A 57,671-nucleotide genomic window follows, 5' to 3' on the forward strand; every position below is an offset into this window, starting at 1 on the left:
ATTTGGTGATGATGGCGAAGAGGTCACACCCGTTCCCATGCCGAACACGGAAGTTAAGCTCTTCAGCGCCGATGGTAGTTGGGGGTTTCCCCCTGTGAGAGTAGGACGTCGCCAAGTAATATTTTTATTATCGCGGGGTGGAGCAGTCTGGTAGCTCGTCGGGCTCATAACCCGAAGGTCGCAGGTTCAAATCCTGTCCCCGCAACCAATATGGTCCGGTAGTTCAGTTGGTTAGAATGCCTGCCTGTCACGCAGGAGGTCGCGGGTTCGAGTCCCGTCCGGACCGCCATATAATTGATTGCTTGCGAAACATAGATGTTTCGTTTTTTTTATGTCCTTTTTTAGTTTGAAACACAAACTAAAAATTATAATAATTCCACCTTTAGAATTAATATGGTACGATAGAATGTGACAAACTTGGTTAAACTAATTATTAGTTTTCTACGACAAAATTACTTCCTTAGGAAATACTCCTAAGGTTTTTTCATAGGTAAAATATTAGGAATGTGGAGAGCAAAATGGATGAATTTGATTTTATAAATAAGGTAAAACCAGATCGTATCTTTCATCAAAATGTAAAAGTTGCTATTGGTGATGATGCCGCTATTTATGAATCTTCTCATGGTTTTCATCAAGTTGTTTGTGTAGATACAATGGTTGAGGGTGTTCATTTCCTTAGAAACCTATCTTCACCTTTTGAAATAGGGTACAAGTCGCTGGCCGTTAACGTAAGTGATCTTGCTGCTATGTCAGCAATACCTCTGTATTATTTCATTTCTCTAGCTGTACCTTCAAATTGGAATGAAGATGATCTTATTGAAATTTATGAGGGAATGAAGAAGCTATCAGAAGAATACGAAATGGATCTATTAGGTGGCGATACTGTTTCTACCTCAGATAAACTCGTGATTACTGTAACAGTCATCGGAGAGGTGGAAGCAGGTAGAAAAACTCTAAGGAGTAATGCTAAGAATGAGGATATCGTCTTTGTAACAGGAACAATTGGCGATTCTGCTGCAGGGCTAGCCATTTTATTAGGCCAAACTTCTATACATAATGAATCTTTAAAAATGTATTTTACAGAAAAGCATAAGATGCCAATTCCTCAAGTGAAGGCAGGAAGATTGATAGGCGAGTTAAAAAGAGCATCATTAAATGATATAAGCGATGGACTGGCAAGTGAATTAAATGAAATTTCTGAAGCTAGTCATGTCGGAATCACAATAGATGAAGATGCTCTTCCACTAAGTGATGAACTTTCAACATTACAGTCAACTTCTCTTCTTCAAGATTGGGCTTTATATGGTGGAGAGGATTATGAATTAGTTGGGACAACTTCACCAGATTCATGGGAAAAATTGAAGAAAGACTGTAATGAACTAGGGATAAAAATCACTAAGATAGGGTTCGTTGATTCCAGCCATAAAGAGGTAATGCTAAAATCAAAGAAACAAGAGTATATAAAACTTAAAAAATCAGGGTATAACCACTTCAAAAAAAGTTAAGGTGAGCAGAGTGGATCAAATTAAATTTATGACAAAAAGTACTGAAGATACTACGACTATTGCGCAATCTTTATCGAAGTTGCTAAACAAAAATGATGTGATTACTCTTGAGGGAGATTTGGGTGCAGGGAAAACAACTTTTACTAAAGCATTAGCAAAGGGGCTAGGGATAAGTCGAAATGTAAATAGTCCTACGTTTACAATTATTAAAGAGTATAGAGAGGGTAGATTGCCCTTGTATCATATGGATGTATATCGTGTTGAAGATGCGGATGAAGATCTTGGTTTCGATGAGTATTTTCATGGTAATGGTATTACAGTCGTAGAGTGGGCACATTTAATTGAAGAGCAGCTACCGAATGAACGATTAGATATAAGAATTCTTTATGTGGATGATACAACAAGGACAATTATAGTGAAACCTAGAGGGTCTCATTATGAGGAACTATGTAAGGAGTTAAGTGATGAATGCATTAGCTATAGACACGACGAATAATGTGCTTGGAGTAGCCATTGTCAATGGAGAAACGGTTATAGGTGAATATATAACAAATTTAAAGAAAAATCATTCTGTACGAGCCATGCCTGCTATTGAGGGACTACTTCATGACTGTGATTTTACACCGAAGGATTTGGAAAAAATAATTGTAGCGACAGGGCCAGGTTCATACACCGGTGTTCGTATTGGTGTATCGATTGCAAAGACAATGGCTTGGGCTCTAAAGATTCCTATTGTAGGTGTATCTAGTTTAGAAACTTTGGCTGCAAATGGCCGCTATTTTGACGGACTTATTTCACCGATTTTTGATGCAAGAAGAGGACAAGTCTATACAGGATTATATCAATATGATGAAAATAGTGATTTAGTGACGGTTCATAAAGATCAAAATTTACTATTAACTGATTGGATAGAGCACTTATATAAGAGTGATAAGAATGTTTTATTTTTAGGAAATGATGTTCATATCCACAAAGATACCATTATAGAATTGCTTGGTGACCGAGCTGTAATAGGCAATGTTTCTTTACATAATCCAAGACCTGCTGAACTAGGTCTAATAGGGATAAAAAGAGAAGCAACAGATGTTCATAAACTTGTACCAAATTATATCAGATTAGCTGAAGCAGAGGCCAAGTGGCTTGAGCAACAGAAATAAGATGGTGTCTACTGTGGAAAATCAATATACAATGAGAAAAATGCGAAAAGAAGACATTGACGAAGTTTATCAAATAGAATGTCAATCCTTTTCGGCACCATGGACAAAAGAGTCCTTATATTATGAGCTTGAGCAAAATTTATTTGCAAAATATATAGTTGTTGAACATGAGAAACAAGTGATAGGTTACTGTGGATTGTGGGTGATAATGGATGATGCCCAGATTACCAATATTGCGGTCCATCCTAATTTTAGAGGAAAAAGAATAGGTGAAGCTCTATTGAGATTTGCTATGCAATTAAGTAGGGAAATGAAGGCACAAAGATTGTCATTAGAGGTAAGGGTATCTAATCATATTGCTCAATCTTTATATAAAAAAGTAGGGTTTGAACCTGGTGGTATAAGAAAAAATTATTATACAGATAACCAGGAAGATGCTTTAGTAATGTGGGTGAATTTAATATGAGTCAAACTGATCAATATATATTAGGAATTGAAACAAGCTGTGATGAAACCGCCGCAGCCATTGTTAAAAATGGACGAGAGATTGTAGCGAATGTTGTAGCATCTCAAATTGAGAGTCATAAGCGATTTGGTGGTGTCGTCCCGGAAATCGCATCTAGACATCATGTTGAGCAATTAACTATTGTATTTGACGAAGCAATGAAACAAGCTGAGCTTTCGTTTGAAGATATTTCAGCTATTGCCGTGACAGAAGGACCCGGTTTAGTGGGAGCTTTATTAACAGGTATAAATGCAGCTAAAGCTTTAGCTTTCTCACATTCTATTCCATTAGTAGGTGTTCATCATATTGCTGGGCACATTTATGCAAATCGTTTGATCCAAGAATTAGAATTTCCTCTACTTGCCTTAGTTGTATCCGGAGGGCATACTGAATTAGTTTATATGAAGGAACATGGACACTTTAAGGTGATAGGTGAAACCTTGGATGATGCTGCAGGTGAGGCATACGATAAGGTAGCTAGAACAATTGGTCTTCCATATCCGGGAGGTCCTCATATTGATCGTTTAGCCCATGAGGGACAGGCAACTATTGATTTTCCGAGAGCATGGCTGAGTGAAGGCTCGTTTGACTTTAGCTTCAGTGGATTGAAGTCAGCTGTAATTAATACATTACACAATGCTAAGCAGAAAGGCATAGAACTTGATCCAAAGGACGTCGCTGCTAGTTTTCAGGCAAGTGTTGTGGATGTATTAGTAACCAAAACAGCACAAGCTGTGGATAAGTATAAAGTGAAGCAACTATTATTAGCAGGTGGAGTTGCAGCAAATAAAGGTTTGCGAACAGCGTTGGAAAAGGAATTTTCTCAAAAAGATGAGGTAAAGTTAATTATACCGCCTCTATCCTTATGTACTGATAATGCAGCAATGATTGCGGCGGCAGGCAGTATATTATTTGATAAGGGAATGAGAAGTGATTTAGCACTTAATGCTAATCCTGGCTTAGAGCTTAACTCATCCTATTAATTGATACAAAATTGGGCAGGCCTTATTCGGGTTCTGTCCCTTTTTTCGGTATTTTTCGACAAAATGTTGAATTTCCATAGCAAATAAGTCAATGTTCACCGAGATTTGGTTAAGCACAGAGTTATCCACAGGATGTGCACGTTTTTTTGTAGAAATGTGTAAAAGAATTAAAAAAGCTGTCAAATCAATGAAAAATCCTATGTGAATAACTTGGACAAAAAAATGAAAATTTGTGGATAATGTGTATAAGTCTGTTGATATGTTGGAAATAGAGGATTTATTATGTGGATAAATAAGTGGATTGTGTATAACATGATTTTAATTTATTTGGAATGATAAGAAGTTTGTCGAAATAATTACTTTACCAATTGTCGAAACAAAAAAACAGCGAAAATGGTTCGCTGTTTTTAATGTAACTGTTCCCACTCAGTCATTAGTTGCTCTAAATCAGAATTCAGTTGTTCATTTTCTATATTAATTTTTTGAACTTGCTCATGATCTTGATAAATAGAAGGGTCGCAAAGTAGAGCTTCGTTTTTTTCAATTCTTTCTTCAATTTCACTAATGCTTTGTTCTATTTCTTCAATTCTTCGTTGCTTTTGACGTTCGAGTTTTTTTAGTTCTTTTTCTTGCTGGTAGTTTAGTTTTCCTTCTGATGCAGATGAACTGATTTTATGAGAAACGTTGTTTTTCTCTTCTTCCGCAAGTCGCTCTAGCTCTAATATTTCTTCTTTCTTTGTTAAAAAATAATCATAGTCACCTAAGTACTCTGTTAGATTATGACTTGATAATTCAAAAACCTTTGTAGCAATGCGATTTATAAAGTAACGGTCGTGTGAGACAAAAAGTATGGTTCCTGGAAAGTCGATTAAAGCATTCTCCAGTATTTCTTTACTATCTAAATCTAAATGGTTTGTTGGTTCATCAAGAATGAGGAAATTAGCTTTTTGAAGCATAAGCTTAGAAAGTGCCAGCCTTGCTTTTTCTCCACCACTTAGTGTTGAAACAGGCTTTAACACATCATCACCTGAAAATAGAAAGTTACCTAGCACGGTTCGAATTTCCTTTTCTGTTTGCTGTGGATATTCATCCCATAGCTCGTCCAACACACGTTTATTTGATGTTAAATCAGCTTGCTGTTGATCGTAATATCCAATTTGTACATGTGACCCTAATGAAAAGTTACCAGTTAATGCATCAAGCTTTTGGACAATAGACTTTAACAAAGTTGATTTTCCAATACCATTTGGCCCAACAAGGGCGATTGAGTCACCTCTTGATATAGAAAAAGAGATATTTGAGATAATAGGGTGGTGTTTATCGTAAGAAACAGAAATATCTGTTGCTTTTAACACATCATTTCCACTTTGTCTTTCAATATCAAATTGAAAGTTTGCTGATTTTTCATCTCCAAGAGGTTTACTCATTAACTCCATTTTTTCCAGCTTTTTTCTACGGCTTTGTGCAAGCTTTGTTGTGGATGCTCTTGCTATATTACGCTGAATAAAATCTTTGAGTTTTGCCACTTCTTCTTGCTGTCTTTCAAAGCTTTTTACTTCCTTTTCATAGTTTTCAGCCTTTTGTTTTAAATAGTTGCTATAGTTTCCAATGAACCTTGTGCTCGTATTTCTGCTAATTTCATAAACTTGATTAACAATTTTGTCGAGGAAATATCGGTCATGTGAAACAATTAAGATAGCCCCTAGGTAATTTTGTAAATATTGTTCCAGCCAAGTTAAGGTTTCGATATCAAGGTGGTTTGTTGGCTCATCCAAAATTAATAGATCCGGTTTTGTTAACAATAATTTACCTAAAGCTAACCGTGTTTTTTGGCCGCCACTTAAAGAAGAGATTTTGGTTTCCGGATCAAAGCTGCTAAAACCTAAACCATGAAGGACGGAACGAATATCTGCTTCATACTGATAACCGCCTTCCTCTTTAAATTTCACTTGAAGTTTGTCATACTCTTTTAATAGTTGTTCAAACTTTTGAGTTTCGCTGTTAGGATCTACAGTTGTCATTCGTTGTTCAAGTTTACGCATGTCTTCTTCCATTGATTTTAGATGCTTAAAAACTAAATTCATCTCATCCCAAATAGATAATTGTGATTCTAAACCAGTATCCTGCGCCAAGTAACCAATTGAAACATCTTTTGGTTTAATAATTTCACCCGAGTCGTAAGACATTGCGCCGGAGATTATTTTTAAAAGAGTTGATTTACCCGCACCATTGCGGCCGACAAGAGCAATCTTATCTCTAGTTTGTACTTCTAGCTTAATATTCGATAAAATAGGATCAGCACCAAAGTATTTACTAAGTTGATTTATTTGTAACAATATCATTGTATTCACCTCTACTAATGCTTTTAGTGTAGCCTAATCATGCCCTTATAGGCAACATTGACTGATTTCAAATTGAAAGAACTTGAAGAGAAACTCTTCTTAAGGGTGATGAAAGACAAAAGTTGAAGAGATAGAGTAGGAAAGATCTCTCATGAGGGGGATGAAAGAAAAAAGTCAGTGAGATCACCCAAGTAAAGTACTTTTAACGAAGGAAAACGAACAAAAAACAAATCTATTAATTGTCACAATAACAAAACAGACAGATGCAAAAAAATAGTGTATAGTCTAGGTATAAGGGGATCTGTATATGTCAGAGTTTACTCATTTTAATGATCAGGGCAGAGCAAAGATGGTTGATATTTCTGCCAAAGAAGAAACAGTTAGAACAGCTCTTGCTAAAACCAGCATAACTGTCACCGAAGAAGTATATAAGAAAATCACAAATCATGAGATAGGCAAGGGTGATGTTTTATCCGTTGCCCAGGTAGCTGGAGTTATGGCTGCTAAACAAACTTCAAATGTTATTCCGATGTGTCACCCAATTTCAATTAAAGGTGTTAACGTTGAATTTGAATGGATAGTTAACGATCCTGATTATACTTTATGTATTTCTGTTACTGTCAAAACAAAAGGAAGTACAGGTGTTGAAATGGAAGCGTTAACCGCTGCAAGCATTACAGCACTTACTGTTTATGATATGTGTAAAGCAGTTGATAAAGGTATGATCATAGGAGAAACCTATTTAGTTGAAAAAACAGGTGGCAAAAGTGGTGAATTTTTAAGAAAAGAAATATGACAATATCTATTGTCATGTGTTTTGTTTGAATGTGAGGGATCAGATTGAATATAGACCAAACGAAAATACCGCAGGCAACAGCAAAGAGGTTGCCGTTATATTACCGTTTTTTGAAAAATTTACACTCATCAGGGAAGCAGCGTGTGTCTTCAGCTGAGCTAAGTGATGCTGTAAAGGTAGATTCTGCAACGATTCGGAGAGATTTCTCATATTTTGGAGCGTTAGGGAAAAAAGGGTATGGTTATAATGTGAATTATCTGTTATCCTTTTTTAGAAAAACACTAGATCAGGATGAAACAACAAAGGTCTGTTTAATAGGAGTAGGTAACTTAGGTACCGCCTTTTTACATTATAATTTTACTAAGAATAATAATACGGTGATTTCTTTAGCTTTTGATGTAGCACAAGAAAAGGTAGGGACAGAAATTGGCGGAGTACCTGTTTTTCATTTAGATGATCTTGAAACACAGCTTCCAGATGATGTAACAGTGGCCATCTTAACTGTACCGGCTGCAGTAGCGCAATCCATTACCGACCGATTAATTACAAAAGGCATTAAAGGAATTTTAAATTTTACACCTGCTCGAATTAATGTTCCTGATGAAATTAGAATTCACCATATTGATTTAGCGGTTGAACTTCAGTCACTTGTCTACTTTTTGAAACATTATCCAAATGATGAAAAATAACAGCACACAAAGGAGATGGATTTAATGCCAAATGTAGGAATCGGAAGCCTTTTATTGATTGTTTTTGTTGCACTTCTTATTTTTGGACCAAAGAAATTGCCACAGCTGGGAAAAGCAGCTGGTAATACATTACGAGAATTTAAAAATGCTACAAAAGGTTTAGCCGATGATGATGACGATGATCAAGATGCTAAGCAAAAGAATAAAGAAGAGGTAAAGTAAGATAGGATGGAACCCGATATGAAACACGATGAAATGTCGGTCATTGAACATATAACAGAACTGAGAAAACGACTCGTCATTGTTGTCGTTTTCTTTTTCTTAGCTGTTATTGCCGGTTTTTTACTTTCAGGACCGATCATTAAATATTTACAGCATACAGACGAAGCAAAATCATTAACATTAAATGCATTTAATCTAACAGATCCATTGATGGTCTACATGAAGTTTGCTTTTATTATTGCATTTGTTATTACATCGCCAATCATTTTGTACCAGCTTTGGTCTTTTGTAAGTCCAGGTCTATATGAGAAGGAGAGAAAAGTAACCTTAAGCTACATACCGATCTCAGTTTTCCTTTTTTTATTGGGTTTGGCATTCGCATACTTTATTCTCTTTCCATTTGTTATTGATTTTATGGAAAGAATATCGAATGATCTGGATGTAAACCAGGTAATTGGAATTAATGAATATTTTTCTTTCTTAATTCAATTAACTCTTCCATTTGGATTACTTTTTCAATTACCGGTTGTTATTATGTTCTTAACAAGATTAGGAATCGTCACACCGATGTTTTTATCAAGTGTACGGAAATATGCTTATTTTGTGTTATTAGTTATCGCAGCACTTATTACACCACCTGAATTAGCTTCACACTTGATGGTTTCTATCCCTCTATTTATCTTATATGAAATTAGTATTTGGGTTTCGAGAATCACATATAGAAAATCACAAAAATTGAGATTTGAAGAGGAAAATAAAAAATGAGACTGTCAGTAGTCTCATTTTTTTATGTTCATTTTTTTAATTTTTCTAGATAAACGAAACATCCGAATGGAAACACCAATATCGAATGTAGCAATAAGCATCAATAAGATTGTCGGAAAAGTGAAAATGCCTTCTTTTGCACTGTTAATCGCTAAATAGATAAACAGCAACCCCATAATCAAATAAAAAACAGCCATAGAAATAGGGTTTGTTCTCATGTTAAAAAGCCTCCAATAATGACTTGCATTTGTTCCATTTGCTTCATCATTCTTTCAATATCCTCTTGAAACGCAATTTGAAAAACAACGACCATTGTATTCATTGAAACATGTGCAAAGATGGGGACGAGTATACGCTTCGTTTTCACATAAAGAAAAGCAAAGGTAAAGCCCATCGAACCGTACAACAACACATGCTGTGGTTCACCATGCAATAGAGAGAAGATGAGTGAACTGATTAATGCTGCAATGAAAAAGTTTGTTCTTGTATATAGTACGCCAAAAAGGATTTTTCGGAATATGATTTCTTCAAGAATCGGGCCTATAATGGATGTAACAACCATGACTAAAGGAAAGAGCTCAATAATACTTACAATTCTTTGAGTATTTTCCGAACCAGGATCCACTCCAAAAATATTAACTTCAATATTAGCGGCTACACCTTGTACAAAAATAGCTAGGAAAAACCCAATAATTGCCCAACCAATGGAAGCACCTACAGAAGCTGGTTCTCCACGAAAACGGTTTTCCTCATGACGTTCATTTCTAAGGAAAAAGAGAATAATTAAGAACGTAAGTGTAAAGCTAAAGATTGTCCAATAGGCAAATCTCTCTACATTTGTCTCCCCGATGTTCAATAAGTCAAATAGCTTGATTCCCAGATAGCCTGACAACTGAAGAATCATATATGCAATTATAATAAACCAATATTGCTTTTTCATGTAAACCTCCTAAGTAAAGCACAAACCTATCTGTTTAGTTAGTCAGGTATATTGTAACATACCCTAATGTTATCCTATGTATGATACCCCATATGAATGAGACAAATTAGTGAAGAGTTCACTTTTTGGCAGCGCACTCATTCAAAATTTATAATTAATAGATAAGTTGAAAACTTCTAATAAAAATTTTAAACTTCATACTTGAAATTAAAAGAAAACTTATATATTATATTAATTGTGTTAGCACTCAAAGGTTGTGAGTGCTAATAAAAAGGAAAAATAATCATTTATTCAAAGAATTTGAGGAGGTTGTTTCACTTGTTAAAGCCATTAGGTGATCGCGTTATTATCGAGTTAGTTGAATCAGAAGAAAAAACTGCTAGTGGTATCGTCCTTCCGGATAGTGCGAAAGAGAAGCCACAAGAAGGTAAAGTAGTTGCTGTTGGTACAGGTCGTGTACTAGATAGTGGAGAGAAAGTAGCTCTTGAAGTAGCGGAAGGCGATCGTATCATCTTCTCAAAATATGCTGGTACTGAAGTGAAGTATGAAGGTACTGAATACTTAATTTTACGTGAAAACGACATTTTAGCTGTTATCGGATAATAAACAGCACACATAATAGATTAGTTAAAAATTTGAGGAGGTTTTGTAAACATGGCAAAAGATATTAAATTTAGCGAAGAAGCTCGTCGTTCAATGCTTCGTGGTGTTGATGCTTTAGCAGATGCGGTAAAAGTAACATTAGGACCTAAAGGACGTAACGTTGTATTAGAAAAGAAATTCGGTTCTCCTTTAATCACTAACGATGGTGTAACAATTGCGAAAGAAATCGAATTAGAAGATGCTTTCGAAAACATGGGTGCTAAGCTTGTTGCTGAAGTTGCGAGCAAAACAAACGATGTTGCTGGTGACGGTACAACAACTGCAACTGTTTTAGCTCAGGCTATGATCCGTGAAGGATTAAAGAACGTAACTGCGGGTGCTAACCCAATGGTTGTTCGTAAAGGAATTGAAAAAGCTGTAGCTGTTGCATTAGAAGAGCTTCAAGCTATTTCTAAACCAATTGAAGGAAAAGAATCTATTGCACAAGTTGCTGCGATTTCTTCAGCTGACGAAGAAGTAGGTCAATTAATTGCTGAAGCAATGGAGCGCGTAGGTAACGACGGAGTTATCACAATCGAAGAATCTAAAGGCTTCTCTACTGAACTAGAAGTAGTTGAAGGTATGCAATTTGACCGTGGTTATGCATCTCCATACATGGTAACTGATTCTGACAAAATGGAAGCAGTTCTTGAAAACCCATATGTATTAATCACAGATAAAAAAATCACAAACATTCAAGAAATCTTACCAGTGTTAGAGCAAGTTGTTCAACAAGGTAAGCCACTATTATTAATCGCTGAGGATGTAGAAGGTGAAGCTCTAGCAACTCTAGTAGTGAACAAACTTCGTGGAACATTCAACGCTGTTGCTGTTAAAGCACCAGGCTTCGGTGATCGCCGTAAAGCAATGTTAGAAGATATTGCGATCCTAACTGGCGGTGAAGTAATCACTGAAGAATTAGGCTTAGACCTTAAATCTGCAACAATCGATCAATTAGGACGTGCTTCTAAAATTGTTGTTACAAAAGAAAACACAACAATCGTAGAAGGTGCTGGCCAACCTGATCAAATCTCAAGCCGTGTAGGCCAAATCCGTGCTCAAGTAGAAGAAACTACTTCTGAGTTCGATAAAGAAAAATTACAAGAACGTTTAGCTAAATTAGCTGGCGGTGTAGCAGTAATCAAAGTTGGTGCTGCAACTGAAACTGAATTAAAAGAGCGCAAACTACGTATCGAAGATGCTCTTAACTCTACTCGTGCTGCAGTAGAAGAAGGTATTGTTTCCGGTGGTGGTACTGCTCTAGTAAACGTATATAACAAAGTTGCTCAAATTCAAGAAGAAGGTGACACTCAAACTGGTGTTAACATCATCCTTCGTTCTCTTGAAGAGCCAGTACGTCAAATCGCACACAATGCAGGTCTTGAAGGCTCTGTCATCGTTGAGCGCTTGAAAAATGAAAAAGTTGGCGTAGGCTTTAACGCAGCTAACGGAACATGGGTAAACATGTTTGAAGCTGGTATCGTTGACCCAACTAAAGTAACTCGTTCTGCACTACAAAACGCAGCAAGTGTAGCAGCTATGTTCTTAACAACTGAAGCTGTTATCGCTGACAAGCCTGAAGAAGGTGGCGGCGGCATGCCAGATATGAGCGGCATGGGCGGCATGGGTGGAATGGGCGGCATGATGTAATAAGCCGTCTCAACCCTTGATATGATTGGGTTTGTTGGTAAGGTGAGAGTGGTTTGCTAACATTGAGGATTTTAACGGAGGCCTCTCATGAGTTCGATGAACTTGTGGGAGGCTTCTTTTTTCATTATTTTTTTACAGGTCTACATCCTTTGTTAATTTATCATCGGAAAAGTCAATACTTGTTGAATCACCTCTGGTTTTATTTAGTTATTTAAAGGAACAAAGAAAGAAGTGTTTTAGAAAAGTGATTCTATCTAGTGGCGGCTTCGAAGAAATAGATTAAAATGCTTCTTCTTTTTCAGGACCCCTCCGATTAAACCTTCCTTTTTGTTCTTTTTCAAAGTATTCGTCATAAGCAATTATTTTTTAAATGCTTCCCTTTATTGTTGAAGTGGCTTATTTTTAGTTAAGCTAAAAGTTGTTGACATTTAAGAAAGCTCGTTATATTATTATCTATAAATGAATATCAGAGCTTTATAAGGATTGTTACTGAAAGCAGGCAAGACCTTATTTTTATGTAAACGTTAACCATGTAGTTAATAGTTAACGTTTACATGAAAATAGGTCTTTTTTGTGTGCGGAAAAGTTAATTCAAAGGAGGGGGGACAACTTGAAAATTACTAGAGTTATAAACAATAATGTCATTTGTGCGGTAAATCCCCGACGTCAGGAACTAATACTTTTAGGCAATGGAATAGGCTTTCAAAAGAAAAAAGGGGACCCAGTAGATATAGAAAAAATAGAAAAAGAATTCTATTTAAAATCAAAAAATGTTGCAGGAAAGCTATATGCATTACTTGCTCAAATTCCAATGGAGTATATGCGTGTTTCAGAGAGTATTATTAAGACTGCTAAATTAGAACTTAAAGCAGAATTAAATGATAATATATATATAACATTAACGGATCATATTAGTTTTGCAGTAACCCGATACAAAAATGGTGTAGAATTTAAAAATGGGTTATTGTGGGAAATAAAGAAGTTTTATGCTTCAGAATATAAGGTTGCTCTTAAAGCTTTGGATATTATTAATAGAGAATTTAATGTAAATTTGAAAGAGGATGAAGCAGGAGCTATCGCGCTTCATATTATTAACGCTGAATTAGGATACGATATGGAAGGAACTGTTAAGATTACGCAGTTCATTCAAAAGATTTTAAAGATAGTAAGATATTATTTTAAAGTCGATTTAGATGAAGATTCTTTATATTATGTGAGATTTATTACTCACTTGAAATTTTTTGCTTATCGTTTGTTCAGCACTACAAACATTCCTATAGAAAACAGTGATATCGATTTCCAAGAATTAATTAAATCAAAGTACAAAGAGGAATACCAATGTAGTTTGAAAATCAGAGAACAAATAAGACAAGTTTATGGAAAAGAACTAACCGATGAGGATCTGATATATTTAGCTGTTCATATTAGACGAGTTACAATTAACTAAATTATATTACACATTTAAATATTAGACATTAACTAGGAATGTTACTGATTAAGCAGGCATGACCTAGGGTCCCGATATGTAAAGAGACACGATCACTATTCTTTACATTCCGGGACCCTAGGTCTTTTTTTTATTTATTTAAATATGGGAGGATTATATGGACTATCAAAAAACAGCTACCGATATATTAAATCATGTCGGTGGGGAAAAAAACATTGAGCATGTCACACATTGCGCAACGAGATTACGCTTTAACTTAAAAGATGATTCCAAAGCGGACACTGATTCAATTAAGAAGATAAATGGCGTATTAGGTACTGCAAATAGTGGTGGACAGTATCAAATTATTATTGGAAGTAATGTAAACAATGTTCATGATGAACTGATTAAGTTGGGTAATTTTAAAACCGATACCACTGATAACTCAGGTAATAAGAAGAGAGGTTTTTCGCTTATTTTAGATACACTATCCGGTATTTTTACGCCTATCTTACCAGCAATGATAGGCTGTGCAATGATTAAGGCATTGCTTGTGATCTTGAGTGTCACTTCTTTAATATCTAAGGAATCCGAAATTTTTACCATTTTAACATTTATTAGTGATTCAGCTTATTATTTTCTACCAATGTTATTAGCTTGGAGTGCTGCAGTGAAATTTAAAGTAAATGTTGGATTAGCGATTGCACTTGCCGGTGTATTGTTACACCCTACTTTTTCAACATTGTTGAGTAGTGAAGACGCAATTACATTTTTAGGTATTCCTGTTACTAAAGCTACCTATGGCTCTTCCGTTATCCCAATTATTTTGGCTGTTTGGGTCATGTCCTATGTGGAGAAATTTGCCGATAAGGTTTCGCCTAATATAGTAAAAACAATCGTTAAACCTCTGCTTATCATTTTAATCATGGCACCATTAACTTTAATTACTATCGGCCCACTAGGAGCAATAATAGGTAACTATGTTGCGGAATTCGTAGGTTTTGTTAATACGAACATGGGTTGGTTAGTCTCAGGTATCGTTGGGGCAACATTTCCTTTCTTGATTATGACAGGTATGCATTATAGCTTAGGTCCTATTGCAATCACAGCTTATACAACAACGGGATTAGAACCAATTGTAGGACCGGGTATGTTAATCCACAGCCTTGCTCAAGGTGGAGCTGCGTTAGCAGTTGCTTTGCTAACAAAGGATAAGCAGGTTAAACAAATTGCAAGCTCTACCAGTGCAACAGCTGTACTTGGTGTTACAGAACCTGCACTCTTCGGGATTGCACTAAGATTTAAAAAGGCGTTAATCGCTATTGTTGTTGCAGGAGCAGTCGGTGGGATTTATGTTGGGTCCTTCGGTGTTGCACGATCTGCAATGGGTATAACGGGGCTAGCTACTTTGCCTGCCTTTATTACAGAAGATCCTTATAATTTATTACATGCTGTAATTGGTTGTGCGATAGGCTTTTTAGTAGCTTTCGCAATGGTATTTATTTTAAGATTTAAGGATGCAGACGAAGAAGAGACTCTAGAGAAAAATGAAGAAAATGAAATAGTGAAAACTCATCAATCACTAGTTAAAAATAGTGTTCTTACATCACCATTAAAAGGTGATGTAGTGGAATTAAATAATGTTAAGGATGAAACTTTTTCAAGCGGAGTTTTAGGAAAGGGTATTGCTATTCTTCCTAAAGAAGGACGCTTATTCTCACCTGTAAAAGGTGAAATAACCACTATATTCCCTACTCTACATGCTATAGGAATAACATCCGAAGACGGGGTCGAAATGTTAATTCACATAGGCTTGGATACTGTTAAATTAGAAGGAAAGTATTTTAAAGCCAAAGCGAAGAGTGGCGATCAAGTAAACGTTGGCGATTTATTAATAGAATTTGATATAGATGGAATTAAAAATGAAGGCTATGATTTAATTACTCCAATTATTGTAACTAACACAAATAAATATCTGGATGTTCTAACCACAGAAAAGGAAACAATTGATACAGAAGAAATACTATTAACGATTATATTTGATCAGTATACGTCTGAGAGGGGAAAAGAAAATGAATAAAAAAAATGTATTACCTGTTGATTTTATGTGGGGAGGAGCCACTGCAGCGAATCAATATGAGGGCGCTTGGAACGTAGGAGGTAAAAAGGCAAGTACAGCGGATGTTATGACTGGTGGGTCGCATACGACTCCAAGACGTATTACTAAACATATAGAAGAAGGAACCTATTATCCTTCCCATGAAGCAGTTGACTTTTATCATCATTATAAAGAAGATATTAAATTATTTGCTGAGATGGGATTTAAATGTTTTAGAATGTCTATTGCTTGGTCAAGAATATTCCCGAATGTTGATGATAAAGTAGCAAATGAAGAAGGGCTTAAATTCTACGACGACCTCTTTTCTGAATTGAAAAAATACAATATTGAACCTATTGTAACCATTTCTCATTATGAAGCTCCTTTTGCTTTAACTGAAAAATATAATGGCTGGACATCTAGAGAGGCCATTGATCATTATGTGCGCTATTGTAATACACTTTTCACGCGTTATAAAGATGTAGTCAAGTATTGGATAACTTTTAATGAGATTAATAGCTTAATGGTTCCTGCAGGTGCATTTATAGCTGGAGCATTGTTAGTAGATGACAGTGGCATTTTTAACAATATAACTGTTGATAGCTCTCAAATGAGATTTCAAGCATTACATCACCAACTGGTTGCTAGTGCAAAAGCAGTGAATATAGCTCATCAAATTAATCCGGATTTCAAGGTTGGGTGTATGATTAATTATAGCTTGGGCTATGCAAGCACATGTAATCCTAAAGACATTATCAAAGCTCAAAAGCAAGACCAAATTAATAATATGATTTGCGGGGATGTGCATGTTCGTGGGGAGTATCCAACATTCACAAAGCGTTATTTTGAGGAAAGCAATATTAAAATTGAGATGGCAGAAGGGGATGAAGAAACACTAAAAAATGGCTGCGTGGATTTCTATACGTTCAGTTATTATAAGTCTCATGTTGTTGGGACTCGCCCCGAGGGTGATGTAACGCAAGGCAATGTATTTGGTGGATTTAAAAACCCTTACTTAAAAGCTAATGACTGGGGATGGCAAATTGATCCTGAAGGACTACGATATGTACTGAATCATGTGTATGACCGTTACAAAATCCCAATGATGGTTGTTGAGAATGGTTTAGGTGCTGTTGATATTGTAGAAAAGGATGGAAAAATAAACGATGATTACCGTATAAAGTTTCTTAGAGAACACATTGAACAAATGAAGGAAGCGGTATATGATGGTGTAGAATTAATAGGATATACTCCATGGGGTTGTATTGATATAGTTAGTGCATCAACAGGAGAAATGAAGAAACGCTATGGCTTTATCTATGTAGATAAAGATAATGATGGAAAAGGTACTTTAAATAGACGTAAAAAGAAAAGTTTTGATTGGTATCAGCATGTAATAGCGACAAATGGAGAGGAAATATAATTAAAGCATTAGCTTCGGCATAATTATATTGAAAAACTTGTTCGCAAGTACCAACAAACTACTTATAATCAGGATTGGTAGTTTTGTCTAAATCTTAATATATAAGGTAACGGGCAATGTTCCAAAATCCCTTGAGACAAGAGCAACAATCAAATGATCCATTTTAAAACATGGGGAAGGTTGAAGAAAGTCAGCTAACTGACCTATCTGAAAAAAACCCATTTACTAAGCAACAGAATTTAAATAATATAGGTGAAAATAATATAGTCGGCACTCATGGTGTTAACCCTCAATGGAACCAATTATTAGAAGAAGCAAGATTAAAAGCAACTGGAAAAAGGGGAGGACTTTCGGGCAAGGGATTTAACATAAAAGCGATAATAACGATGTCAGTAAATGTAAAGGGTATGCAGGATATGATGAAATTGGAGGCTGGCCAAGTCAGTATATGTTTAGAATACCTTGAATTCGAGTCTTATAGAAAAGGGGGCGATTATGGAGTAAAAGATAATCGCTCCCATTAAGTAAGATAATAAAAAACTCTACTTTAAGTTCATTCGGTTTTGTCTACTTCTTCATAAGGGATTTTGCTATGAGTTTTCACAGGATTTCCTCAGTAATAATGTAAGGGATGGTGACGCCTTTATTTTTTATAAATTTCTCATTATATTATTTAGAATATCATAAACCAATGGGAAACTAGTGAAACCATCTTCTTCTAGAAAATGCCCCCCCTTTTCTACAGGATAAAATGATGTATCCAATTGTTTTGATAAATTTTTACTTAATTGAATAGGAACAATATAGTCATCCTTTGCAGCAATAACAGCACGTGAATTAGTTGCTGAAATTATTTTTTTATAATCCACTATTGTAACAGTAAATGGATTTAGTGAAGGTAACGATGATAATGGTTCTGAAAAGCCAGAAACAATAATAAAGCCTCCAAAACTTGGTAACGGATCTAATTGATCTAGGTAATTCAATAGTGTGATAGACCCTAAGCTATGTGTTACAAAATAAGTTTTGTTATTTACATTCTTTATTTCATTAGTTAATGTGTCCAACCATTCTTCTTTATTTGGATCAGACGAATTTGGCATATGAAGGACCGAAACTTGATTACCATCTGCTATTAATTTTTCTTTTAACCATGGGAACCAATGATTTGCTGGTGAAGCCCCATATCCATGGATAATATATACTTGCTTTCCCATTTCTATACTCCTTTCTTTTTATAATACAAAAACAGTATATTACTGATCCAAACCTATATGAAAGTAGACTGCTTTTGCTTGAGGTTCAACCAATGACCTCATCGTAAGATGAGACATAACATAAGTTTCCCTATGCTTCTAAATATAGACCCTTACCTTCGGAAGTTCGTCAGTTCCTATCTCAAAGAACAATCCTCACCATTCGCTATACCGAACAAGGGCGGCATCCAGCTCACAGGCCAATAGGAATCATCTAATTCTAGAAAAGATAGCTACGTTGTAAGGGACTTGGAAAGCAAGGATATAGTAATCATTTAAGAGTCGGATACATCATTATATCCGACTCTTTCTCTACTTTTATTAATATAAGAATTTGTTAATCTAAATTTCAATTCAATCGAGATTTAAATGCATATAATTTCCCGTTATAAACAAACATGAATCCAATGATACTTAATGCTAACAGTACCCAAGAAAAACTTCCTGCACCAGACTGATTTAGTATTAATCCACCTAGGACGCCACCTCCGGCGACAGAAAGATTAAATATGGTTACAAAAATAGATTGAGCCACATCTGCATTGTCTCCAGCAGCGTCTGCCATCGCTGTTTGCAATAATGTTGGTGCTCCACCAAACGTGAGTCCCCAAATCGCTATGGAAAGAAAAATCAACCAGGGTATTCCACTTGATATACCTAACACGAGAGAACTGGCAGCAAATGCGCCCAAACTCATGAGTGTTATTAATCGTAAGTGATGGTCAATAAATAACCCGATTACCCAAATACCAATCATTGATGAAATACCAAATATAAATAATGCAACACCAACAAAATCTCCCAGTTCAACATGAGCCATATAGGGTGCAATATATGTGTAGAGGATATTATGTGCTAAAATCCATACGAATACGACACATAATATTGGACGGATGCCAGGTAATTTGAAAATTTCATATAGTGACTGCTGTTTCTCAGCAGGTTGTCCTGGATAATTTGGGACTTTCATTGTTATCCATATAATTAAACAAAATGTCACCACACTAATCAGTAGAAAGATAGTCTGCCATTCCAAATACATAGCCAACCAAGTCCCAAGAGGTACACCTAATGACAAAGCGATTGGCTGCCCTGTACCGGCAATCGCTAGAGCCCGGCCTTGTAAAGATGGTTTCACCATTCGACGGGCATATCCAGCTACTAATCCCCAAAGTAACCCAGTTGCCATCCCAGCAATGAAACGTAAAATTAAAGTCAGTACATAATCATTCGATAACGCTGTTAATGTGTTAGCGATAAATAAGATACATAGTGCCATCAATAACACTTTCTTTCTATGCCAACCTCGTGTCAATGTAACCAATGGAATTGCTGAAACCACAGAACCAATCGCAAAAAGTGTGACAAATTGGCCCGCTAATGCCTCTGAAATACTTAGCCCTACACTAATTTGAGGAAGCAGTCCAGCTGGAATGGTTTCTGTCATAATCGCAAGAAAACTAGCGACTGACAGTGCAATTAGATTCCCTATCGGTAGTTTATCTTTGTAATCTGTTTCTTGGTGTTCTAAAGTCATATCTTTATTCACTTTTCCTTCCTACTAAACCTGAAGCGGCCATATCCTTCTCTCCTTAACCTTCATTTATTGCACGTTGAAAACGTCCAATCACATCAAAAATAGAAGTTACTTCTTTACAATACGCTTTAACCAGAAGGTAAAATCACTAGATCGCCTTGTTCTGACGGCTGTTTAGTTCCTTGAACAGGTGCGTCATAAAATATTAATTCATGTTCATCAGCAAATGATATCAATTCATTTATGTGCAATCCGACGGCACTCATTTGAATCCAGAGTGTTGCTTTTGATAATCTATGTTCTACCGACTGCATCACCTCCAATACAGGCGGGCCATCCTTAAGAAAACTGTAATCACATCTGTACCTTGTATCGCTTCCTTTGCAGAATCATATACATTTATCCCATCAGGCGTGCCCATAATCCCTGTACATAGTAACTGTTTTTACTGCAGTTTCTAATTTATTTTGATTAACCATTAATATTCCTCCTTATTTTGATGACTCCATTATGATGGGAGAAGAAATGATTTTGGGAATAAAAATTAAACTTTGTATCGATACAAATGGAGCATAATAAAAGATGGTTGAAGTAATTGCATGGTAACCTTATTGATAATAAAGAGGTGAGATCATATGAAGAAACATCAGGCAGTAGCAAACCAAATTTTAAGTTATATCGAACATGGAGTGTACGAGAAACGACTTCCATCTGTAAGGTCATTAATGGATGTTTTTGAAGCCAGTCAAGTGACCATTACAAAGGCACTACAACATTTAGTAGAAATGAATCGGATATATGCAAAACCAAATGTAGGGTATTTTATTATTTCAAGGAAACGAAATGATAATGCTTTTAATGGGGTATATGATTTTTCTACAGCCTCTACTTCATGGACGGATTTTCCTTTAGACAGTTATGCTCAATGTTTAGAAACAGCCATTAAAAATGAAAAAACAGAATTATTTACCTATGGGCGAACTGCCGGTAATGAAGAACTGAAATATTTATTTCAAGGATTATTAGAAGAGAATCAGATTTTCACGAAAAAAAAACAAATTATGATTACAAGTGGTACACAGCAGGCCCTGCATATTCTTTCTTTAATCATGATGTCGCATAAAGAATCGATTATCATAGAACAACCCACTTACCATCAGATGATTAATCTTGTTGAAAGGTTGCCTTTAAATTATGTTACTTTTCATCGTGATTTCAACCAGATTAATTTAACAAAATTAGAAACAGCGATTGAAAAACATCGCCCTAAGTATATTTATCTGATGCCACGGCTCCATAATCCACTCGGAACAACGATGAGTGCACAAGAAAAAAAGAAAATTTTAGAACTTTCAACAAAATATGATTTTCACATCATAGAAGATGACTATTTAGGAGATTTTGAAGGAAATAGCAGATACAAAACGCTTTATGAAATGGATACAAACCAGCGCGTAGTCTATTTAAAAAGTTTCTCTAAAATTATGTTCCCAGGTCAACGGCTGGGAATCGCGGTCTTACCTGAACAAATGATTGAAGTTTTCCATAGCTTTAAAGAAATTATTGATATCCATACTAACGCCTTAAGCCAAGTAATCATGCAGACATTTATAGAAAGTGGATTATATGCGCACCATAAAGATAAAATTGTATATAGGCACCAACAGAAAGCAAATACGCTCCGAAAAGCATTATGTACACACTTTTCAGAGTACCAATTTAATGATAATCATCAAATGCATACAGTTATCAAACTACCGAAACAAATCAATATGAACATACTGCATGAAGGGTTAACAAAACGACATATTTTAGTCGATGATTATAAAAGCAATTACTTAAATGGATATAAACAGAACTATAAATTTATCAAACTAAATACAACCAGTATCCCAGAGAATAAAATTAATAAAGGTGTTCAACTCATTCAGGAAGCAATAGAAAATAGTAAAGGGCTTTGATATCTCATGACTTTGCATCACAAAGCAAGAGGATTCTTTTCCGAATAAAATTATCAGCCAATACTCCAGTAAAGGGCTGTATGTGAATAGGTAGTCTCTCGAGAGCTGCTACTATTCCCATACTCAGCGGTGATCCGGTGATTGCCAATACAATCAATGGGAGTACAATTAAATATATTTGATCGCCGAAAAAGGAATCTAATTTACCGCCAATAAATCTAAATACTTGAAAATTCTTTTTGAACTCAGGAACTTTTTCTTTCGATTCCACTTTTACTGCTGAATCATTCATAAGCTTCTCCCTTACTCAAATAATTAGAAAGTATGTGTTATTTTGAATTCGAGTCTTCCGTTAACGGAGGTTTTTTATATAAGAGTGCCTCACTTATAATGTGAGGCATAGATGATTGAGATTTGAAAGGGGAGACCATGGGATAGTGAAATTTGAGACCAAAAGGTTAAAGTTTCGTAAGTAGAGAAATCAGCGAAATTCCAAACATGCTTACCAATAAAGGTATCAATGCTGTTAAACACTTCATGGTTGATGCGGAGATATTCGTTTTGAAACTCCTCGGTAAACAAGACTGGCACCACTTCATGGAAGCCAGCAACAGTATTTGCCCCGTATTCTGTCATTATGATATTCACCACACTTGGAAGATATGGGCGATATGCCTCTTGCATATATAGTTAAAAACCTTCATATTGGAAGGAAGGAGGTGCGATATGCGACACGATATACAACCAAATGAACGAGCATTCTCTTCCAAAGAAGTGGCGGAAGAAGTGGGAATTGCAACTCCCACAGTTCGAAAGTATGGACAAATTTTGGAGCGGAATGGATATGAATTTTTGAAAGATGGCGACAGGCGTATCTTTGTTCAATCTGACATTAGAGCACTTATAGCGTTACGCGATACGGACAAGCCCTTGGACGATACAGCTAGAGAGCTTGTGGCTCAACAAAAAGAAAGATTAGAAGCATCAGATGAAACAGACATAGCGATAAACGATACATATGAAAATTTATCATACGACCCTAATCAAGTAAAAGAAGCTCTAAGGTTTTTAGTGAATGAGCTTGCTGCAGCACGTGAAATGAATGTCCAATTGACAAACGATATATCACAGCTTAAAACACATGTTTCCCAACTCCAACAAGATCATCATGTAATAAGTTCAAGCATCGCAAATTCAGCACAACGAACGAATACTAAAATTGAAAAATTATCGGAACAACAAAATATTCATTACGAAACATTACTGCAGCAAGAAAAACAAAGAAGTGAACACTTACAAAAAGAATTACAAAATATGCGGGAGGAACAGAAAAAAGAATGGAAGTTACAAAACGATTTTAATAAACGCTTAGAAGTATCAATACAACAACCTAAAGAAAAATTTGGATGGCTTTTCTCCTTATTTAGAAAATAAAGTACAAATGGATATTATCTAATACTATTTTCAGAAATAGTATTAGATAAATAGCTGGATAGAGTGGCTCTTTTTGGTTGTTGTACCGCTGGGCGATATATCTTGTAAATAAGCCCAATAGCTTTACGTTTTAATAGAAATGGTGGATCGATATGCGATATATCATTTACAAATGATAAAACGACTTTTTGTTACAAGAAGTTAGGAGTAGAAGTGGGGAATCAACACCTTGTTTGTCTGTATGGTCATATCACAGGGCGATATGTATATGTTCAAACGGTATCAGGGAGCGATATAGAGGTTGCAAACAAGTTATATTCCCAGCGTGAAATAATCAAAAACAGAAATTCATTTGTTCTGACAATTGGACATACTATTTTTCAAATTCCAACAAATTCCCGGGAAATATCTGCAGATTCAGAGTCGATATTTGACAAAATAAGAGATATATAAAGTTTTATATTTTGTAAAACTCGCAAGGAAATGAGAAAATTTTACCTACTTAGGGCACAAAACTCCGTTGCGAGTTTTTGATATTTCAGCAAAAGTGCCGTATCCCGTCAGAAAAACCAATATGGTATGAGATTAGTGTCTCCGATTGTTCTGATGGGAGTCCATGTTTCCGCTGTTCCGAACCCACCGTTTCATCGGATAATCCTTCCCTTACCCCGATAGTAGCTACTATAAATTTTATATTATCTATCCTTTTTCTTACTATATCAAAAAAAATTCAGTACTTTAAATGAATTTCTTTACTCTTTATACTATACAAACAAGGTTATTTGTTTGACTATTCAGATAGTCATGAACAACTTGAAGGCTTTTTAAAACCTATTGATTTGCTCTCAGTCTTATTTAGAGAAATATAAACATTTTTAGCGATTTATATCTTCTCTAGCAACAATTTTTTCCGTTATCAAACTAAAATTCATAGGAGTGTTTCAAAATGAAGTATCGTCGTTTAGGGAACAGCGGGTTGAAAGTTAGTGAAATTGGGCTTGGAAGCTGGCTAACCTATGGGGAAACAGTAGGAAATCAACATGCCATTGATTGTATTCATCAAGCATACGATCTTGGTATTAATTTTTTCGATACTGCAAACGCATACAATGGAGGTGAAGCTGAGAAAGTGGTTGGTGAAGCCCTCAAATCTTATTCTAGAGAAAGCTATGTGCTTGCTACGAAAGTGTTTTTCCCGATGGGAGATGGTCCGAATGACCGAGGTCTTTCACGAAAACATATCATTGAGCAATGTGATGCGAGTTTAAAACGATTAGGTGTTGATTATCTCGATCTTTATCAATGTCATCGATTTGATGAAGAAACGCCAACAGAAGAAACATTACGTGCATTAGATGATTTAGTTCAGCAAGGTAAAATTTTATATTATGGTGTTAGTGAATGGACAGCAGCACAGCTAACTGACGCGGTTCATATAACAAAAGAAAAAAATCTACGACCAATTATTTCAAATCAACCAATCTATAACATGCTTGTACGCTATATTGAAAAAGAAGTTTTACCGGTTTCTGAAAAGGAAGGAATCGGACAGGTTGTCTTTTCCCCATTAGCACAAGGAATTCTTACAGGTAAATATAAACCAGGTCAAGAGATTCCTTCCAACACGCGTGCAGCTAATGAAAACATCAATCGTTGGATTAAAAGCTACTTAAATGATGAAGTGTTAGAACGAGTTGCCCGTTTGGAAGGAATTGCGAATGATTTAGGTATTAAATTATCTCAATTAGCTGTTGCCTGGATCTTAAGGCAACCCGGTGTTAGTTCCGCAATTGTCGGAGCAAGCCGTCCCGAACAAGTAATTGAGAATGTGAAAGCTTCTGAAGTTGAGCTTTCTAATGATGTATTAACCGATATTGAATCTATTTTAAAAGAAATTGATGGATTTGTACCTATTTGGTAAAGGGTGAGCGAATTCAGCTTATATTATCTTTTTTTACTAATTGTCAGGTTAAAATGAAATAGTCCATTAGGAGTGATGAATCAATGGAATATCGTTATCTAGGGAAAACTGGTTTACAAGTAAGTGAACTTTGTCTTGGAACCATGACATTAGGTCGTGAAACCAATGAAAAGGATAGCTTCAGTATTTTAGACCGATATGCTGAAGAAGGCGGGAATTTTATTGATACTGCTGATGTCTATACTCGAGGTGTCTCAGAAGAAATCGTCGGAAAATGGTTAAAGACTCAAAATCGTGATGACTATGTTGTTGCAACAAAGGTTCGTTTCCCTATGGGTGAAGGACCAAATGATGTTGGGTTGAGCAGAAAACATATTATTTCCGGTGTTAAAGAAAGCTTACGGCGTCTAGGAACTGATTATATTGATCTTTATCAGGTTCATGCATGGGATCCTCGAACACCTTTAGAAGAAACGTTAAGCACGTTAAATGATCTTGTTCGTGAAGGTCTTGTACGTTACATTGGAGCAAGTAACTTTAAAGGGTGGCAGCTTCAAAAAGCAATAGACTTAAGTAAACAAAAAGGTTGGGAACAATTTGTTTGCCTACAACCTCAATATAATTTGTTATGTCGTGCTACCGAATACGAATTGATTGATGTTTGTGAAAATGAAGGATTAGGCGTCATCCCATGGAGTCCGCTGCGCGGTGGATGGTTAAGTGGTAAGTTTACACGTGACATGGTTAAACCGCCAGAAGATTCTCGTATATCTGTTGCTGAAGAAAAAGGTTATAGTGAGACATGGGATAAGTATAATAATGATTTTACGTGGAATTTGTTAGATACGTTATATAGTGTTGCAGAAGAAGCCGGTAAGACTCCGGCTCAGACAGCAATCAACTGGCTTCTAAACAGTCGCGGAGTTACGGCCCCAATTATCGGTGCACGTACAATGGAACAGCTTGAAGCTAACTTAGGCTCTGCTGGATGGTCCTTAACGAAGGGGCAAATCAAACTCTTAACTGAAGCGAGTGAATTGTTTGTAAGCTATCCTTATGATATTGATGCATTAAATCAGCGCACCAGAGGTAGAGAATAAGAGGAGGTTGTGCTGGTTTCATGAGCTTCCTTAGTTCCCTAAAGAATAGTAATCAAGGCTTCTCAAAAGTTCACTGATCTTTTGGGAAGCTTTTTTCTTTTTACTTTTCTCACAAAGATATGATCAAGGTGCACTTGTTAAATAAGAAGTTGAAACCTAAATAGGTTTTCGTAAGAATGCTAGTCTAGGATAAGGAAATTGAACTATAGATTTATATCAAATAAGTCATTACCACTTTACTGTTTCTGGTAAAATAGGAAATAGGAGGAGTTGTTGACATATGGAAATGCAAACAAAAGATCATTTGAACTTTACGAATCAACTGCCAAAGTGGGCCATTGGTTGCCATATCGGGTTAATCCTCTTGTTCTTTTTACTGGGAATAGGTATGTTTGTTTTTACTGCCAAAGAAGTCTCAGAGACCGGGCTGAGTATCTCAATTCCTTTATTCATGATTGTTATTGTTTTTCTTGGAATTTCATGGTTTAGTAATAAAAATTTACGAAAGTATTTAGACTGCATTATAAAAATCCAAGTTGGTGAAAAAGGTTATAAATATTACGCAAAAGACAAAAAGAAAGGTATTGAACAGGAATTTTTCCTACCTTATGAAAATATGAAGTATGTTTTAATTGGGATGGATTATCGATTAAAGGCAAAATACAAGTATAGTGTTCATCATGAGAGGACCAAACTTATTCCAGTCCGATCGGCAAAAATATTAATCTATGGTGTCAGTTCCAATAATCAATTAGAGGTTACAAGTTTTGCTCATTGGGATGAAGGATCATTATATAAATGGATTGATATATTTCAAAAGCACGGAGTAGACATTTTTCATACAGATAAAGCCTTAACAGCAACCCAAAACAATCCAGAAGTTATTGAATCAATTCCAAAAAAGATGTTTGAGGGAGAACTTTCTTTTGAAATTGGTTCAGAGGCAGACGGGTTGGATAATATCTTTTTAACAGAAGAGCAGCAAGAATTGGTTGAGGAAAAAGAGAAAAAAGGACGAAAGAGCGGCCTATACTTTACCATTCTTTTATCTATTTCACAAATCATGATGATTTGCTATTGGTTTCCCCATTGGGAAATAGTAGATAAGTCCTTCAGTGATAGTTCTGGAGAGTTCGTCGCTCTTTTATTTACGCTTCTTTCACAGTTTGTTATCTATATAAACATGCGAAAGATCAAAATGTATGAGCCGATACGAGATAGTATCATCATTTATCTCGGTATCCTAATCGGGATTCAGCTTTCACCAGATGAACGAACGACATTTCAATTCGCTGTTCAGGGTTATGCAACGATGACGATTTGTTCATTTTTGTTTCTCTACTATGGAGTGAAATTATCTTCTTGGTTTCAAAAATTAAGGAAAAAACGATGAATATAAGCAGGCTAGAAACTTTAAGGAAACTTACCTAAGATTAATTCGTATAGTTAAGAGATGAAGAGGATTATATAACATGAATTTGAAAGGATGAGGGCCATGACAGGAATTTTCATAGGGATTATTGTAATGGGGCTCTTTTTTCTGCTGGGACGCACATTAGGTGCTGGGAGGAAAAAGTCTTTAAAGAATGACCATATCCCGGAACAACTAGGTGTACAGGTAGTAGAAGCAATTCCGATTGTGAATAAGCTTGATCTGTCTCTATCAGATTTTTATATAGATAATGTGAAAAATCGGGTCCTACAGAATCATCCGAAATGGAAGGATCATGAGTTTGACTGGGGAATGTTTGAATTGAAACGTTATTTCGTGATGAATAGTCTTTTAAAGTCAGTCCCGATGTTTAGTCATCATGTCGATGAAATCTGGCATGAAATGCTCATGTTTACTAGGGACTATGAAAAGTTTTCGAAGGACTTTTACAATGATACACTGCACCACACACCTAATCTGGATCGTACTCCGATACCAGGTGAACGTGCCTTTTTTGATTGGGTGTATATTAGTTTATTTGAAGTAACTGACAATAGTAGATCCATCTGGGGGCGTCTTTTACAGAATCCAATTAAGCGTGAAATTCTAGAGGATTTCCGTTTATTATCTGAAGGTGAACTACTATCGAAATATTTTAGAAAAAGTGAAGAATGGCTGGAAGTAATAAGATTTTTAATTAGTAAAATGAAAAAAGAGATTCGTGAGGCTGAGCTGCATAACACAAATTCTAAGAAATTTACTCCGCATACCTCAGCGGTAGACACTAATTTATATACATATGCAGCGGGGGCAGCGGTCTTTTATTCGATATACAATGAAGATCAATTTCATGAGCATATGAGTGAAGTTGTTCCTGAAGAATACCAAAAAGGTATATCGTCCGGCGGAGGCTCTAGTTGTTCCGGCTTTTCTTGTAGCAGTGATTCAGGTGATTCAAGTGGTGGTGGAGATTCAGGGGGCTCCAGCTGCTCCAGTTGTGGAGGAGGCTGTAGTAGTTAGTTGAATAATACCGGAAGCTTGCACATTATGACTATTGAATTAGAAAAGGTCTTTCGGCAGTATACAAAACGGTTTTGCGTCTTTTTCGGAAGGCGTATATACATATTACATAAGGTCTTTCATTACTCACAGTGGAAGACTTTTTTCTGTGTTTTAGAAAGTTCGTTTGAGTCAAAATATTCATTCATGTATTATAAAATATAAATATCTCAACTTATATTATTTATTTAAAATAGTAGTTTGCAAGTAAACTGGAGGTTGATATGAAAGTTCAATTTACTTTACAAACAAAAATTCTAGGTCTAATTATCTTTCTTATTTTACTTGTTATTGGAGTTCTAACAGCAACATTTGCTTTCAATGAAACAAAAGAAGATGTTAAACGGGCAGAAGAATTAGCCCTTCAAACAGCCCAAACTCTTTCATTTATGCCTGCAGTCCAGGAGACTTTTCGGGAACAGAATAACAATCAGCAAAAACTACATTTGGTTATTAATAAGGTAATTGAACAGGTAGATGCTTCACGGGTTCTTATTGAAGATCGAGAAAAGAACATAATAGCTGGCGAAGAGCCGCCTTCTCAATATCAGGATACTTATAAAGCACTTGTATTTGGAAGTACCTATGTTACTCGTGTAGGACAAGGAGAGAGTGAGGTATTAAGGGGGATTGCCCCTATTATTCTTGATTACGAAGATTATAATAAGGTAGAAGGCGCTGTAATTGTGGAGTTTCATATGATGGAAATTAGTGGCCGTATTTCTAGTAAAGTGAAAGAAATGGTTATTACCTCTGGAGTAGTATTGTTTATAGGGATTATAGGAAGTGTCGTTCTAGCACGAAATATACGAAGAGATACTCTTGGGCTGGAACCTTATGAAATCGCTTTATTATTTAGGGAACGTAATGCAATTCTTCAATCCGTCAAAGAAGGTATTATTGCAATTGATCAATACGGAAAGGTTACGATGATGAATAAATCAGCTCAACAAATTTTAGATATTTCTAGTCGAGATGAAGTTCGAAGAATAAATGAAATGATTACATCTGATCATATTCTAAAACTTATTGAGTCAAATAAAGATGTTGTAAATGAGGAAGTACAGTACAAGGATCGAACCCTTATTGTTAATACACAGCCAGTCTTAGAAGAGGGGAAAAGAGTCGGAACAGTTGCCACCTTTAGGGACAAAACGGAAATGAAGAAAATGGTTGATGCTTTTTCTGAGGTGAAGCAGTATTCAGAAGATTTACGAGCACAAGCACATGAGTTTACAAATAAACTTTATGTCATATTAGGTTTAATTCAACTTGGTAAAAAACAAGAGGTCATACAACTTATTCAAGAAGAAACAAAATCACAAGAACAGCATACCGAACTTATTTTTAATCATATTCAAGATGAGAAAATCCAAGCCATTTTATTAGGGAAACTAGCAAAGGCATCTGAAAAGAAAATTGACTTTCATATTGAAGAAGAAAGTTCAGTTTCACCTCTATCAGAAAAGTTCCAACTCGCACCATTAATTATTATTTTAGGAAACATATTGGATAATGCATTTGATGCAGCTGCTGATAGTGAAGAAAAAACAGTTACTTTTTTTGTAACTGATTTTGGGAACGATGTTTTGTTTGAGATAACAGATAGTGGTAAGGGAATTCTAAGTGGGATGGAAGAAACAATTTTTCAAAAAGGTGTATCACTTAAGGGAGAGAAAAGAGGGTATGGTCTTGCGAATGTTAAAGAGGAGGTTGAGCTTCTAGGTGGCTTTATTGAATTAACAAGTAGGAAAGATGAGGGGACAGTGTTTTCTGTATTTTTACCAAAGTGATAGAAAAAGAGGGGGAGCCGGGTATGACTAACGTCATAATAGCTGAGGATGACTTTCGTGTAGCCCAAATTCATGAGGCATATTTAGCAGAAGTGAAGCAGATGAACTTAGTAGGAAAAGCAGGAAATGCTAAAGAAACGTTTGAATTATTGGAGAAACTGGAAGTAGACTTAATATTATTAGATGTGTATATGCCAGATCAGCTTGGAACAGAGCTTTTAGCACAAATTAGAGAAAACTATCCTGAAGTTGACATCATAATGATAACAGCAGCGACAGATAAGGCATTTGTAAATAAAGCGTTAAACTACGGAGTAGAACATTACTTAGTAAAGCCAATTACAATTGAGAGATTTAAAGAAATAATGGATCAGTATAAAAAGAAAAAAGAGCTATTGAAGTCTGTTTCAAACGTGAATCAGGACTTTCTTGATAGTCTTTTTGGATCAGGTGATAAGCAAATTGAAAAGCCATTGCTTCCTTCAGGAATTGATTATGTCACACTTAAGAAAGTCAAAGAAATTATTAAATTTGAAACCGATGGAATAACATCGGAAAAAGTTGGCAAAAAAATGGGAGCATCAAGGACAACAGCTAGGAGGTATCTAGAATATTTAGTCGGAACAGGGGAAGCAATATCTGAACATGTATATGGAATTGTCGGTAGGCCAGAGAGACGCTACTACTCAGGGAAGATAGAGTAGTGGCGTCTCTCTGCTACTTTGTGAACAAAATGAACAAAACATACTTTTATTTATTTATCACACAATATTTTGAAAACGTTTACATTAAAAAGCTTGATAGATAAGATATTTATAGGTAAAGCACACATGGGTATGCGTAGCAAAAATCGTTCAAAAGAGGGTGTTAGTTCATATGAAAAAAGTAGGGATTTTACTTTTAATGGTGGCAATTTTAACGGCATGTTCAAATTCAGCATCAGGGAACAAGGAATTTCCAAATAAGAATATTGAAATCGTTGCTCCTGCATCACCAGGTGGTGGATGGGATTTAACAGCCAGGTCGATTCAACAAGGTTTAAAGGATAATAATCTCGTAGACAGCAATATTAATGTAATGAATAAACCTGGTGGCGGGGGAGAAGTAGGTTGGAAATACTTAGAGTCTAAGGATGCTCACTACTTAGCTGTTAATTCAAGCTTACTTCTTACGAACAACTTATTAGGTCAAAGTCAGTTAACACATAAGCAATTTACACCAATTGCAACACTTGCTACTGAATGGATTTCGATTGCAGTTCCAGCTGATTCTGAATTTAAATCAGCTGATGAAGTAATGAAAAAATTAAAAGAAGATCCTAAGTCATTAAAAATTGGAGTAGGCCCTGCGCTAGGGAATAACGACCATTTATCATTTGTTCAAGCTTTTAGTGAATACGGTGGCGATCCATCTCAACTTGACTTTCTTGTCTATGAAGGTGGAGGAGACGTTGTTACAGCATTACTGGGAAATCACGTAGATGTTATAACAACTGCATTATCTGAAGTAAAAGACCAACATATAGCTGGGAAGCTTAAAATTCTAGCTGTTTCATCTGAGGAAAGAGTAGAAGACCTTGATGATGTTCCAACTTGGCAAGAACAAGGAGTTGATATGGTATTCCCACACTGGAGAGGAATCATGGGACCTCCTGATATGACAGAGGAAGAAATGGCTTACTGGGATGAAAAAATTGGTGAATTAGTAAAAACTGAAGAATGGCAAAAAGTTCTTAAAAATAATGATTGGGACGATTTTTATAAAAACAGTTCAGAAACAAAAAGTTTCTTAGAAGAACAAGAGAAAACTTATACAGAGTTAGTTAATAATTCTGGACTCGTTAAATAAAGAATGAAAGATGAAAAGTTAACCTTCCCCTAAAAGGGAAGGTTAGCTTTTCATCAGAAATAGATAAAAAATATGGAAAGGAGAAAAATCTAATGAAAATCATTAAAATGGGGATGCCAATATTTTTAATCTTATTAAGCTTTCTTTTTTTAATTGGGTCTTTCAATCTACCAAAAGCGAATTTGGGAAATCCAAATGGCCCGCTTTATTTTCCGATCGGATTAAGTTGTTTATTATTGATTTTTAGTATTTTGTATTTATTTCAGGAGCTCAAAATATTAAATAAAGAAAATAAAAAAATAACACTTATGCTTGCTGGGCGAACTCCTAAACTTATTGGACTTACTGTTTTGTTAGGGGTAGGGTATGCGTTCATTTTTGAGATGATCGGCTTTTTATTCTCAACTGTTTTATTTTTAGGGGCATTATTATTTGTTGTGAATGGTAAGCAAAAGTGGAAAGTTAATGTTATTGTAACGGTTTGTTTCTCATTTTTATCCTGGTATGCATTTAGTGTGTTACTGGGTGTTAGTTTACCTTAGGAGGTGACCTGAATGGACATGAATAATTTTCTCGAAGGATTAATGACATCCTTAGAACCGATGAATATAGTATGGGTTGTTATTGGTGGATTTTTAGGAACGATTGTAGGGATGTTGCCAGGACTTGGACCAGCCACAGCTGTTGCTGTATTAATACCTATTACATTTGGAATGGAGCCCATTAGTGCGATTATTTTAATGGCAGCAATTTACTATGGTGCCATGTATGGTGGATCGAGAAGTTCAATTTTATTAAATACACCTGGCGATGGATCAGCTATTGCCGCAACCTTTGATGGATATCCTATGGCTCAAAAGGGTCAAGCTGGTGAAGCAATGGCCATTTCAGCAGTAGCCTCCTTTATTGGTGGAATTATGGCTGTAATAGGATTTGTTTTCCTTGCCGAGCCACTTGCAAGCTTTGCCTTGAAATTTGGACCAGCAGAATATTTCCTTTTAATGCTTCTTACACTTTCTGCAATTGTATCACTCTCAATTGGCAAAATGATAAAAGGATTCTTGGCCATGTCACTAGGGCTCTTATTGAGTACAGTTGGAATTGATACACAAACAGGTGTTTACCGATTTACAATGGGAATCCCACATTTCAGTGAAGGAATTGATTTCTTAATTGTGATTATTGGGGTTTATGCCATTGGTGAAGTATTGTACAATTTCCTCACAATTGATCACCTTAAGAAGGAAAAGAAAAAGGTAGGGAAAATTTGGTTTAGCAAAGAGCAATGGAGACGTTCAAAATGGCCAATTTTAAGATCTGGTCCACTTGGATTTATAATTGGAGTACTTCCTGGAGCGGGTGGATCAATTGCTTCGATGATTAGTTATTCTACAGAGAAACAAATGTCTAAAAAGTCTGATGAATTTGGTAAAGGTGCTGTAGAAGGGCTTGCTGCACCGGAATCAGCTAATAATGCAGCATCTGTAGGGGCAATGATCCCGTTATTAACAATGGGTATTCCGGGATCAGGTACAACAGCTGTCATGCTTGGAGCACTTATTATGCTGGGAATTAAACCGGGGCCGCTTTTATTTGAAAACGACCCAACAACTGTTTGGTCTTTAATCAATAGTATGTTTATTGGAAATATTGCCTTAGTAATTATTAATATATTACTAGTTGGTGTCCTTGTGAAAATACTTGATACACCAGCAAAAGTACTTTATCCAATCATTGTGTTACTAGCTTTCATTGGGACATATACACTAAGTTATAGTGCTATCGACTTCTTCTTATTATTAGTTTTCGGATTATTCGGACTTATGCTTAAAGTACTTGATTTTCCGATCGCACCTCTTGTTTTGGCCTTAATTGTTGGAGCGGACATGGAACAAAATTTTCGAAAGGCAGTGCTATCATCTAATGGAAGTATGGATATTTTTTTCGCATCACCGATTTCTATAACCCTTATCTTCTTAACGATCTTATCAATTAGCTATCCATCAATTGTAAAATTCTTTCAAATACGTAAAGCGAGAAAAGATATAAATATTAATATGTAAGAAAAATCCAGTGATATTCTGTTTAACAGCAGAATACGCTGGCTTTTTTTTAATCAAATGATGCTTGGCATAGTAGTTAATTTCAAATGTGAAGTAACCTTTATGTAGAAGTCAACGACTTTCCCTATTAAGCTTAAGAATGACAATAATCAAAAAAATCACTAAAAAAGACTGATTCATAAGCTGTATATTTTGAATAGGAGGAAAATATTGCTAAAATAAATTTATCTTGAGTATGGAGGAAAAGTAATGGCAAATGTCTCAACTACACGTAAACCTAATTTCGAAGTATCCCCTCAATTTATTAATCGTTGGTCACCGAGATCCTTTTTGGAAAAGGAAATACCGGAGAATGTACTTTTCAGCCTTTTTGAGGCAGCGCGTTGGGCTCCATCAGCTTCTAATAATCAGCCTTGGAGATTTATTATAGCTCGTACAAAGGAAGATCTTGAAAAATTCCATTCTTTTATTATGCCTGGAAACCTTGTATGGTGTGAAAAAGCACCTGTATTAGCTGTCATTGCATCACAAAAATCTACTGAACGCGGCCCTAATGCTTGGCATGCCTTTGATGCAGGAACGGCTTGGGGACATTTGGCTTTAGAAGCACATGCAAAAGGTCTAGTAACCCATGCAATGGGAGGATTTGAAAAAGAGAAAGCTCGTGAAGTTTTAAATGTGCGGGATGATATTGAAATTCATGCGGTAATAGCGATTGGATATCAAGGTGAAAAAGAAATACTGCCAGAGAATCTACAGGAGCGTGAACAACCAAGTGATCGCCGTCCGTTGAAAGAATTGCTTTTTGAAGGGACATTTGACAATATATAAAACAAAAGTGAAACCTACTAAGTAAGTAGGTTTCACTCATTTCTATTCTTCCTCAGGTTTCACACCAAAAGCCTCAGGAATCATCGTAAATCCTTCAATTACAGTATCTTCTTCCACTTCAATCATTAGGTAACGTTTGCCGCTTAATTGAACTTGTTTTACGTACCTTAAATCTTGCGGGCTAATCGAAATGTTTGCTATTTTTGTATTGATTTTAATTGATTTTGAAGTGAACTTCGGCAAAACACTGTTTGCTTTTATCTCATATTTATCATCATCAATTATTTTTTTGAAGGAAGTTTCGACCTTTTCTGTATTTACATCTTCAAGTCCGCTCATCTTTAGAACACGTGCTACGTCAATTGAATCTAATTTCGGTTGTTCTTCCTCTTCATTTTCTACGATCATCCGGTTTATTTCTTCATATACATTGGAGAGAGTGGAGGTATTCAATTGATCTCCTGTAACATCCTTAATAATTTCCTCAAAAACGATTTTATCATCTTTTGCGGTCATCGTTTCCTCGCCGTTTAATACCTCTTCAATGAATTGGTGATCAGGTTCATGTACCCTGCCTGATGAATATAAGATGTGATTAACATCTGCTGCATGATCAGTAAAACAAGGAAACAGAAATCCGCCCATAGGTGCATTAAGGTTAATGATTGGATCAACAACAAAGTTGTACTTAAACTCTCTTTCAACATAGTCAAAAAGCAGTTCTTTTTTGGGCTCTTGCGTATTATTGATGCTGCATAAAATAAAGGGATGAGAGTAAACAGTATCTCGTTCACTTTCCTCTGCTTCATCATTTCGACGTTTCGTTGGTTTTAAATATTCTCCACGAATGAATGTAACAACAATGTCCATCTCATATTGTCGGGTAAGGAGCATTTTTCCTACGATTTGAAGCATTTGTTCCTTCCAGCCTTCCACATCTGTACTGAGTAATCCTTGATGTAAAATAAGCTGACTACTATTGGCGGCATCTCGTTGGAACTTTAATTCAAAGAGCTTTTCATCCAGATTGCCGGCAAGTAACTTTTTAAAGTTACTCATAAATAGCTCTTTTTGATCATCATCAAGCATTTCAAATGGTTGGCTTTGATGGTGATAAATATCACTTGTTTCCTTCATAATATACACATTAAAAATGTCAGAGATTTTGAGTAAATCATTATTTATTTTAAATTGTTTTCGAATATTTGCTACATCTTTTTTATTCATGATTTGTTACACTCCTAAGCCACTCTACTTTTAGTCATTCCTTTATTTTAACATACTTGTTTTCTGGATAATAAGTATCGATAGTGTGTATAAACAGCCTAATTCTTTCACCAAATTTTCATAATCGGGCGTTATAATCAGCTTTAATTAGGTCAAAGTTTATAAAGAAGCTGTTTTTACTTTTCTATTAGATAGGATAAGAATTCGCATAAAGACTTGTCGATAAGCCGAATTTTTCTATCTTTGAACCTAAATTTTTGCTAAAATCATGACTAAATGAAATACGGGACAGGAGTGTCGTTATTGCCGAGAGTACAAAATATTGTTGCTTTGCTTTTGGTTGCAGGCGGTTTTTGGTATTTTTATGGAGAGACCTTTCATCAGGACGGGTTTCAAGGTGTTGTTGAAGAAGTTCGTACAGATATTACAGAGATAAAGGAAAATCCTGAAGTAATCTCTGCGATAAACAAAGTGAGTAATGACATTCAGCAATTATTTCAGAAATTCATTCAAAATTTACCGGAAAAGGAAGAAGAAAATCAACAAGTAGTAGAGCCTCCGAAGCTTGAAGCTCCTTCTGAACAGTCATTTTCGGTTTATAATATAGAAATTGGTGACACTCGGGAACAGGTCGAACAGCAAGTGGGGACAGCAAAACGATCGTCTTTAAATGAGTATGGAGTGGAGTGGGTTGCGTATCACGAGAATTACCAAAACTTTGTTATGGTCGCTTATGATGGTCAAGAACGGGTTGCTGGCCTTTATACAAACCAGGATCTATTAACAACAACAATGGGAATTTCCTTCGCAAGTTCAAGGGAAGCGGTTCTTGCGGAGATGGATGACCCACTTACAAGCATTCAAAAAGGATTTGTATCTTATCAAGTTCAAAATAATGAGGAATATGATATATTTCGAATTGATCAGAATTATGTGACAGTCTTTTATGATAAGCATGAAAAAAATACTGTTACTGCTATTCAAATTGTCAGTGAGGAACTGGAAAATCAAAGAGAAAACTTCTTTGCTGTACCAAGTGAAGAGTTGAAAGAGGGGTTTGAGTACCAGTTGTTCGATTTAACAAATGCTGCCAGAGTGACTCATGGTTTATCTGTACTGAATTGGGAGGAACCAGTTCGGCAAACAGCTCGTGACCATAGCAAGGATATGGCGGATCATAACTACTTTAGCCATACCAATCTTAACGGTCAATCTCCGTTTGATCGAATGACAGAAGACAATATTACGTATCGAATGGCTGGAGAGAATCTTGCTACAGGGCAAATCAGCAGTGTCTTTGCACATGAAGGATTGATGAATTCCCTCGGCCATCGAGAAAATATATTGCAATCAGATTTTGAAGGTCTTGGTGTGGGTGTCGCGTTTAGTAGTGATTCACGGCCGTATTATACGGAGAATTTTTTAACGAAATGATATGTTTTCATGGTTTAAGAGTTTTGTAAGAACAACCATATATCATAGTAATAGACCCACTGTTTCTATAAGTTCTTGGGAAAACTAATTACTGGAGTGGTTGAATTGAATCGTGATCTTGATAAAGAATGGTTGTACTTAATTTTAGAGGCAAAAAAATTGGGAATTAGCATAGAGGAAATTAGGTTGTTCTTAAGAAGCATATAATAAATCCACAAACAATGTAACTTCAAGTGAAATTACATTGTTTTTATAGAAAGAAATGCCACTAGCTAGTTATCACTGACTGATACAATTGTTTTAGGGACCGTTGTGGCATGATTCCTAAGTCCTCCAGAAGTAAATTCTCAAATTCTTGATAAAGTTTAATTGCCTCGGATCTGTATCCTTGGTGAATGAGAATTTGCATGCTTTTTCTAACATTGTTCTCCAAATAAGGATTTAACTTTAGCTGAAGTTGAAGGTAATAAAAAGCTTTATTTGGGTCTTTGTTTTCATAAAAGTTGATCACTTTATCAAAAAGATGCATGATCTTCTCATAATAATAAGTAGACTTATCATGGGCCCATTCATAGTGATTCAATTCTAAATAATGCCCTGTGTATGTTTCAATTAACTCTTTAGCGATGTTCTGATTAGTATAATCAAGAACCTGGACACTCTCTATTGTTTTGTCAAAATGAATCGCATCACAATGAATGGTTTCCAACTTTAATGAATAACAATTATTTGAAAAAGAAATACAATTTGGGTATCCTGATTTGTCTAACATTTTCCGCAAATATGATAAGCAGGTATGTAGGTGAATCTTTGATTTTTTATAATCTTGATCAGGCCATAGATTTTCAATAATAATATCCTTGTGGATATATTGGTTAAAATGAGTGAGAAGGAATGCAAATAGTTCTTTTACCTTTGCTGTTTTAAAATTAATTAGTTGTTGATTTTGATATACTTGTAGTTCATTAAAACAACTTATGATCAAAGGTTGTGTTTCTGAAATCCTTTTAGATCTATTTTGTCTACTGCCAACTACGCTAATTAGCCGATCAATCGTTTTTTCGAGACGTTTACTGGAAATGGGCTTTAATATGTAGTCAATAGAGTTTACCTCAAAAGCTTGGACAGCATACTCCGAGTGTGCTGTGACAAAAACAATATGTATAGAGGATTGGATGGACAGAATGGCTTCTGCAATGTCCAATCCATTTGATTTCCCCATTTCAATATCTAAAAAAACAACATCAATTTTTTCCTCAATGAGATCACGAAAGATTTGCTCTTGTGTAGAATAAGTTTTTATTACTTGAATGATTGGAAATGCCTGTAGTTTCTTATTTAATAAATGAATAGATAATTCTTCATCATCCATTATGACTGCACGAATCATAAAAAATCATTCCTTTTCACACATAATCTACCATTATACAATATTAATTTACAAGAGATCCTATATTGTAGGGGATATAAAAGCTAACTGTTGTGCCAATTTTGGGTATACTTTGAATAATCAACCCTTTTCCATATAACTGTTTTAAACGTCGATCAACATTTCGAAGTCCCACGCTTGTGCGTTCAAGGGATTTTTTTTCTTTAAAGAGCTCACTTATCTCTTTTTCTGTCATCCCTTTTCCGTTATCATTTACAGAAACCTTAATGTGATCAGAATATTTTTTTATATGGATGTACACTGTTCCACCCTTTTCCCTTTTTAAGATACCATGTTTAACAGCATTTTCCACAAGCGGTTGAACAGATAGAGGGGGTAGGAATACATCAAGATCTGTATCAATTTCCCACTGTACCGATAAGCGATTTCCAAATCTGACTTTCTCGATATATAAATAAGAACGGGCGAAAGAAATTTCTTGATTTAAAGGCACGATTGGATCAGCATTACAGAAGTCAAAGCTGAGACGTAAATAATGGCTAAACTCTTCAAGAAGTTCTTGCATTTTATTAACATCAATATCAGCTAGTGCAGCGATTGAATTTAATGTATTAAAAATAAAATGTGGATGTATTTGGGATTGAAGCCAAGCCCCTTCCATACGAATACGTTCTTCAATTGAAACTTTTAACCTTGTTGCAGCTTTCACCCTTGCCCTTAATTCCAAAGTGTCGACTGGCTTTGAAATATAATCATTCGCACCTGATTGAAAGCCTGTCATTATATCTTCTGTGTGTGACCTTGCGGTTAGAAGTAATACAGGAAGTTCAGAAATTGAAAATCGTTTTCTAATTAGCCGAGTTAGTTCATATCCTGAAATCTTCGGCATCATTACATCAGTAATGACTAGATCGTAAGACTCTCTCTCAAGTTTTGCCAAAGCCTGATGTCCACTTGTTACAGTCGTGACTAGATAGTCGTTGTTTAAAATGGTAGCCAGTATTTTCAAATTAATAGGGTCATCATCCACTGCTAGAATCTTTTGCTTTTCTGGAAATTCACTTTTCTCTTTAGAAGGTACAAATTCTAAAGTAGCATCGACATTATCTATAAATTCTTTTTTAATTAATTGTGTATGTGTTTCTGCTAACTCATCTGGCCCTTGAAATAAAGGAAGCGTAAACGTAAATATAGAGCCTTTCCCCGGTGAGGATTGAACGCTTATTGTCCCTCGGTGAAGCTCAACTAGCATTTTACAAATACTTAATCCTAGACCAAAGCCACCACCTGCTCTTGCTACATTTACTAATGCCTGTTCATAAGGTTCGAAAATTTTTTGTATGATATCATGATCAATACCAATTCCAGTATCCTTTATGTGAATATGAGCCATATCATTCTCTACTGTAGCTCGAATTGTAATGACCCCTTCATCTGTAAATTTCACTGCATTATGAATTAAATTAAAAAGAATTTGAACCAGTCGTGTTTCATCAGCCATTACAGGTGGAAATGAATCGGATATCTCTTCTTTTATTTGAATTGGTTTGCCGTCAGTTAATGCTTTAGTCAAATCAAGTACACCCGTAATCACTGCTTTTAAATAGACTCCCTCTAAATGTAATTGAATCGTTTTTTCTTTCAGTCTCGTGCTATCTAGCAAGTCATTCAACATGAGGGACATCCGCTTGCTAACATTAAGTAGTAACGACAATTGACCTTGTTGATCCCTACCTGGGGATGTTTTGTTTTCTATAAGCATTTGAATAATGTTCATCATTCCATGCAATGGATTTCTGAGTTCATGTGAAGTATTTACTAGGAATTCATCTTTGCGATTGTTTTCATTTTGTAACTTTTCAGCAAGCTGCTTTGCTTCAGTAGCAATCCTGAAAAAGCGCTTAAACCAAAAGGCTGCAAAACAGAGCAGTGCAAAAATTAGATCAAAAGGATAATGCATCATCTCTAATAGTGTATTGCTTTTTAGTGTAGACCAAATAATATTCATTCCGATACTTGTACAGCCTAGTATCAGGAAGATGCTCTCACTTTTATTAATCTTTGCTAATCGTAGTTTAATGGTTGATAGAATAATAGGTAAAATAAGCACAGCTAACAACAAGACTTTAGAAGAAAACAGTATATATCTTGTTGGAGATATTAGTACGAATAGTGCGTATAAAAGACAGTAAATCAAAAATAAATGTAGTTTTATGTCCTTTTTATATGTCGGATACAATCGGTTTATGATGAGAGGAATAAAGGCTCCAACACCAATGTATGATAAATATGTAATTTTCACTTCCCAGTCATATTGAACTTCGATCCATTTGTATAATAGCTTGTCATCCGAGCCTAAAACACTAACTAGGGTACATAAGAGTAATAAAGAGAAGTAAAGTAAACCTTTGTTTAACGAAGGTCTGATGAAGTATAAAATACATCCATATATACTGTGTAATAATAAAATTACACAAAGCAATAGTTGCAACCCTACTGATAATCGCGTTTGATAGCGAATTGCCTCAATCGTTCCAAATCTTATAGGTTTGACAATTCCTCCATTGTTACGGTTACTTGAAACTTGAATCATAAGGTCAATTTCTTTATTAGTTGGTTTAATTAAGGCTGTATATGGAATATTACTTCCTTTATGCATTTCTTCTGTTGTACTAACTTGTCCTGAACGACCAATTTGTTGACCATTTACATATATAGCTGAAGCATTATTTAATTTATTTATTCTTATTCCGAATGTGTCTACGTCTTTGTTATCAACTAAAATACGAAGTCTATATGTTCCGTATTGATAGAGATTCTCTTCTTTGAATCCATTTTTCCAATTATTAGGAACAGTTAGGTAATTTTCTTTCTTCATGTTTATTTGGTCTTTAGATGACAGAAATGTTGAGGGATAAAACTCCCATTCTCCGTTTAACGGAAATGTCTGATGATTGGAATAGTTCCACCCGCGCAAATCTAGTACACCTTGTTTAATTGAAGGAGTTTGAGGATAGTCCAACTTTGTCAAAAAACCGAACCATGATAAGCGAATGATTGTTATGGATATAATAAATAAAATAATAATTAGAACCCATTTGTATGTTCTTATATGTTTCAATACTCTAAATCTCCATCCTTAATATTACTAATTTATAATAAAGTAAAAAAGATGGGAAATCTAACATATTAATGAATATATTGGTAAATTTTATTAGAATTGTAGTTAATGGGATTAATTGGTATTGTATGTAGGTTTGTATGGGGAGATATAGTTAGAGGGGTTAATTTATCAGCTTTTTAATTAACCTTTCCTCTATTAGTTTACATCATAGCTTTTTTATAGGCAATTTTACATAAAATGTAGTTTGCCCGTTGATAGACTCTACAATAATTCTTCCATGATAAGTTTCCACTATCTTCTTCACAATATAAAGTCCTTGCCCTCTAATCTTCCGTTCTGCACTTTTCGATTTCGTTGAATATCCCGGAATGAAAATTTTCTCTTTTTCTTCTGGTGAGATAACAGGGCCTGTGTTTGTTACATGGAGCGAATATTCTACGTTGTTGTCTTTACAGTAAACGTCAATTTTACGCTGGTCATGTGGAAGTTCACTTGTTGCATCGATTGCATTATCAATCAAGTTAGATAAGATTTTAACCAGGTCGATTGATTGGATGGCATCAAAGGAAGAATTTGAAATATGAAATTGAATATTAATATTATGATTCTGTGCTTTAAGAGATTTGGTTTGGGATAAAACAGATAATGCTGGATTTTTAGCGTTACTTGGCAGTTGATAGATGACTTTAGCTTCTTCACGCATTAAATTTGAATAATCCAGAGCCTCCTGCTGTTTTCCTAGTTTAAGTAACCCGTTTAAAACTTGAATATGGTTAGCAAAATCATGACGCAATGAACGCACAGATTGTATTAATGAATGAATTTCAACATGATATGTTTCTTCTGTTTCTCCTATTTGTTTCATTAATTCACGCTTGTACCATTTTTGTATAATGAAAAAAATCATTAATAATAAAATGACTAACAATCCACTTATGATAAAGCTTGGTATACTGTTTTCAATTACCGTAGCACCAATTCGATCAAGGGTAGTTGTTTCAATATCTATACTTAAAAATCCGATTGTGTCTCCTTGTTTGTTTTGAATAGGTACACCGGCAGATATATATTCACCATAATGAGGATCGTTAATTTTACCTGTTACATACGGCTTGTTTGCAAAGGCTTGTTGAATTTGATCCAAAGGAACCAAACAGTCCATTCCAATCATATAGTAATTTTGATCATCTTTTGGAAATCCGGCAATCATGACTTTGGGTCTTGACTTTGCATCCTGAAATGACAATGTATAAACATGCAAAGCTGCTGTATGTTTCTGAGCTTCATATAGAGATTGCCTAATCTTCCAGTAATCCTTCGTTCTTTCAGGTTTTTTAAGAAAACGCTCATAGGCATCTGTATCAATTGTTTTCGCAATTGAAGCAGCCATAACTTGCGCGTTGTTCCCTACCGATATTTCTGCTGCCTTTTTAGCAGTATAATAAGAAACCAATATATTTAGTGTAATTAAACAAAGAAGAGTTGTTATCGCAAGGATAATAATGAATTTAATCTTTTTACTCTTTTTAATGATGTTATACTCCTTTCGACAGAATGTTAAAGGAAAAATATATTTCTACTATAATAGGTATCTAAAGAATTCTACCCAATATTGACTGTAGTTACAATAGGTAGTACCAGTTTGCAAAATTTGGGTAGTGCAGGCTGAGAATGGGAAAGAAATTGATAATGGATTACACTTGGACACCGAAGCAAACTGACTCACATTCTTATTTTACATGCATATAGTAAAATAAGCTTTTATGAATGGAGGAATCATTAGTGCCTGTTTCGGTTGTATTTAATCAAATAAATGTTTTAAGCATGTCTTCCAATTCGATTATTGCCTCGGGCCAGAACAGCCAACCCGATTGGAATGCTCAAGGGAAACTTAATTCGGGGAATGGTAATTCTGTAAACGCCGTAATCTTAGGATGTACAAATATTATAAATGATCAAGATGTATGTGATACTCCTATTACTCAGCCGGAGAATATTAATCCACAACCAGTTTCCCAGATCTAAAATGTGTATGAATATTACATTTAGTAATATCAATATTGCTTCTATATCATCAAATTCTGGAGTTTTTACCGGGACTAATTCACAAATAAATTGGCAAACAAATAGGAAGTGTAATAGTGGATTAGGCAAAATGATTGGATACCAAAATGTAGCTGCTCAAGTTGTTAATATCATTGATGATAATGATTTAATTGATGCGAATTTCTCTCAATATCAAAAGGAAAATAACCAGGTTGTTACACAGAGTTAATCGGCTCTTTACCATCTTTAGCTAGATGGTTTTTTGCTTTCAAGGTATTCATTGACTGAGACTTGCATATCGTTATATAAATGGGAATTTTATCATCATGTTATATGTAAAGGGGATACTAAAGATGGTGAAAGTTCAATACAAGTCAATTAGTGTCCAACATATCACGAATAGTTCAGGTGTATTTTTCGGAGACAATGTCCAATATCGTTGGAGAGTTCAAAAGAAGACTTCTAAGGGGTTCGGCGATGTAAAGGGAAGTGGAAATAAAATAATAAGGAACACAACTGTTAAAAGAGAGAGGAATACGTAATTTATCTATTGTTATTGAATATTTTTAATATCAGAAAGTATATAAATTTTACGGATGATAGTATAAGTAAAACTAAGGCTTTCGCCATTAGGACTGAGCGACAAGCCAAGTTTTTCTAATCATCATTTAGGACAAGATGTGTATTGTTGGATAGCTTATTTTCATTTCCAATCACCTTCCCGAAACCCGAATTATTCTTTTTAATTGTTGACCTCCAATAAAGTTGATAGTTTTTCCCAATAAAAATCCCTGAATTATCTTCAATGTTACTTACGGTAATATCTTCAAACGTAATCTGCGGGGCAGTAATCTCATATTTCATCATTTCCTCACACCGATCTAATGAACTTATAACACAGGGTATGTTGCAAATGTTTAAAGTGCTAATAATAAAGGATGAGATAATATGGATTTAAATGAAGGGACCATTATAAAAATCCTTCAAAATATAGAAAAAAGAATGGCTCACATAGAAGAAAAACTCAATACTGAGCAGAAAAATGAAAAGTTTCATATTGAACATATAGAAAATTTGACTCTTGATAACTTGTCCTATCATTTAGAAACTGTAGATGTTAAAGAGGTAAGTGGTATCCTGAATATAGGAAACACTTTTCGGGAGGGTCGTCCCACTACAATCCAAAAGCAAAAGATTAGAAGTAAACAAACACCGAAAACGGAAGATATATCTATCTTCATTAATGAAAAGAAAATCCCATATAAATTTGTTGGAAGCGAAGAGAATAAAGTAAATGAACGTGATCCCCTTTCCTCTATCTTCACAATTGGTGATATTCATATTGGGACCATTGAAGATGCCTCAGCTGTGAACTTCGGAAACAATTTTCCAACAGATTTTACAAGTAACAAAAAACACAATCAGGGTTTTGGGAATATTTATGGAAATGAAAATGACATTCATGATATACAGTCACTTATGGAAGAAAAAGGTGCAGTCGAGGTTTATTATGACAGTCAAGAGAAACCTGAAGATAAATGGATGGAAATGCTTTTAAAGAGTAAAGAGGAGGAAAACTAGGAAGGGGGATAGACATATGACGATATACTGCCTATCCCCTTTCACATTAAACTACATAGATACTGTTTGTTTTTTGCTATTTGGACCTTTTATAGAGAAATTTGTAACAATTCTCAAAACCCTCTCGATAGGCCCTTGTTTAGCTATTCTAAGATATATTGTACTAGCGATCATTTGAATCATAAATATACCTATTGCAAGGGTAATTCCTTCAATTACAGAGGACTTTCCAAAATATCCAAAGCCATATCCATAATAGATTGTTGTACAAATGATTGTTTGCATAAGGTAATTTGTTAGAGAAAGCTTTCCGACACTTATGAATGCCTTTTTAATCATTCCCTCTTTTGAAAGGGTAAAAAGAAAAGCAAATAAAAAGATGTAACCAATTGATAATAAGTTCGCTCCTATGAAACTGAAGACCTCTGACCAATTGAAATCAGGGAAAAAGAGTGAACAACTTTTTAATGCCAAACCAACGGGTATTAACACCGAGCCAAGCTTGTATTGCTTTTTTTCTAATTGGGGCATGGTAAATAATTCTATTTTAGCGCTATAAATCCCTAGTAAGAATAGTGGTGCTGAGATTAATGGAGCCAGGGCAAGAATGAAGAGAAATAATCCATCTGATATGTCTAATGGTATCTCATTGTTACGGTGTTCTTTAATTTCCGAATAAGTTCCTGTGCTGTAAATTTCGATTGTATCTCTCACATAGTTTTCCATCTGCTTTTGTTCTTTCTTCGTTTCTTCATAACCTCCATAGCCTAATAAGGACGTCAAACAGAGTAATATGACTGCCCAGATAAGGATAGTGCTACTTTTTCTGTTTAAGAAAAGTAACAAAAAGAAACCCATCATTCCGTAAAATGTTAAAATATCTCCCTCCCATAAATATGTACCATGAAAAATACCTAGTAGTAAAAGTGCAAGAAATCTCCTAACAAAGTAGCGCTTATATTTAACGGCTTTACCTTCCAATTTTTCTTTCATTTTAACCATTGAATAGCCAAATAAGAAAGTGAAGATTGGCATAAAGCTCCCCTCAATGGCAATTTTTATCACATGATAGGCTGTATGATTAGCTTGTGAAAGAGAGTAAAAGTTAATCTCATCTTTCCCCCATATCCCGTATTGGAAAATAAGCATATTTGCTAGTAAGATTCCAAACAAACTAGCACCTCGCATTGCGTCAATCATGTCAATTCTGTTATGTGCAGTAGTCTTCATAATAAATCTCCTTTTGTTGATTTGTACTTTTAGAATATCTATACAGCCTTAACTCAACGAAAAGAGAAGATTAACAGATACTTAATTTTTAAATTGGGAAATTAATGTTTTGGTAATGTTTGTATGTTACGATCGTTCCTGAGGTGAGATTTGGTGCAAGAAGCAAATATATTATTGGTTGATGATGAAACATCAATTGTGAAAATGGTTGAAATGGTCTTAGAAAAAGAAGGATTTAAGAATATTTATACTGCACACACAGCACTTGATGCGTTAAAAATCATTCGAAATTATCCGATAGATTTTATTGTACTTGATGTGATGCTGCCGGACTTATCCGGCTTTGAATTATGTCCGAAAATCAGGGAGATATCTGATGCTTATATTTTGTTTTTAACAGCGAAGGTATCGGATTTAGATGTATTAACCGGCTTTGCAATTGGGGGAGATGATTATGTAACAAAACCTTTTAACCCCCTTGAGATTGCAGCTCGGATTAAAGCGACTCTAAGAAGGAGAGAGTTGCCTAAGAGAAAGTACAAAAATATAAAGAAAAACTCTAATCGATTTGATTTTGGAAGGTTTAGTGTAGATGTTGATGCGGGGGAATTACTTGTAGACGGAAAAGTAGTACAGTGTCCGGCACAGGTCTTTTATCTGTTAATCTATTTCTGTCAAAATCCAAATATTGTTATTTCTAAACAAAAATTATTAGAAACTGTTTGGGGATTTGAAAGATACGTCGATGATAACACAGTAACTGTCCACATTCATAAGTTAAGGGAAAAAATCGAAGTAGACCCAAGCAATCCGACATACTTAAAAACAGTGAGAGGTCTGGGATATAAGCTCGTCAAGGAGAGAGAAATGTGAGAGCCGTAAAGAGAAGATTAACATTTCACTTTTTAATCCAATACTTTACCATAGCTTTGCTGTTAAGTGTGATTGTTGTAGGACTTGTTATCTTGTTATTTTGGTTTATTGCAAATGAAGATATGAAGCGCAGTTTTCCTGCAGGTGCATTAAGTACACTTGCTACTGAGATTAATATTGTAGATGGTGAAGCAACGATTAGTAAAGGCTGGAACGAGGAATTGAAAAAGCAAGAAATGTGGTTTCAAATTATCAATGAAGAGGGAAAAGAAATTGCTTCAAGTAATACTCCGGCAAATGTTCCGAAATCATACTCATTTAATGAGTTATTAAAAATTGATGAGGAAAATCGCTTTAGAGATTATCATGTTTATACTGAAATTGATACGTTCTCATTTTCTGATCCCTATTATTATTTGTTAGGATACAAAGATCCTTCCTATGAACATCTAATCGCTCTTATGAACAAGTACAGCCAATATGGAGAAATTGAAAGCAGTCAGATAGAAAATGTTAACAACGAACTCCTAACAGAGGATGAAACATTACATATTGTTGATGCAAATGGTGAAATTATACAAAAGTTTGGTAGAATGCTTGAAATTCAGGAATATAAACCTCTTGAAATCTTATCAAGAAGAATAGATCAAGGTATGTATCCAACAAAAATATCTGTAATCTCCGATGAAAAATCAAATTTCACATGGGTTTTACATTCGAAAAATAAGATAACAAAGGAATATTCCAATCCAACGTTTTTCCGACATCTGTTAATCGCGTTTATAGTGGTGGCAATCATTGTTTTGATGATTACAATTAGTATCGCTGTTTGGCACGGTTTTCGATATGGACGTCCGATCGTGATCTTTACTAGTTGGCTAGGGAGAATGGAACAAGGACAATATCAAGAAGTTCTAACTGAAAGAGAAAGGAAAAGAATCTTTCGGAAAAGTGGGAAAGTAAGGACAAGGTATCGTTTGTACCAGGAGGTTTTTCAAGCTTTTTATAGTATGGCAGAAAGATTAAGCTCAGCGGAGAAAGAAAGGAAACGTCTTGACCAAACAAGGGAAGAGTGGATGACGGGGATCTCGCACGACTTACGAACTCCCTTATCAACAGTACAAGGATATGGGCATTTATTAGAAAGTGAAAAGTATGAATGGTCTAGGCTTGAGATTAAGGATATGGGCAAGGTCATTCGCGAAAAGGGAGAATATATGCTCGAACTTGTTGAGGATTTCTCTCTTGCGTTCCAACTGAAAAATAATGCTTTAGAGGTGTCAAAGGAAGAGGTTAATATAAACATTTTTCTTCGAGAAATTGTTTCAAAGTATAAGGAAGATCGTACACTGATGGGAGTAAATCTCTCACTAGTTGAAGAAGTGGATCATGTACAATTAACTATTTCAAGAAAATGGTTTGAACGAATCTTTGATAACCTGATAATGAACGCTATAAAGCATAACCCGACTAGTACGATTATTACGCTTATTATTCAAAGAGGAAAGAATCCAGATTCAATAGCAATAAAGATTAAGGACAATGGGGTTGGAATGGAAGAAGAGATGAAGGAAAAACTATTTGACCGTTATTATCGCGGAACAAATACGGATGAGAAAGTGGACGGGGCAGGGCTTGGCATGAGTATTGCCAAGGAAATTGTAAAACTGCATAACGGTGATATTCATGTAAGTTCACGGGTCGGTGAAGGGACTGTTATTACGTTAACATTTCCTATGCCAGTCGAATTGGAATGATGTGCCCAGGATAAACCTCCTTACTATTAGTGTCTTAGTTGATTAGTTCAATGGGACACTTTTTTTTGTAATATCTAGTACATATTACTAAATGCAAAAGGGTTTCGCTTCGTTTCTAAAGAATACTATAATAGAAGATAGATAGAATTTCACCGTAGGAGGAAAAAGATGTCTCATATTGAAGAAATGCATCCAAAACTCGGTCGAGTTATTCAAAATATAGAAAATGTTATGGTTGGTAAAAGAGATGTAAGTATTTTAAGTCTGGTGGCTATTCTGGCAAATGGACATGTTCTATTAGAGGATGTTCCAGGTGTTGGAAAAACCATGATGGTTCGTGCGCTTTCTAAATCAATAGGCGCTGCATTCAAAAGAATACAGTTTACACCAGATTTATTGCCCTCAGATGTAACAGGGGTGTCTATTTATAATCCAAAGGAATTAAAGTTTGAATTTCGGGAGGGTCCTATTTTTGGAAATATCATATTAGCGGACGAAATTAACCGTACCTCTCCAAAGACTCAATCAGCACTTCTTGAAGGAATGGAAGAAGGAAGTATTACAGTAGACGGTGTAACCAGAGTTCTTACTAAACCGTTTTTTGTAATGGCGACTCAAAATCCTGTTGATTATGAAGGAACATATCCATTGCCGGAAGCCCAGTTAGACCGTTTTCTATTTAAGCTTAGAATGGGTTACCCAACGAAAGCTGAAGAATTAGAGGTATTAACCTTAGCTGAAAGAGAGAGACCTATTCATAAAATTGATAGTGTGGTTACAAAAGAAGAGCTAGTAGACCTTCAGAATGAAATGCAATTTGTCTATGTTGATGGGACGATTAAAAATTATATTATCGATTTGACATCAAAATCAAGGTTGCACCCATCTGTTTATTTAGGTGCCAGCCCCCGTGCTTCTATTGCCTTAATGAAGGCTGCCCAAGCGTATGCGTTTATTATGGGACGTGATTATATTATTCCTGATGATATTCAGTATTTAGCTCCTTTTACATTAGCTCACAGGATTATTTTGAGATCGGAAGCCAAGTTTGAAGGGAAAAGTGCTGATGATATTGTGAAGGAAATTATCTCAAAAACGCCTGTACCAGTGCAAAGGGCAATGAGTAAGTAAATGAGTCATGTCCTAAAGAGTTTAAAGGCTGGCTGGAAGGTTGTTTCCCTCTTGTTTTTTACGTTGATTGCGTTTAGTTATGCGATGTTTCAAGGTGGATTTGTAAGCTGGTTTTTATTTTACAGCTTTCTGCCCTTTGCTATTTACTCCCTATTATTAATGATTTATCCTATTCGTTCCATCCGGGTTACGAGACGAATTAATCAGGATCAATTTTCGGTTGGCCAGCGATTAATTGGCACAATTACAATTAAGCGATCATTTCCTTTCCCGCTATTTTACTTGCTTGTTGAAGATGAATTAACTGAAAAGCTATTGGGAGTGAAAAGGTTGGAAGAGCCTAAAAGACTCTTTTTTCCTTGGTTTAAAAAATCATTGTCATTTAGTTATGCTCTTCTTGAAATGCCGCGTGGTGAACATCATTTTAGGTCAATTCGACTCAGAACAGGTGATCTTTTTGGGTTGATTGAAAAAGAAGTAACCGTAGAGGTCGAAAATTATTTCTTAGTGTATCCTTCGACTTTTGACCTTGTCTATCATTCAAATCAAAAACAATATGAACAGGGGGCGGCATCAAGCTTAACAAAATATTGGCAGGACTCAACAATGGCAGTAGGAGTCAGGGAATATCAACCGGGTGACAAGTTCGCATGGATTGATTGGAAGGCAACAGCTAGAAGAGATTCAATTATGACAAAAGAGTTCGAACAAATGCAAAGCCATGATGTGGTTATCTTTTTCGACCGTACCCCGTCGCCATTATTTGAAACGGCTGTATCTTATGCTGCCTCTTTGATCCAAGCTATCACCAAAAGCGGAGCGAGAGTAGGGTTTGTTTCGGTTGGAGAACAATCACAAGTTTTTCCATTGCAATTGGATGAACAACATAGAAGGAATTTATTCTATCATTTAGCCAAGGTTGATTGTGATAGTAAAACCTCCTTTGCCACTATCTTAGAGGAAAATAGATTGAATACGGAGGTAAAGCAATCTACCAGCATTGTTGTTACATCAAATCTTACCCTTGATCTAACCAGAAAATTGGAGTTGTTGTCAGGACAGCAACGAATGTTTATCTTATACCTTGTAAAAGAAAAAAATGAAAATCTCTCCAAAGAGGAAAGTGTGTTAGTGGAGAGGCTGGCTCAACGTCAAATTCAGTTTCATATTGTGAAAGATCAAAACTATAAAGAGGTGAGCAGCCCATGAAGGCATCTAATAGTTTTGAGGGAAAATCAGTTGCTCTTTTATACTATGTGTTTGCGTTTATTTTGTTATGGGAATGGCTGAGACCTCTAAATGCATTTACCGATACGGGAAATACATTTATATTTGTGTTTTTCATTGGTGTCAGCTTTCTCATGACGTTTTTTTATACGAAATGGTATATTACCTTTCCTGTGAAGATATTCATCATTATGTTTATGCTGCATGGACTGTATTTCGAAGGAGTATTTTTCAGTTTCTTATGGATAAGTGACTTAATTCGGGATATTGGCTTTAATTTCTCTCTTATTCCAAGTGCAGATTGGATGGGAATGACGTCAAATTTTCGGACATTATTATTCTTTATCCTACTTTGGCTCTTGGTCTACTTAATTCATTACTGGATTTTATATCAGAAGAGAATTTTATTTTTCTTTGTGTTAACTGTCGTTTATATTACGGTATTAGACACATTTACACCTTATGACGCTACCTATGCCATTGTTAGAATCGTGTTAATTGGGTTTTTTATGCTGGGTCTGCTTTATTTTGACCGATTAAAAAAGCTTGAAAATCTTAAAGTGAAACGAATCACTTCTTTACGCTGGATTATGCCACTTTTTGCTTTCATTGTCTTTTCAATGATACTTGCAATTCTAGCACCTAAAGCTTCACCGCAATGGCCTGATCCTGTTCCGTTTATAACAGCAGTCGGGCAACAAGATGAAGGTGGAGGAGATACGAAAAGGATTGGGTATAGCCCGAATGATGAATCATTGGGAGGGTCGTTTGTTAGTGATGATACTGAAGTATTTAGACATACATCTACAGACAGGCATTACTGGAGAGTGGAAACAAAGGATGTATACACGGGTAAGGGTTGGCAAGCTTCTGATCCTGAAGCAGTACAGGAGGAAATTAGTTCCATTCCGGATGAGCTAAGCTGGTTTGATGATAGAGTAGAGACAAAAAGTCTTGAATCCAGTATTACGATTAATCAAGAATATCGTTATCTACATGTCATTTATCCTCTTGGTTTAACATCTGTTAAAACTGAATCTGAGTTACCGCTATTTCTTAATCGGAACTCGGAAATGATATCTCCATTTCAGGATGATGAGGGTTCCAGGGAAGATTTCCTATCCTATGACGTGACATATGATCTCCCGTTATATCCATTAAATGAGATGAAGAAAGCACGAACTATCGAAGATGTACCAGAAGGTTTTATAGAAAGGTACACACAATTACCTGAATCACTACCAGAGCGGGTTCGGGAGCTTGCGGTATCTATTACAGAATCAAAGGACAATCAGTTTGATAAAGCGAAGGCGATAGAGGATTATTTAGGTAGTGCTGAATATACCTATGATAAAGAAGACATACCTGTTCCTGGTACTGAACAGGATTATGTAGATCAATTTTTATTTGAGACATTTAAAGGATATTGTGATAATTTCTCAACGTCGATGATTGTTTTATTAAGAGCCGTCGATATACCTGCACGTTGGGTGAAAGGATATACAGAAGGTGAGTTTTTAAGTACGGCAGAGAATAGTGAAAGAGAATATGTTGTGACAAACAATAATGCTCATTCTTGGGTGGAAATATATTTTGATGGTGTTGGCTGGGTACCTTTTGAACCAACAAAAGGTTTTGTTAATCCTTATACGTTAACGAATGATTACAGGGATGTAACAGAAACTGAGGATAAAGAGGAACCTGAGGAAATTTCAGAAGAAGAAAAAGAACCTGAACAAACTCCCGAAAAGCCTGAGGAAGTGGAAGAGGAAGAAACTGCGTCCTCAACGAATAACTCTGGATTAAACATGGGTGATTTTCGTTTAGGTAGTATGGGCTTGTATACACTATTAATTGTGGGAGCTTTATTGATCTTTATCGTCTATCGAACAAGAATGAAGTGGCTGCCGGGATTGATTATAATGAAATATAGGAATCGATCAGATGATGATGTGTTTTTCCAAGCCTATGAATCCCTGTTAAAACAGTATGAAAGACGAGGGATTAAACGAAAAGAAGGTCAAACTTTAAGAGAATATGCTCGTTACATTGATGAGTATTTTCAAATGGTTCATATGACGGCATTAACCAAAAACTATGAAAAGGCATTGTACAGACAGGATAATGCAAAAGATGAATGGAGAAAATCAGTTGAATTGTGGGAAAATTTAATTAAAAGGACATCATCTTGACCAATTGCATGTGAGATTGATAGAATTAAAAAATTAATAGACCTTCATATATCCTCGATAATATGGATCGAGAGTCTCTACCGGGTAACCATAAATCTCCCGACTATGAAGGCAGAATAAGTTCGTAATGTAACTAGAATTCTGCCTTCTTCAATTATTGCATCTTATAGATGTAATATTCATGGATGTATTGTCCATGATGAAGGTGGATTCTAGTTTTTTGCTATTTAGACGATGGATAGGTGTATTTCCTGGGTTATGAACCTTTTGTATGGATACTATGGTCTTTTTAGCATACTAATAAGTGCATGAAATATACGATGAGGTGACGATGGTGGCAAACATTCATGAAATGGTAGTAGTTTTAGACTTCGGAAGTCAGTACAATCAGTTAATCACAAGACGTATCCGTGAATTTGGAGTGTACAGTGAGTTACATCCCCACACTCTTACAGCAGAAGAAATTAAACAAATGAATCCAAAAGGAATCATTCTTTCTGGTGGACCTAATAGTGTGTATGGAGAAAATGCATTTGATTGTGATGAGAAAATCTTTGATTTAGGTATTCCTGTACTAGGTATTTGTTATGGAATGCAGCTTATGACACATAAACTTGGTGGTAAGGTTGTTCCTGCAGATCACCGTGAATACGGAAAAGCGACAATAGATGTGCATGGAAAACCGGCTCTATTTACAGAGTTGCCTGAGCAGCAGGTTGTTTGGATGAGCCATGGTGATTTAGTGCAAGAAATTCCGGAAGGATTCCATGTGGATGCTACCAGCACTTCTTGTCCATTTGCAGCAATGAGTAATGAAGATCGTAAGTTTTATGGTGTTCAATTCCACCCTGAGGTTCGTCATTCTGAATTCGGAAATGAATTACTTAAGAACTTTGTTTTCAATATTTGCGGCAGTGCAGGTAACTGGTCAATGGAAAACTTTATCGAAATGGAAACGGACAAGCTGAAGCAAAAGGTAGGAAACAAGAAAGTTCTATGTGCATTAAGCGGTGGAGTTGATTCATCTGTTGTAGCAGTTTTAATTCATAAGGCAATTGGTGATCAATTAACATGTATCTTCGTGGATCATGGCTTACTACGTAAAAATGAAGCAGAGAGTGTAATGAAGACCTTTAGTGAAGGCTTTAACATGAATGTTATTAAAGTGGACGCGAAGGATCGTTTCTTAGATAAACTAAAAGGTGTATCAGATCCTGAGCAAAAACGTAAAATCATTGGTAACGAATTTATTTATGTCTTTGATGATGAGTCAGCTAAATTGGAAGGTATTGAATTTTTAGCTCAAGGTACTCTTTATACAGATATTATTGAAAGTGGTACAGCAACAGCTCAAACAATCAAATCCCATCACAACGTAGGTGGTCTGCCGGAAGATATGGAATTCCAACTAATTGAGCCGTTAAATACTTTATTTAAAGATGAAGTTCGTGCTCTTGGAAAAGAACTTGGTATTCCAGATGAAATTGTATGGAGACAACCGTTCCCTGGTCCAGGATTAGGAATCCGTGTGCTTGGAGAAATCACTGAAGAAAAACTTGAGATTGTTCGTGAATCAGACTATATCTTACGAGAAGAGATCAAAAAAGCAGGACTTGATCGTGACATCTGGCAGTACTTTACGGTATTACCTGACATTCGAAGTGTTGGTGTAATGGGTGATGCAAGAACATATGATTACACAATCGGAATTAGAGCTGTAACATCAATTGATGGAATGACATCTGATTGGGCCAGAATTCCTTGGGATGTATTAGAGGTTATTTCAACACGAATTGTAAATGAAGTTAAACACATTAATCGTGTGGTGTATGATATTACTAGTAAGCCCCCTGCAACAATTGAGTGGGAGTAAAATACGAACAAAACGAACATTATTTAAAATAATGTTCGTTTTTTGTTGACGAAAATAAGGTGTGCTGATAAAATAAAGTTAGAATTAAATAAGTCGGAATACGTCGTATAATGTCGAGGATATGGCTCGAAAGTTTCTACCAAGCTACCGTAAATGGCTTGACTACGAGGTATTAATAGCATGGTTCGATTAAACCAGCCATTAATATTTTTTTAGTCAAGCGCTCACGTAATGTTGGGCGCTTTTTTATTTGGATATTAATGGGGAGAATAGTCGTATATGCTAATGAACTAATACTGAGGAGGAATACCTATTTATGAAAAAGTTTTTTCAGTTTGATGAATTAGGTACAAATTATCGACGTGAATTTATTGGTGGTTTAACAACGTTCTTATCTATGGCTTATATTTTATTTGTTAACCCGAACACATTGGCAATGACATCTATTCCGGATTTACCGGCTGATATGAGAATGGATACGGGAGCGATCTTTACAGCTACCGCAATAGCAGCTGCAGTCGGGTCGTTGTTAATGGGTCTCATAGCGAAGTATCCTATCGCTTTAGCACCGGGTATGGGGTTAAATGCATTTTTCTCTTTTACAGTTGTATTGACAATGGGAGTACCTTGGCAAACGGCATTATCAGGGGTTTTAGTGTCAGGTGTTATTTTTATTCTTCTAACCCTAACAGGATTACGTGAAAAAATTATCAATTCTATTCCGGCTGAGCTGAAGTTTGCTGTAAGTGCTGGGATTGGTTTATTTATAACATTTGTTGGTTTTCAAAACGCAGGAATTATCGTTAATAATGACGCTACATTAGTTAGCTTAGGTGATTTTACAAATCCTCAAACATTGCTTGCTATTTTCGGTATTTTTGTGACTGTTATATTAATGGTTCGTGGTGTAAAAGGCGGTATTTTTTACGGAATGCTTATTACAGCTATTGTTGGAATGTTCACAAGCCAAATTGCTGTACCAGATAAGGTGGTTGGAGCAATACCAAGCTTAGCACCGACTTTTGGACAGGCATTTATGAATTTAGATCAGATCTTTACAATACAAATGCTTGTTGTTATTTTAACTTTCTTATTCGTGGATTTCTTTGATACAGCTGGAACATTAGTTGGGGTTGCGAACCAAGCGGGGCTAATGAAAGATAATAAATTACCAAGAGCAGGGAAAGCGTTGTTCGCTGACTCAGCTG

Annotated in this window: 52 protein-coding genes, 2 tRNA genes, 1 rRNA gene, 2 pseudogenes and 2 riboswitches (1 of these 59 running past the window's edge); of the genes and pseudogenes, 43 read left to right on the forward strand and 14 right to left on the reverse strand. The window is 35.5% G+C overall.

Annotated elements, in window-relative coordinates; genetic code table 11:
* The first annotated feature begins 1 nt into the window (after position 1).
* The 8 genes from rrf (at position 2) to tsaD (ending at position 4,150) form a co-directional block, all read left to right on the forward strand.
* A 5S ribosomal RNA gene (gene rrf, locus LC095_RS23150) occupies positions 2-117 on the forward strand.
* A 14-nt stretch (positions 118-131) separates the two neighbouring features.
* Positions 132-208 (forward strand) — tRNA-Met (locus LC095_RS23155).
* 4 nt (positions 209-212) lie between these two features.
* Positions 213-289 (forward strand) — tRNA-Asp (locus LC095_RS23160).
* A 229-nt stretch (positions 290-518) separates the two neighbouring features.
* Positions 519-1,505: a thiamine-phosphate kinase gene (gene thiL / locus LC095_RS23165; protein ID WP_226530367.1), complete on the forward strand. Its 987-nt coding sequence runs from the start codon at positions 519-521 to the stop codon at positions 1,503-1,505.
* Positions 1,506-1,533: 28 nt separating this feature from the next.
* Entirely contained in the window at positions 1,534-2,001 is a 468-nt protein-coding gene (gene tsaE / locus LC095_RS23170; RefSeq protein ID WP_226530368.1) for a tRNA (adenosine(37)-N6)-threonylcarbamoyltransferase complex ATPase subunit type 1 TsaE, read from the forward strand.
* On the forward strand, positions 1,970-2,662 hold the full coding sequence (tsaB, locus tag LC095_RS23175) for a tRNA (adenosine(37)-N6)-threonylcarbamoyltransferase complex dimerization subunit type 1 TsaB (RefSeq protein ID WP_226530369.1): 693 nt from the start codon (positions 1,970-1,972) through the stop codon (positions 2,660-2,662). Before tsaE ends, tsaB begins: the two co-directional genes overlap by 32 nt.
* Before the next feature lie 13 nt (positions 2,663-2,675).
* Entirely contained in the window at positions 2,676-3,128 is a 453-nt protein-coding gene (gene rimI, locus LC095_RS23180; protein ID WP_226530414.1) for a ribosomal protein S18-alanine N-acetyltransferase, read from the forward strand.
* On the forward strand, positions 3,125-4,150 hold the full coding sequence (tsaD, locus tag LC095_RS23185; protein ID WP_226530370.1) for a tRNA (adenosine(37)-N6)-threonylcarbamoyltransferase complex transferase subunit TsaD: 1,026 nt from the start codon (positions 3,125-3,127) through the stop codon (positions 4,148-4,150). Before rimI ends, tsaD begins: the two co-directional genes overlap by 4 nt.
* A 407-nt stretch (positions 4,151-4,557) precedes the next feature.
* Here the strand turns inward: tsaD and LC095_RS23190 are convergent, their stop codons facing one another.
* Positions 4,558-6,492 carry an ABC-F family ATP-binding cassette domain-containing protein gene (locus tag LC095_RS23190; RefSeq protein WP_226530371.1) on the reverse strand — a complete coding sequence of 645 codons (1,935 nt, stop codon included), beginning with the start codon at positions 6,490-6,492 and terminating at the stop codon, positions 4,558-4,560.
* A gap of 307 nt (positions 6,493-6,799) precedes the next feature.
* On the opposite strand from LC095_RS23190, the gene moaC reads away from it, so the two are divergent.
* Genes moaC through tatC form a run of 4 tightly spaced genes read left to right on the forward strand, consistent with a single transcriptional unit; the run spans position 6,800 to position 8,964 of the window.
* Entirely contained in the window at positions 6,800-7,288 is a 489-nt protein-coding gene (moaC, locus tag LC095_RS23195; protein ID WP_226530372.1) for a cyclic pyranopterin monophosphate synthase MoaC, read from the forward strand.
* Between the two features lie 44 nt (positions 7,289-7,332).
* Entirely contained in the window at positions 7,333-7,977 is a 645-nt protein-coding gene (locus LC095_RS23200) for a redox-sensing transcriptional repressor Rex (RefSeq protein WP_026561987.1), read from the forward strand.
* 24 nt (positions 7,978-8,001) lie between these two features.
* Positions 8,002-8,199, forward strand: a complete 198-nt coding sequence (locus tag LC095_RS23205) for a twin-arginine translocase TatA/TatE family subunit (protein WP_026561986.1) — start codon at positions 8,002-8,004, stop codon at positions 8,197-8,199.
* Between the two features lie 18 nt (positions 8,200-8,217).
* The gene (gene tatC / locus LC095_RS23210; protein ID WP_226530373.1) at positions 8,218-8,964 is read left to right on the forward strand and encodes a twin-arginine translocase subunit TatC; all 747 of its coding nucleotides are present in this window, start codon (positions 8,218-8,220) and stop codon (positions 8,962-8,964) included.
* Positions 8,965-8,978: 14 nt separating this feature from the next.
* Here the strand turns inward: tatC and LC095_RS23215 are convergent, their stop codons facing one another.
* Together LC095_RS23215 and LC095_RS23220 are read right to left on the reverse strand one after the other, a co-directional pair.
* On the reverse strand, positions 8,979-9,182 hold the full coding sequence (locus tag LC095_RS23215) for a YdiK family protein (RefSeq protein WP_026561984.1): 204 nt from the start codon (positions 9,180-9,182) through the stop codon (positions 8,979-8,981).
* Positions 9,179-9,904 (reverse strand): CPBP family intramembrane glutamic endopeptidase, encoded by a 726-nt coding sequence (locus LC095_RS23220; protein WP_226530374.1) that lies wholly within the window; start codon positions 9,902-9,904, stop codon positions 9,179-9,181. Before LC095_RS23220 ends, LC095_RS23215 begins: the two co-directional genes overlap by 4 nt.
* Positions 9,905-10,222: 318 nt before the next feature.
* Between LC095_RS23220 and groES the strand changes: the two genes are divergently transcribed.
* From groES to LC095_RS23250, 6 genes are all read left to right on the forward strand, one after another.
* Entirely contained in the window at positions 10,223-10,507 is a 285-nt protein-coding gene (gene groES, locus LC095_RS23225) for a co-chaperone GroES (protein ID WP_026561982.1), read from the forward strand.
* 51 nt (positions 10,508-10,558) lie between these two features.
* Positions 10,559-12,196: a chaperonin GroEL gene (gene groL / locus LC095_RS23230; protein WP_226530375.1), complete on the forward strand. Its 1,638-nt coding sequence runs from the start codon at positions 10,559-10,561 to the stop codon at positions 12,194-12,196.
* Positions 12,197-12,806: 610 nt separating this feature from the next.
* Positions 12,807-13,643: a BglG family transcription antiterminator LicT gene (gene licT, locus LC095_RS23235; protein ID WP_226530376.1), complete on the forward strand. Its 837-nt coding sequence runs from the start codon at positions 12,807-12,809 to the stop codon at positions 13,641-13,643.
* A gap of 157 nt (positions 13,644-13,800) precedes the next feature.
* Entirely contained in the window at positions 13,801-15,702 is a 1,902-nt protein-coding gene (locus tag LC095_RS23240) for a beta-glucoside-specific PTS transporter subunit IIABC (protein ID WP_226530377.1), read from the forward strand.
* Positions 15,695-17,143 carry a 6-phospho-beta-glucosidase gene (locus LC095_RS23245; protein ID WP_226530378.1) on the forward strand — a complete coding sequence of 483 codons (1,449 nt, stop codon included), beginning with the start codon at positions 15,695-15,697 and terminating at the stop codon, positions 17,141-17,143. Before LC095_RS23240 ends, LC095_RS23245 begins: the two co-directional genes overlap by 8 nt.
* 170 nt (positions 17,144-17,313) lie before the next feature.
* On the forward strand, positions 17,314-17,667 hold the full coding sequence (locus LC095_RS23250) for a hypothetical protein (RefSeq protein ID WP_226530379.1): 354 nt from the start codon (positions 17,314-17,316) through the stop codon (positions 17,665-17,667).
* A 126-nt stretch (positions 17,668-17,793) separates the two neighbouring features.
* Here the strand turns inward: LC095_RS23250 and LC095_RS23255 are convergent, their stop codons facing one another.
* The 3 genes and pseudogenes from LC095_RS23255 to LC095_RS23265 all read right to left on the reverse strand — a co-directional run.
* Entirely contained in the window at positions 17,794-18,360 is a 567-nt protein-coding gene (locus LC095_RS23255) for an RBBP9/YdeN family alpha/beta hydrolase (protein WP_226530380.1), read from the reverse strand.
* A gap of 388 nt (positions 18,361-18,748) precedes the next feature.
* On the reverse strand, positions 18,749-19,948 hold the full coding sequence (locus tag LC095_RS23260) for an MFS transporter (RefSeq protein WP_226530381.1): 1,200 nt from the start codon (positions 19,946-19,948) through the stop codon (positions 18,749-18,751).
* 116 nt (positions 19,949-20,064) lie between these two features.
* Positions 20,065-20,274: pseudogene (locus LC095_RS23265) on the reverse strand (NAD(P)-binding domain-containing protein); the annotation flags it as partial.
* Positions 20,275-20,571: 297 nt separating this feature from the next.
* Here LC095_RS23265 and LC095_RS23270 point away from each other — a divergent pair.
* The gene (locus LC095_RS23270; RefSeq protein ID WP_226530383.1) at positions 20,572-21,897 is read left to right on the forward strand and encodes a PLP-dependent aminotransferase family protein; all 1,326 of its coding nucleotides are present in this window, start codon (positions 20,572-20,574) and stop codon (positions 21,895-21,897) included.
* 4 nt (positions 21,898-21,901) lie between these two features.
* Here the strand turns inward: LC095_RS23270 and LC095_RS23275 are convergent, their stop codons facing one another.
* Positions 21,902-22,189: a hypothetical protein gene (locus LC095_RS23275; protein WP_226530384.1), complete on the reverse strand. Its 288-nt coding sequence runs from the start codon at positions 22,187-22,189 to the stop codon at positions 21,902-21,904.
* A gap of 179 nt (positions 22,190-22,368) precedes the next feature.
* Positions 22,369-22,539, reverse strand: a pseudogene (locus LC095_RS27320) (glycoside hydrolase family 2 TIM barrel-domain containing protein); the annotation flags it as partial.
* Positions 22,540-22,623: 84 nt separating this feature from the next.
* On the opposite strand from LC095_RS27320, the gene LC095_RS23285 reads away from it, so the two are divergent.
* From LC095_RS23285 to LC095_RS23345, 12 genes are all read left to right on the forward strand, one after another.
* The gene (locus tag LC095_RS23285) at positions 22,624-23,331 is read left to right on the forward strand and encodes a hypothetical protein (RefSeq protein ID WP_226530385.1); all 708 of its coding nucleotides are present in this window, start codon (positions 22,624-22,626) and stop codon (positions 23,329-23,331) included.
* A 213-nt stretch (positions 23,332-23,544) separates the two neighbouring features.
* A complete protein-coding gene (locus tag LC095_RS23290; RefSeq protein WP_226530386.1) occupies positions 23,545-23,784 on the forward strand; it encodes a hypothetical protein in 240 nt (79 codons plus the stop codon).
* A gap of 493 nt (positions 23,785-24,277) precedes the next feature.
* Positions 24,278-25,252, forward strand: a complete 975-nt coding sequence (locus tag LC095_RS23300) for an aldo/keto reductase family protein (RefSeq protein ID WP_226530388.1) — start codon at positions 24,278-24,280, stop codon at positions 25,250-25,252.
* A gap of 83 nt (positions 25,253-25,335) precedes the next feature.
* On the forward strand, positions 25,336-26,352 hold the full coding sequence (locus LC095_RS23305; RefSeq protein WP_226530389.1) for an aldo/keto reductase: 1,017 nt from the start codon (positions 25,336-25,338) through the stop codon (positions 26,350-26,352).
* Positions 26,353-26,632: 280 nt separating this feature from the next.
* Positions 26,633-27,745 (forward strand): hypothetical protein, encoded by a 1,113-nt coding sequence (locus tag LC095_RS23310; RefSeq protein ID WP_226530390.1) that lies wholly within the window; start codon positions 26,633-26,635, stop codon positions 27,743-27,745.
* 93 nt (positions 27,746-27,838) lie between these two features.
* Positions 27,839-28,804 (forward strand): hypothetical protein, encoded by a 966-nt coding sequence (locus tag LC095_RS23315; protein ID WP_226530391.1) that lies wholly within the window; start codon positions 27,839-27,841, stop codon positions 28,802-28,804.
* 263 nt (positions 28,805-29,067) lie between these two features.
* Positions 29,068-30,636 (forward strand): sensor histidine kinase, encoded by a 1,569-nt coding sequence (locus LC095_RS23320; protein ID WP_226530392.1) that lies wholly within the window; start codon positions 29,068-29,070, stop codon positions 30,634-30,636.
* 23 nt (positions 30,637-30,659) lie between these two features.
* Complete coding sequence (locus tag LC095_RS23325; protein WP_226530393.1) at positions 30,660-31,340, forward strand: response regulator; 681 nt, start codon at positions 30,660-30,662, stop codon at positions 31,338-31,340.
* 172 nt (positions 31,341-31,512) lie between these two features.
* Positions 31,513-32,484 (forward strand): tripartite tricarboxylate transporter substrate binding protein, encoded by a 972-nt coding sequence (locus tag LC095_RS23330; RefSeq protein WP_226530394.1) that lies wholly within the window; start codon positions 31,513-31,515, stop codon positions 32,482-32,484.
* Positions 32,485-32,576: 92 nt separating this feature from the next.
* The gene (locus LC095_RS23335) at positions 32,577-33,026 is read left to right on the forward strand and encodes a tripartite tricarboxylate transporter TctB family protein (RefSeq protein ID WP_226530395.1); all 450 of its coding nucleotides are present in this window, start codon (positions 32,577-32,579) and stop codon (positions 33,024-33,026) included.
* Positions 33,027-33,044: 18 nt separating this feature from the next.
* Positions 33,045-34,547: a tripartite tricarboxylate transporter permease gene (locus LC095_RS23340; RefSeq protein ID WP_226530415.1), complete on the forward strand. Its 1,503-nt coding sequence runs from the start codon at positions 33,045-33,047 to the stop codon at positions 34,545-34,547.
* A gap of 249 nt (positions 34,548-34,796) precedes the next feature.
* On the forward strand, positions 34,797-35,378 hold the full coding sequence (locus LC095_RS23345; RefSeq protein WP_226530396.1) for a nitroreductase family protein: 582 nt from the start codon (positions 34,797-34,799) through the stop codon (positions 35,376-35,378).
* A gap of 42 nt (positions 35,379-35,420) precedes the next feature.
* Here LC095_RS23345 and LC095_RS23350 read toward each other — a convergent pair whose 3' ends face one another.
* Positions 35,421-36,605 carry a DUF4317 domain-containing protein gene (locus LC095_RS23350; RefSeq protein ID WP_226530397.1) on the reverse strand — a complete coding sequence of 395 codons (1,185 nt, stop codon included), beginning with the start codon at positions 36,603-36,605 and terminating at the stop codon, positions 35,421-35,423.
* 294 nt (positions 36,606-36,899) lie between these two features.
* Between LC095_RS23350 and LC095_RS23355 the strand changes: the two genes are divergently transcribed.
* Together LC095_RS23355 and LC095_RS23360 are read left to right on the forward strand one after the other, a co-directional pair.
* Positions 36,900-38,039, forward strand: coding sequence for a CAP-associated domain-containing protein (locus LC095_RS23355; RefSeq protein ID WP_319005839.1), 1,140 nt, complete (start codon positions 36,900-36,902; stop codon positions 38,037-38,039).
* A 96-nt stretch (positions 38,040-38,135) separates the two neighbouring features.
* Positions 38,136-38,246, forward strand: a complete 111-nt coding sequence (locus LC095_RS23360) for an anti-repressor SinI family protein (protein ID WP_226530416.1) — start codon at positions 38,136-38,138, stop codon at positions 38,244-38,246.
* A 61-nt stretch (positions 38,247-38,307) separates the two neighbouring features.
* Here the strand turns inward: LC095_RS23360 and LC095_RS23365 are convergent, their stop codons facing one another.
* The 3 genes from LC095_RS23365 to LC095_RS23375 form a co-directional block, all read right to left on the reverse strand.
* Positions 38,308-39,429: a response regulator gene (locus tag LC095_RS23365; RefSeq protein WP_226530399.1), complete on the reverse strand. Its 1,122-nt coding sequence runs from the start codon at positions 39,427-39,429 to the stop codon at positions 38,308-38,310.
* Between the two features lie 43 nt (positions 39,430-39,472).
* Positions 39,473-42,550, reverse strand: a complete 3,078-nt coding sequence (locus LC095_RS23370) for an ATP-binding protein (protein WP_226530400.1) — start codon at positions 42,548-42,550, stop codon at positions 39,473-39,475.
* A 208-nt stretch (positions 42,551-42,758) separates the two neighbouring features.
* Complete coding sequence (locus tag LC095_RS23375) at positions 42,759-44,006, reverse strand: sensor histidine kinase (RefSeq protein WP_226530401.1); 1,248 nt, start codon at positions 44,004-44,006, stop codon at positions 42,759-42,761.
* Between the two features lie 329 nt (positions 44,007-44,335).
* Here LC095_RS23375 and LC095_RS23380 point away from each other — a divergent pair, with 329 nt between their 5' ends.
* Both LC095_RS23380 and LC095_RS23385 read left to right on the forward strand, forming a co-directional pair.
* Positions 44,336-44,578: a hypothetical protein gene (locus tag LC095_RS23380; RefSeq protein ID WP_226530402.1), complete on the forward strand. Its 243-nt coding sequence runs from the start codon at positions 44,336-44,338 to the stop codon at positions 44,576-44,578.
* Positions 44,579-44,952: 374 nt separating this feature from the next.
* Positions 44,953-45,141 (forward strand): hypothetical protein, encoded by a 189-nt coding sequence (locus LC095_RS23385; RefSeq protein ID WP_226530403.1) that lies wholly within the window; start codon positions 44,953-44,955, stop codon positions 45,139-45,141.
* A gap of 115 nt (positions 45,142-45,256) precedes the next feature.
* Here the strand turns inward: LC095_RS23385 and LC095_RS23390 are convergent, their stop codons facing one another.
* A complete protein-coding gene (locus tag LC095_RS23390) occupies positions 45,257-45,463 on the reverse strand; it encodes a hypothetical protein (RefSeq protein WP_226530404.1) in 207 nt (68 codons plus the stop codon).
* 84 nt (positions 45,464-45,547) lie between these two features.
* Between LC095_RS23390 and LC095_RS23395 the strand changes: the two genes are divergently transcribed.
* Complete coding sequence (locus LC095_RS23395) at positions 45,548-46,180, forward strand: hypothetical protein (protein WP_226530405.1); 633 nt, start codon at positions 45,548-45,550, stop codon at positions 46,178-46,180.
* A gap of 51 nt (positions 46,181-46,231) precedes the next feature.
* Here the strand turns inward: LC095_RS23395 and LC095_RS23400 are convergent, their stop codons facing one another.
* A complete protein-coding gene (locus tag LC095_RS23400) occupies positions 46,232-47,410 on the reverse strand; it encodes a DUF418 domain-containing protein (RefSeq protein ID WP_226530406.1) in 1,179 nt (392 codons plus the stop codon).
* A 153-nt stretch (positions 47,411-47,563) separates the two neighbouring features.
* Between LC095_RS23400 and LC095_RS23405 the strand changes: the two genes are divergently transcribed.
* The 7 genes from LC095_RS23405 to LC095_RS23435 all read left to right on the forward strand — a co-directional run.
* Positions 47,564-48,283: a response regulator transcription factor gene (locus LC095_RS23405; protein WP_226530407.1), complete on the forward strand. Its 720-nt coding sequence runs from the start codon at positions 47,564-47,566 to the stop codon at positions 48,281-48,283.
* A complete protein-coding gene (locus LC095_RS27175; protein ID WP_226530408.1) occupies positions 48,280-50,040 on the forward strand; it encodes a sensor histidine kinase in 1,761 nt (586 codons plus the stop codon). Before LC095_RS23405 ends, LC095_RS27175 begins: the two co-directional genes overlap by 4 nt.
* 168 nt (positions 50,041-50,208) lie before the next feature.
* Positions 50,209-51,171, forward strand: a complete 963-nt coding sequence (locus LC095_RS23415) for an AAA family ATPase (RefSeq protein ID WP_226530409.1) — start codon at positions 50,209-50,211, stop codon at positions 51,169-51,171.
* Positions 51,172-52,380: a DUF58 domain-containing protein gene (locus tag LC095_RS23420; protein WP_226530410.1), complete on the forward strand. Its 1,209-nt coding sequence runs from the start codon at positions 51,172-51,174 to the stop codon at positions 52,378-52,380.
* Positions 52,377-54,590, forward strand: coding sequence for a DUF3488 and DUF4129 domain-containing transglutaminase family protein (locus LC095_RS23425; RefSeq protein WP_226530411.1), 2,214 nt, complete (start codon positions 52,377-52,379; stop codon positions 54,588-54,590). The genes LC095_RS23420 and LC095_RS23425 overlap by 4 nt, the downstream gene beginning before the upstream one ends.
* A 24-nt stretch (positions 54,591-54,614) precedes the next feature.
* Positions 54,615-54,716, forward strand: a riboswitch (purine riboswitch).
* Positions 54,717-54,921: 205 nt separating this feature from the next.
* Positions 54,922-56,463, forward strand: coding sequence for a glutamine-hydrolyzing GMP synthase (gene guaA, locus LC095_RS23430; protein ID WP_226530412.1), 1,542 nt, complete (start codon positions 54,922-54,924; stop codon positions 56,461-56,463).
* A gap of 83 nt (positions 56,464-56,546) precedes the next feature.
* A riboswitch (purine riboswitch) is annotated at positions 56,547-56,648 on the forward strand.
* A gap of 131 nt (positions 56,649-56,779) precedes the next feature.
* Positions 56,780-57,671, forward strand: partial view of an NCS2 family permease gene (locus LC095_RS23435; RefSeq protein ID WP_226530413.1) — the 5' portion only. The gene runs 431 nt beyond the window's last position; the window shows 892 of its 1,323 coding nt (coding positions 1-892); it begins with the start codon at positions 56,780-56,782; the stop codon falls past the right edge of the window.

Origin of the sequence: Metabacillus niabensis, assembly GCF_020524345.1 — a bacterium.
GTDB lineage: Bacteria > Bacillota > Bacilli > Bacillales > Bacillaceae > Metabacillus > Metabacillus niabensis_B.

Excerpts from the sequence above, each read along its gene's own strand:
- thiL (WP_226530367.1), top strand. The coding sequence starts at position 519 with ATGGATGAATTTGATTTTATAAATAAGGTAAAACCAGATCGTATCTTT.
- tsaE (WP_226530368.1), top strand. The coding sequence starts at position 1,534 with ATGACAAAAAGTACTGAAGATACTACGACTATTGCGCAATCTTTATCG.
- tsaB (WP_226530369.1), top strand. The coding sequence starts at position 1,970 with ATGAATGCATTAGCTATAGACACGACGAATAATGTGCTTGGAGTAGCC.
- tsaD (WP_226530370.1), top strand. The coding sequence starts at position 3,125 with ATGAGTCAAACTGATCAATATATATTAGGAATTGAAACAAGCTGTGAT.
- LC095_RS23190 (WP_226530371.1), bottom strand. The coding sequence starts at position 6,492 with ATGATATTGTTACAAATAAATCAACTTAGTAAATACTTTGGTGCTGAT.
- moaC (WP_226530372.1), top strand. The coding sequence starts at position 6,800 with ATGTCAGAGTTTACTCATTTTAATGATCAGGGCAGAGCAAAGATGGTT.
- LC095_RS23205 (WP_026561986.1), top strand. The coding sequence starts at position 8,002 with ATGCCAAATGTAGGAATCGGAAGCCTTTTATTGATTGTTTTTGTTGCA.
- tatC (WP_226530373.1), top strand. The coding sequence starts at position 8,218 with ATGAAACACGATGAAATGTCGGTCATTGAACATATAACAGAACTGAGA.
- LC095_RS23215 (WP_026561984.1), bottom strand. The coding sequence starts at position 9,182 with ATGAGAACAAACCCTATTTCTATGGCTGTTTTTTATTTGATTATGGGG.
- LC095_RS23220 (WP_226530374.1), bottom strand. The coding sequence starts at position 9,904 with ATGAAAAAGCAATATTGGTTTATTATAATTGCATATATGATTCTTCAG.
- groL (WP_226530375.1), top strand. The coding sequence starts at position 10,559 with ATGGCAAAAGATATTAAATTTAGCGAAGAAGCTCGTCGTTCAATGCTT.
- LC095_RS23240 (WP_226530377.1), top strand. The coding sequence starts at position 13,801 with ATGGACTATCAAAAAACAGCTACCGATATATTAAATCATGTCGGTGGG.
- LC095_RS23245 (WP_226530378.1), top strand. The coding sequence starts at position 15,695 with ATGAATAAAAAAAATGTATTACCTGTTGATTTTATGTGGGGAGGAGCC.
- LC095_RS23250 (WP_226530379.1), top strand. The coding sequence starts at position 17,314 with ATGGGGAAGGTTGAAGAAAGTCAGCTAACTGACCTATCTGAAAAAAAC.
- LC095_RS23255 (WP_226530380.1), bottom strand. The coding sequence starts at position 18,360 with ATGGGAAAGCAAGTATATATTATCCATGGATATGGGGCTTCACCAGCA.
- LC095_RS23270 (WP_226530383.1), top strand. The coding sequence starts at position 20,572 with ATGAAGAAACATCAGGCAGTAGCAAACCAAATTTTAAGTTATATCGAA.
- LC095_RS23275 (WP_226530384.1), bottom strand. The coding sequence starts at position 22,189 with ATGAATGATTCAGCAGTAAAAGTGGAATCGAAAGAAAAAGTTCCTGAG.
- LC095_RS23285 (WP_226530385.1), top strand. The coding sequence starts at position 22,624 with ATGCGACACGATATACAACCAAATGAACGAGCATTCTCTTCCAAAGAA.
- LC095_RS23300 (WP_226530388.1), top strand. The coding sequence starts at position 24,278 with ATGAAGTATCGTCGTTTAGGGAACAGCGGGTTGAAAGTTAGTGAAATT.
- LC095_RS23305 (WP_226530389.1), top strand. The coding sequence starts at position 25,336 with ATGGAATATCGTTATCTAGGGAAAACTGGTTTACAAGTAAGTGAACTT.
- LC095_RS23310 (WP_226530390.1), top strand. The coding sequence starts at position 26,633 with ATGGAAATGCAAACAAAAGATCATTTGAACTTTACGAATCAACTGCCA.
- LC095_RS23315 (WP_226530391.1), top strand. The coding sequence starts at position 27,839 with ATGAGGGCCATGACAGGAATTTTCATAGGGATTATTGTAATGGGGCTC.
- LC095_RS23320 (WP_226530392.1), top strand. The coding sequence starts at position 29,068 with ATGAAAGTTCAATTTACTTTACAAACAAAAATTCTAGGTCTAATTATC.
- LC095_RS23325 (WP_226530393.1), top strand. The coding sequence starts at position 30,660 with ATGACTAACGTCATAATAGCTGAGGATGACTTTCGTGTAGCCCAAATT.
- LC095_RS23330 (WP_226530394.1), top strand. The coding sequence starts at position 31,513 with ATGAAAAAAGTAGGGATTTTACTTTTAATGGTGGCAATTTTAACGGCA.
- LC095_RS23335 (WP_226530395.1), top strand. The coding sequence starts at position 32,577 with ATGAAAATCATTAAAATGGGGATGCCAATATTTTTAATCTTATTAAGC.
- LC095_RS23340 (WP_226530415.1), top strand. The coding sequence starts at position 33,045 with ATGAATAATTTTCTCGAAGGATTAATGACATCCTTAGAACCGATGAAT.
- LC095_RS23345 (WP_226530396.1), top strand. The coding sequence starts at position 34,797 with ATGGCAAATGTCTCAACTACACGTAAACCTAATTTCGAAGTATCCCCT.
- LC095_RS23350 (WP_226530397.1), bottom strand. The coding sequence starts at position 36,605 with ATGAATAAAAAAGATGTAGCAAATATTCGAAAACAATTTAAAATAAAT.
- LC095_RS23365 (WP_226530399.1), bottom strand. The coding sequence starts at position 39,429 with ATGATTCGTGCAGTCATAATGGATGATGAAGAATTATCTATTCATTTA.
- LC095_RS23385 (WP_226530403.1), top strand. The coding sequence starts at position 44,953 with ATGGTGAAAGTTCAATACAAGTCAATTAGTGTCCAACATATCACGAAT.
- LC095_RS23390 (WP_226530404.1), bottom strand. The coding sequence starts at position 45,463 with ATGAAATATGAGATTACTGCCCCGCAGATTACGTTTGAAGATATTACC.
- LC095_RS23395 (WP_226530405.1), top strand. The coding sequence starts at position 45,548 with ATGGATTTAAATGAAGGGACCATTATAAAAATCCTTCAAAATATAGAA.
- LC095_RS23400 (WP_226530406.1), bottom strand. The coding sequence starts at position 47,410 with ATGAAGACTACTGCACATAACAGAATTGACATGATTGACGCAATGCGA.
- LC095_RS23415 (WP_226530409.1), top strand. The coding sequence starts at position 50,209 with ATGTCTCATATTGAAGAAATGCATCCAAAACTCGGTCGAGTTATTCAA.
- LC095_RS23420 (WP_226530410.1), top strand. The coding sequence starts at position 51,172 with ATGAGTCATGTCCTAAAGAGTTTAAAGGCTGGCTGGAAGGTTGTTTCC.
- LC095_RS23425 (WP_226530411.1), top strand. The coding sequence starts at position 52,377 with ATGAAGGCATCTAATAGTTTTGAGGGAAAATCAGTTGCTCTTTTATAC.
- guaA (WP_226530412.1), top strand. The coding sequence starts at position 54,922 with ATGGTGGCAAACATTCATGAAATGGTAGTAGTTTTAGACTTCGGAAGT.